This window comes from Paenibacillus sp. TAB_01 (assembly GCF_043945595.1).
Classification (GTDB): domain Bacteria; phylum Bacillota; class Bacilli; order Paenibacillales; family NBRC-103111; genus Paenibacillus_S.
In genome coordinates, this window is record NZ_JBIFNP010000001.1 from 6,085,837 (window position 1) to 6,143,507 (window position 57,671).

A 57,671-nucleotide genomic window follows, 5' to 3' on the forward strand; every position below is an offset into this window, starting at 1 on the left:
TATAGCTAATGTAGATGGTCGCAAAATCCGGCTGTCCCGTAATCGGGCACAAGCTGGTAAATTCGGGACAATTGAATTTAACGAAATAATCGCGGTACGGATGCTTGTTATCGAACGTTTCAAGCATTTCCGGCGCGTAAGTCATAGGATATGCGGTTTTCTCGCTGCCGAGCAGCTTTAATTCCAAATCATCTTGATTTCTTCCTGGCATAAGTGCAGCCCCTTTCCATACCCCATTGTACTCTGCCATCCCCGTCGTAGCAATGCCTTCCACGAAATGCCTTCTCGTTTGCCTATCCAAATGCAAGCCAGGTTGTTGACGAAACCGGCGGCTTGCTTAATAATAAATCGTAGTCAAACAAGCTGTGATAGGAGGCAAGTCCTTTGGATCAAAACATGGAAACCTTAATCGATTTATTCGATAAATATACGGACGAGCAGATCGCCGACCTCTCCGATTTCACTTATGAGAATCGTGAGATGTCGCGGGAGGAAACGCTGATCATCGTGTCTACCCTTCGCGCGTCCCGTATCGCAAGAGGCTATATAAACGGCGGGCGCAACCGTCCGGAGACCACAGAACCAACCGCTTGAATCATGCAAAAACGCAAAGAAACCTCCATGCTCAGCTCCCCTCAGGGAATGAACATGGAGGTTTCTTAAGCTTGAAGCTGGCACGGTAATGCTGCACGCTCGCGTGGGCTCTACCGAACGCCGCGCTGCCGGAGCTGCTTAAACAAGCGCCTTCAGCGCAATATCGCTGCGGCTATGCTTGCCTTGGAAGCGGATGCCTTCCGCAGCTGCGTATGCCTTCTGACGAGCCTCGGCGATATCTTTGCCAAGCGCAGTCACGCCGAGCACACGGCCTCCGTTCGTTACGATCTGCCCGTCCTTCAGCGCAGTGCCCGCATGGAACACGATGGCATCCTGCACCTCATTCAAGCCTTCGATCGGCAAGCCTTTCGGGTACGAGCCCGGATAGCCCTCGGAAGCCAGGATCACACATACCGCCGCTTCATCGCTCCATTGAATATCCATCTGTTCCAGATGGCCGTTCACGGCTGCGAGGAAGATGTCGAGCAGATCCGTTTGAAGCCGCGGCAGAACAACCTGCGTCTCAGGATCGCCGAAGCGCGCGTTGAACTCGATCGTTTTCGGCCCCTGCGGCGTAATCATCAATCCGGCGAACAACACGCCGCGGAACGGACGCCCTTCGCTCACCATCGCTGCAGCCGTAGGCTTGATAATCGTCTCGATCGCTTCGTCGATCACCGACTGCGGGATATGCGGAAGCGGTGTGTACGTCCCCATGCCGCCGGTATTCGGTCCTTTGTCGTTATCGAACACCGCCTTATGGTCCTGTGCGGGAACCATCGGTTTGACGACATGGCCGTCGACGAAGGAAAGAATGGACATCTCCTGGCCGCTCAGAAATTCCTCAATGACGACCTGATTCCCGGAATCGCCGAAAATGCGCGAAACCATAATATCGTGCAGCGCCTTCTCCGCTTCCTCCATCGATTGGGCTACCACAACGCCTTTGCCTGCAGCCAGTCCGTCCGCCTTGATAACGATCGGAATCGACTGCTTGCGCAAGTAGTCCAAAGCAAGCTCATAGTCGCTGAACGACTCGTAAGCTGCTGTCGGGATGTTATATTTCTTGAACAATTCCTTGGAAAATACTTTGCTCGATTCGAGAATCGCCGCGTTCTGGCGCGGTCCGAATACCGGAATTTTCTTCGCTTCCAGATGATCGACAATTCCCTCGGACAACGGATCGTCCGGACCGATGACAACCAGGTCCACCGCATTGTCCATAGCGAATTCAGCAATCTCCGCGAATTGGTTGACTTGAAACGGCACGCACTCCGCTACTTCGGCGATGCCGCCGTTCCCGGGTGCGCAGAACAGCTGCTGCACCTTCGGACTTTTTTTCAATGCCCAGCAAATCGCGTGCTCCCGGCCGCCGCCGCCCACTACTAATATCCGCACGGTTTCAGCTCCCCCTTAGTCCTTGTTCACAACAAGCAGCTCGGTTTCGCCGCTGCCGATTTGAATCGTTTTGACGAGCAGGGAAATTTTGTTCTCGTCGTTCAATGCTTTCCAATACACATCTGCAATGTCGCGAATGTCATTCGTCAGAGGAACCAGCGCCGGCTCTCCTTGGAACGAAGGAAGCGGATTGCCGTCTCCTTGATACGTATGGATGCAGTGCCCGTAGCCCGGAATAGCTTTCTCATAAGTATACGTATGACGAAGCGTCTGGTCCTCGACATTGCCGTTCGATTTAAGTATCGACAGCTTGTACGCGAACTGGCCGTCCTTCGTGTCCACCAAACCGCTGATACGCGGCGTAAAGTTGGGCGCATCCGGCTCGTAGGTGCGTGTCGCCAAGGCGGTTTCGAAGGAACCGCCCACTTGCAGCGCTTCAAAGATCGTATCGGTCTGATCGCCGTTCGTCACGATATGCGCGCCATTCGTATGTCTTACAGGGTAGTAAATGATAAGCGACGGATCAGTCAGCTTCGCAGGGTACCTTCGCTTCCGTACGGACGAAGCCGTTGTCCTCCTGAATAAATACGCGGTTGCGGCTGTTCTCGCTGCGCCCCATGATCCAATACACCTGTACCAGACGCGTGCCGTCCGGCGTAGCGCCGATGACAATCCCGCGTCCCGGGTACGCGTTATTTTGCAAACCGTTCAAATATTGATCCGCTGCCGCGGCTCTTGTCGTTGTCACAGCTCAGTTCCCCCTGAATATCGCAAATGAATGCGTAATTGAAAATGCCGCTCCAACAACCTGTTTCTAGTGATGGAACAGACGTACGCCGGAATAGCACATAACCATACCGTAATCGTTGGCTGCCTGCACGACTTCTTCATCGCGCATCGAGCTGCCGGCTTGAACCACATATTTCACGCCGCTGCGGCTGGCGCGGTCCAAGTTATCGCGGAACGGCAGGAAGGCATCGGACCCGTAGGACACGCCCTGCAGCTTGTTCAGCCATGCGCGCTTCTCTTCGCGGGACAGACGGGCCGGCACTTCTGCGAAGCTTGCTTCCCAAGCGGCCTGCTCGACCGGTGTCACTTCCTCTTCAAGCCACAGGTCAATTGCATTGTTCTGCTCGGCACGGGAAATGCCTTGACGGAACTTCATATTCAACGCTTGCGGGTGCTGACGGAGGAACCAGCAGGTCCGCTTTATCTCCTGCCAGACGCGTACAGTGAATACGGGATTGCTGACCCGCCCCGATCCCGATCGTTTGGCCGTCCAGCGTGTACACGATGGAGTTGGATTGCGTATATTTCAGCGTAACCAAGGCAATCAGCAGATCACGCTTCGCGTTCTCGGTCAGCTCCTTGTTCTCGGTCACGATTTTGTCCAAAGCCGATGCGTCAATGACGCCGTTATTGCGCTCCTGCTGCATTTGCAGGCCGAACAGCGTACGCGTTTCCACCGGATTCGGCACGTAGTCCGGATCGATTTGAAGAATGAGGTAGTTGCCGTTCTTCTTCGCTTTCAGCATAGCGAGCGCTTCCTCGGTATAACCAGGTGCTACGACCAGGTCCGAAACCTCGCGCTTCAGCAGCTGTGCCGTGGATGCATCGACAACGTCGCTCAATGCAGCTGCGTCACCGAAGGAAGACATACGGTCCGCGCCGCGTGCGCGCGCATAAGCCGTAGCCAGCGGAGAAAGCTCCAAGCCTTCGACGAAATATGCTTTTTTGAGCTCGTCCGATAAAGGCGACGCTACCGCCGCTCCGGCAGGGCTCACGTGTTTAAAAGAAGCCGCCGCCGGCAGGCCTGTCGCCAGACGCAGCTCGCGCGCCAGCTGAAAGCCGTTCAAGGCATCCAGCAGGTTGATGAAGCCCGGGTCGCCGTTCAATACTTTAATCGGCAGCTCGCCGCCACTTTCGCTGTAAAGCTTCGCTTGCTTTTGGTGCGGATTCATGCCATAGCGCAATTCCAGCACGTTCGTTCCACTGGTCGTCTGACTCATGATTCGATCCCGTCCTTCGCTTTGAGAGTAGTAAGCCGATAATTCTCTATAGGAATGTGTCCCGTTGCTATCTGTTGAATCACTTGCGGAAGCAGCTCGTGCTCCAAGGGATGGATGCGCTCGCTTAGCGACGCTTCGGTATCGTCCGGCCGAATCTCCAGCGCACGCTGGGCCAGAATCGGGCCGGTGTCGAGTCCTCCATCGACCAGGTGAACGGTAATACCCGTCACTTTGACGCCGTGCTCAAGCGCTTGACGCACCGCGTGCAGTCCAGGAAAGGACGGAAGCAGCGACGGATGCACATTGATCATGCGTCCCCAATACGCCTCGACAAGCACGGGGGTCAAAATGCGCATATAGCCCGCGAGCACGACCAGAGCCACCTGCTTGGCCCGCAGCAGCTCCAGAATCTCCAGCTCATACGCTTCGCGGCTCGGATACTCCTTCGGCCGAAACGTATGCACCGGCACGTCCGCCTGCTTCGCCCGTTCTACGACCAGAGCCTGCGGCCGGTCGCAAACCAATAGCTCGATGCGAGCATCGAGCCTGCCTGCTTTTACCGCGTCCGCGATAGCCTGAAAGTTCGATCCGCCTCCGGATGCGAACACGGCAATGCGAAACGGTTTACTCATACGTCCGCTCCATTGAAAGTAACGACGCGCTCACCTGCCGTCACTCTGCCGAGCGCGTATACTTTTTCACCGTGCTGTTCGAAAATACGGGCCGCTTCCGCCGCTTGCTGCTCGGAAACGACGATGACCATCCCGATCCCCATATTGAACGTACGGAACATATCGTTGTTGCTGATGGAGCCGGCTTCCTGCATCAATTGAAAGATCGGCAGAATCGGCCAAGAACCGTAATCGATCTCCACATTCACATGGGCCGGAAGCATACGCGGAATGTTCTCGATGAAGCCGCCGCCGGTGATATGCGCCAGACCTTTCAGCTCCACCTTTTCCAGCGCTGCCAAAACGGATTTCACATAAATTTTAGTCGGTTCAAGCACCACATCGCCCAGCTTGCCGCCAAGTACATCGATATGATCCTGCAGGCTATAGCCCTTCTCCTCAAGCAAAAGCTTGCGCACCAGCGAGAAGCCGTTGCTGTGCACGCCGCTGGAAGCCAGGCCGATCACGACATCGCCCGGACGGATCTTGGAGCCGTCGATGATTTTCTTCTTGTCTACAATCCCTACGGTAAAGCCCGCAATATCGTATTCGCCCTCGGAGTACATGCCAGGCATTTCAGCCGTTTCGCCGCCGATCAAGGCACAGCCGGACTGCACGCAGCCGTCGCTGATCCCTTTAATGATCGATTCGATTTTCTCGGGTACCACTTTGTCGCAAGCCAGGTAATCCAGGAAAAACAGCGGCTCTGCGCCCTGTACGACGATATCGTTCACGCACATAGCTACGGCGTCGATCCCGATCGTATCATGCTTATCCATAGCAAAAGCGATCTTCAGCTTCGTGCCTACGCCGTCCGTGCCGGAAACAAGCACCGGTTCTTCATATTTATCTTTATTCAAGCCGAAAAGCGCACCGAAACCGCCCAAATCCGTCAATACCTCCGGACGGAACGTCGTTTTCACGTGCTTTTTCATCCGTTCTACCGCTTCGTTGCCTGCCGCGATGTCGACACCGGCTTTTTTATATGCATCCGACACTGAATATCCTCCTTGGGATGGGCATTGAGGTTCTTGGGAGGTTTTGACGGCAAAAAGAGAGTTTTTGGACTCGCGCATGCCTGCGGCGGAGGTCCGATAGGCTGCCTCCGGCCGCTGTTGCCTGCGTGTTCCTAACTATTCCACCCATCGGTGGGAACACGCAGGCAAAGGCGGCACGTAAACTCTCCGGCAGCCTATCGGCACCTCCGCCTTCGGCGCTCGTCCCTCGCTTTTGTTGTCAAAACGCTCCCTATCGTTCCTCAAGGCTCGCGTTTTATTTAAAATGGCAGAGGCTGTGCCGCTTCTGCCCTTGATTTTCAATCCTTAGCCTGGGGCTGGCTTTACCGGCGGCCCCAGGCTTTCTGTTTCATCCTCCTAATGATTAGGAGGATGAAAAGTCTTCCGCGCGCGAAGCTCAAGTGCGTGTTACGGCGCAACGCGGCGAACGGGTTAAACCCCACGCGCGTGGAATTGCGCGCCATACACAGAAGATCGGAGGCACGATCGATCTCGTGCTCTCTACTCCTTCCCCTTACAAGAACAAGTTAACGCGCGTGCGGAGGTTAACGTAACTGGCGGAGGAGAAGGAGTGTACCGTAGGAGCGTAGCGTCCGCCTTTGAAAACGTGAATATTCCTCTACAAAATATAATCAGACCATTCACGTTTTCAACAGCGGCCGGAGGTACACTCCTTCTCTGCAGCCGCCACCAACGTAACTCGCAACTCGCAACTCGTAACTCATCTCTCGTAACTTGTTCTTAGTCACACCCGCATCCTATTTCCGCTTCCTCCGTAATCTTCGTCGGATAACGGTTGTCGAAACAGGCTGTGCAATGACCGCGGTTCAATTCCCCGCTAGGCCGACCGATAGCATTCAGCAAGCCGTCATGACTTAAGAAATGCAATGAGTCCGCATTGATCGCTTCACGAATTTCTTCGATCGACTTTTGCGCGGCAATCAGCTCTTTGCGGTCCGGCGTATCGATGCCGTAGAAGCAAGGATTTTTGAAAGGCGGCGAGCTGATCCGCACATGGACCTCCGTCGCTCCCGCTTCGCGGAGCATGTTCACGATACGCAGAGAAGTCGTGCCGCGGACGATGGAGTCGTCGATCATGACGACACGTTTCCCGGCCACGATGCTGCGCACGGCGCTCAGCTTCATTTTGACCCCTTGCTCGCGCAGCTCCTGGCTCGGCTGGATGAATGTCCGGCCGGTGTAGCGGTTCTTGATGAGCCCCAGCTCGTAAGGAATGCCCGTTTGCTCGGCAAATCCGATAGCGGCCGAAATACTGGAATCCGGCACGCCGGTAACGATATCCGCATCCACGAACGATTCCAGCGCCAGTTGGCGTCCCATCCGCTTCCGTGCGGAGTGGATATTGATTTCATCGATATCGCTGTCCGGACGCGCGAAGTAGATATACTCCATTGCGCAGATCGCACGGCGGTTAATGGGCGCGAACCGATCCTCGACGAGCCTGTTGTTTTTCATATCGAGCACGAGCAGCTCGCCCGGCTCCACATCGCGGTAGTAGGTTCCTCCTACCGCGTCAAATGCGCAGGATTCCGATGCGAATAAGTAAGCATTGCCCAGCCGTCCCATCACGAGCGGACGGAGACCGTGAGGATCACGGGCGGCGATCAGCTTATCCTTCGTCTGAAACAAGAAGGCATAAGCTCCCTCGACCTTCAGCAGCGCTTCCTTGACCGCCAGTACAATGTCGTCGTGCTTGGAACGGGCAATGAGATGCGCCACGACTTCCGTATCGCTCGTTGTTTGGAAGATCGAGCCCTGGTTCTCCAGCTCTTTCTTGATCTCACCGGCATTGTGCAAATTCCCGTTCGTGGCAATCGCAAGATCGCCGCCGCGGTATTTGAACACGAGCGGCTGCGCGTTCGCCAGCTTGCTCTCGCCCGATGTTGAATAACGGACATGCCCGATAGCCGAAGGACCGACCAGCGTGCTGAGATTATCGTTATTGAACACTTCCTTGACCAGACCCATGTTGCGGTAGTAGCTGAAGCTTTCGCCGTTAGCGACGCAAATGCCCGCGCTCTCCTGACCGCGGTGCTGAAGCGCATGCAGACCGTAATACGAAAGCGAAGCGGATTCGGGGTGACCGAACACCCCGAACACCCCGCATTCCTCGCGAAGCTTATCGAACAGCCCGTCATGACTGCCGATTCCTTCATTATAGAAATTGCCTGTCCATAGCTGCTGCGATGCTTTTATTTCATCAGACATGGAATCGCATCCTTCCAAACCTTTTCTAGTTGTGCAACCGATGCTTGGATGACTGGTTCAGCGTTCACTTGGATTTGTAGTTCTTGTCCTGTTACTTGACCTAATTGTTGAACCGGTACGCCTTGACCGGCGATATATGCTTTCAGCTCTTCCGCTTTCTCAGGCGATGCGCTGAGCAGGATACGGGATTGGCTCTCGCTGAACAAGGCGATATCATTGCGCAGCTCGCTTGCAAAGTTGACTTGAGCGCCAAGACGTCCGCTGATGCAGCTCTCCGCCAAGGCCACGGCCAGCCCGCCGTCAGACAAGTCATGCGCAGAAGCGACGAGGCCTTGTTGAATCGCGCCGAGAACGGTGTTCAGCAGTTTTTTCTCCACATCCAGATCCAATTGCGGAGGACGGCCTTCCGTTACGCCGTGCATGACATATTGGAACTCGCTGCCGCCAAGCTCCGCTTTGGTTTCGCCCAAGACGAAGATGACGTCGCCTTCTTGTTTGAAGCCTTGCGTTGTAATGTGATCCGTATCGTGTACGAGACCGACCATACCGACAACCGGCGTCGGGTAGATCGCGCCTTTGGCATTCTCGTTGTACAAGCTGACGTTACCGCCGATAACCGGCGTTTCCAGCTTGCGGCACGCTTCCGCCATCCCGTCAGCGGCTTTCTCCAGCTGCCAGAAAATATCCGGCTTCTCCGGGGAACCGAAGTTCAGGTTGTCCGTGATGGCAAGCGGCTCGGCGCCGGAGCATACGTTGTTACGTGCCGCTTCCGCTACCGCGATCATGCCGCCCACTTCCGGATCAAGGTAAACGAAGCGTCCGTTGCAATCTGTAGACATCGACAGCGCTTTGCGCGAGCCATGAATCGTGACCACTGCCGCATCCGAACCCGGACGAACCGCCGTGCTTGTCCGAACCATGTAATCATATTGGTTATAAACCCATTCTTTGCTTGCTACCGAAGGGGAAGCCAGCACTTTTTGCAAAGCGCCGTTCAGATCGGTCACTTCCGCATAAGCGTTCGTATCGATCTTCGCGTTCTCTTCGTAGTATGCAGGCACTTGAGACGGTTTGTTATATACCGGGCATTCGTCCACGAGAGCCGTAACCGGCATATCGGCAACCATTTCGCCTTTGTGGAACAATTTCAGACGGCCGTCGTTCGATACTTTACCGACCTTCGCGCAGTGTAAGCCCCAACGTTCGAAAATCGCCTTCGCCTGCGCTTCATGCTTAGGCTCAACGACGAACAGCATGCGCTCCTGGGACTCGGACAGCATCATTTCGTAAGGCGTCATGCCTTCTTCACGCTGCGGCACCTCGTCAAGGTACAGCTCCATGCCGTTGCCCGCTTTACTCGCCATCTCCGCGCTCGAGCAGGTCAAGCCCGCGGCGCCCATATCTTGAATGCCGAGCACGATACCGGAGTTGATCAGATCCAGGCAAGCTTCAAGCACCAGCTTCTCCATAAACGGATCGCCGACTTGTACCGCCGGACGCTTCGCTTCGGATTCCGCCGTCAATTCCTCGGATGCGAATGTTGCACCGTGGATTCCGTCACGGCCTGTTGCCGGTCCCACGTAAAAAACAGGGTTGCCTACGCCTTTGGCGACACCTTTTTGGATTTTATCGTGATCGATGATCCCTACGCACATCGCATTAACGAGCGGGTTGCCTTCATAGCTCTCGTCGAACATGACTTCGCCGCCGACTGTCGGAATACCAATGCAGTTGCCGTAGCCCGCAATACCGGAGACCACGTGCTCGAACAAATATTTCACGCGCTCATTTTCCAAACGGCCGAAGCGCAGGCTGTTCAGCAGAGCAACCGGGCGTGCGCCCATCGAGAAAATATCGCGGATAATGCCGCCCACACCTGTCGCAGCGCCTTGGAAAGGCTCGATGGCGGATGGATGGTTATGGCTTTCAATTTTGAATACGACCGCTTGGTTGTCGCCGATATCGACGATCCCCGCGCCTTCACCGGGACCCATCAATACGCGAGGGCCGGTAACAGGGAACTTGCGAAGCACAGGCTTCGAATTTTTGTAAGAGCAGTGCTCGGACCACATAACGCTGAACACGCCGATTTCCACATAGTTCGGTTGACGGCCCAAAAACCCGCAGATTTGTTCATACTCGGCATCGGTAACGCCCATCTGTTTGTAAATTTTCTGATCCGCGATTTGTTCTGCGGTTGGCTCCTTAGCCGATAACTGCTGCGCCATTCTTTTCCCTCCATGTGCTCAAAATCGATGTGAACATCCGTTTGCCGTCCGCCGAACCGAGAAGCTCGTGCACCGCACGCTCCGGATGCGGCATCATGCCGAGTACGTTTCCTTGCTTGTTGCAAATCCCTGCGATATCTTCAACGGAACCGTTCGGATTGTTGCCCGCTTCATAACGGAACACGATTTGATTGTTTGCTTTAAGTTCAGCTAGCGTCGCATCGTCGCAGTAGTAGTTGCCTTCTCCGTGCGCGATCGGGATGTTGATCAGCTCGCCTTGATTATATTCGGATGTAAAAGGAGTATTCGTGTTTTCCACCTGCAGCATTGCCGCGTGGCAGCGGAATTTCAACGATTGGTTGCGCAGCATCGCTCCCGGCAGCAGACCCGATTCCAGCAAAATCTGGAATCCGTTACAGATGCCTAGTACATATTTACCCTGTTCAGCCGCTTGTACCAACGCGTTCATCACAGGCGCAAACCGTGCAATCGCTCCGGTACGCAAATAATCTCCGTAGGAGAATCCCCCAGGTACGATAATACAGTCATATTTCGATAGATCCGTTTCTGTATGCCAAACATAGCTAACAGGCTGGCCAATCGTTTCTTCTACCGCTTTGTAGCAGTCGATATCACAATTGGAGCCGGGAAACACCAGTACTGCGAAGTTCATTACGTGCTCCTCCTTCAAGTGGGATTAGACCAATTCGTAGCGGTAGTCTTCAATAACCGTATTCGCCAGCAGCTTCTCGCACATGGCCTTCACGCGCTCTTCGGCAACGGCACGGTCGCTTGTGCCCAGCTCCAGCTCCAAATATTTGCCTACGCGTACCTTGCCCACTTCGTCAAAACCCATCGAATGCAGCGCGCCCTGCACGGCTACGCCTTGCGGATCGAGTACGCTTTGTTTGATCGTTACATAAACGGTTGCTTTTAACATGGGGGTAAATCCTCCTCTGGAGTGGGTGGTGGTAGTTATAAAAAGCTCAGCTTTTCCGAGAAAGGAGTGTGCTTCCGGCCGCTGTTGAATAAGGGTTTAATTAAATTGATTTAGCGGTAAAAATCCTTATTCAAAGGCGGCACGTAGACCGAGAGTTTCCGGAGGAAACTGGCTTCGTAAGCATATGCTCCAGCACATCTCCTTTCTCTCCAAAGTCGCTTTTTATAACGTAATATTTTATTTAATATAAAGAAAAGTTCAAAACCTAAACTACTTCTCAAAAGCGCGAGCCTTGCAGCTTGCCAATCCGCAGCACCATGCATCATGATAGCTTTATTTCAGAGAGTGAACTAAAGCGCTGCGAACTTTTTAATTCAGACCTATTACTTCACTAAACGATTGTAAATATCGCGGTAGCGGCGGGACGTTTCCTCAACCACATCGGCAGGCAAAGGAGCCGGCTCGCTGTTTTTATCCCAATCGGTGCCGGACAAATAAGTCCGTACCGGTTCTTTATCCATGCTGTCGATCTCAATATCGAAAGCGTAGTTTTCCTTGGCCCAGAAACGGGAGGAATCCGGCGTAAAAATCTCATCGATCAAAATGATTTCTCCATCGATCAGACCGAACTCGAACTTCGTATCGGCGAGAATGATGCCGCGCTCTTCGCAATACTGGCGCGCGAATTCATACAGCATGAGGCTTTTCGCTTCCAGCTGCTCGGTCAGCTCCGCGCCGACCAATTGCTTCATGCGCTCAATCGAGATGTCCTCGTCGTGACCGACATCGTTCTTCGCCGCCGGTGTGAAGATCGGCTGCGGAAAGCGCTCGTTCTTGCGCATGCCCTCCGGCAGCTGGTGGCCGTTGATCTCGCCGGTCTTCTCGTACTGGCGCCAGCCTCCGCCCGTAATGTAGCCGCGGACGACGCATTCGATATCGATGCGCTCGGCCTTTTTCGTAACCATGAAGCGGTCCTTCATAATCTCACGATCCGTTACGAGATCGCCCAACTTATCTACATCGGTGTGAACGACATGGTTCGGCATCAGGTGAGCCGTCTGCTCGAACCAGAATTTGCTCAGGCTGTTCAGCACATTGCCCTTATCCGGCACGGCTGGAGACAATACCCAGTCAAAAGCGGAGATGCGGTCCGGTTACCGCAATCAAGAAATGCTCTCCCAAATCGTACAGCTCGCGTACTTTCCCTTTATACAGCAGCGGCGCTTTCACATACTGCTCGGCGCTCGAAATAGCCGTTGTCGAGACCATGGTTTCCGTGCTCCCCTGATATGATTTTGACAATCATTTATTTTAAAAAATTAATTCAAACCAAGACGTGCAAAGATCGTATCCACATGCTTCAAGTGCCAAGCCGGATTGAAACAGTCTTCAATCTCCTCCAGGCTCAGCTGCTCGCGAATCGCGGGCGTGTTCTCGATGATATCGCGGAACGAGCGCTGCTCTTCCCAAGCCTGCATTGCTCTAGGCTGTACCGTGTCGTAAGCCTGCTCACGGCTGAAGCCTTTGTCGATCAGCTTCGTCATTACGCGGCCGGAGAAAGGAACGCCGTACGTGCTTTGCATGTTGCGCTTCATGTTCTCAGGGAACACCGTCAAGTTTTTGACGATGTTACCGAAACGGTTCAGCATGTAATTGATCAGCGTCGTCGCATCAGGCAAAATAATCCGTTCCACGGAGGAGTGGGAAATATCGCGTTCGTGCCACAAAGTCACGTTTTCGTATGCAGAAATCATATGGCCGCGAATCACGCGGGACAAGCCGGAAATGCTTTCGCAGCCGATCGGGTTGCGTTTATGCGGCATTGCGGACGAGCCCTTTTGACCTTTGGCGAACGGTTCTTCCACTTCACGGAATTCGCTCTTCTGCAGAGCGCGGATTTCCGTTGCAAACTTATCCAGCGAGGTAGCGATCAAAGCCAATGTAGCCATATACTCGGCATGACGGTCGCGCTGCAGCGTTTGCGTCGAGATCGGAGCCGGCTTCGTTCCCAGCTTATCGCAAACATACGTTTCAACAAACGGATCGATGTTCGCATAAGTGCCTACGGCGCCGGAGATTTTACCGTACTGCACGCCGTCAGCCGCAAAACGGAAACGCTCCAGGTTGCGTTTCATTTCTTCCCACCACAGAGCCATTTTCAAACCGAACGTCGTCGGCTCGGCATGAACCCCGTGTGTACGCCCCATCATCGGGGTATTTTTATATTCAATTGCTTTGTTCTTCAAGATTTCGATGAAGTTCAGCAAATCTTTTTCGATAATTTCGTTGGCTTGTCTGAGCAAGTAGCCCAGCGCCGTATCGACCACGTCTGTGGAAGTCAAACCGTAGTGCACCCATTTGCGCTCCGGACCGACCTTCTCGGATACGGCACGGGTAAAAGCGATCACGTCATGACGCGTTTCCTGCTCGATTTCATAGATCCGGTCGATATCGAAGGCGGCGTTCTTGCGAAGCTCTATTACGTCTTCCTTAGGGATAATCCCCAGCTCGGCCCACGCCTCACAGGAAAGCAGCTCCACCTCGAGCCATGCGTTAAATTTGTTCTCTTCCGTCCAAATTCTGGCCATTTCCGGTCTGCTGTAACGTTCAATCATTGTTTAAATCCTCCACTCTTATCGTCTCACTGTTTTTCTTTAGCTTCCCATATGTTTGAAGCGTCTATCCACTGCATGGCCGCTTCGACCGACTTCGCAAGCACGTTGACATGCCCCATCTTCCGGTTATGCTTCGACTCATGCTTGCCGTACAGATGCACTTTCGCGGTGACTCCGTCAACCTGCTCCGACTCCGGCTGCACGATCCAATCGAGCAGCGGCTCTACATGCTGCCCGAGGATATTGCCCATTACCACCGGCGTCATCAGCTCCGTCGAGCCGAGCGGCAGATTGCAGATCGCCCGGACATGCTGCTCGAACTGCGACGTTTGGCAGGCGTCCATCGTGTAGTGTCCCGAGTTGTGCGGTCTCGGCGCAAGCTCGTTGACATAAAGCTCGCCGTCTGCCGTCAGGAACATTTCCACAGCGATCAGTCCGATCACATTCATCGACTCGGCTATGGCCATCGCCAGCCGTTCGGCTTCCCGCTGAATGCTGTCCGCCGTTCTCGCAGGTACGATGGATAGATGCAAAATATTGTTTATGTGAATATTCTCCGCGGCAGGGAAGGCCTTGATCTCCCCGCGGGGGCTTCTCGCCGCGATCACGGATAGTTCCTTGTCAAAATGGATAAACTGCTCCAGCACGAGCTCCGTCTTGGCCCGGCTCAGTTCTTCATAAGCGGCCTCAACCTCGTCCAGCGACCGGATAACCCATTGGCCTTTGCCGTCGTAGCCTCCGGTTGCCGTCTTGAGCACGCACGGCGTGCCGAACCGCTCTGCCTCCGTACGCAGCTGCGCAGCGCTGGTAATCTCGGCATAAGGCGCAACCTTGACGCCTGCCGCTTCAATCGCCCGTTTCTCCCGCAATCGGTGCTGCGTCGTATACAGAAGCTGGCTGCCCTGAGGAACGTAAGACTGCTCCATCAGCAGGGACGTCACGTCCGCATCGACATTCTCGAATTCATACGTAATGACATCGGATTGCTCAGCCAAGGCTTTGGCCGCTTCCACATCATGATACGCCGCTACGATCTGCCGGTTCGCCACCTGACCGCACGGCGCATCCGGCGTCGGGTCGAGCGTCACGAACCGGTAGCCCATCGCTCTGCCGGACAGAGCGAGCATTCTCCCCAGCTGACCGCCGCCCAGGACGCCGATCGTTCCGCCGGGGCGGATCACCTTATCCGCGCCGCCACCGCTTGTTTGAGCTTGAATGGAATCGTTCAGGCTCATGACAGCACGCTGCTTTCTATCGTCTGGCGGATGCCTTCGCGGCGTGCGCGCACTTTTTGCTGCAGCTGCGGATCGAACGCGCCGAGAATTTGGCCTGCCAGCAGTCCGGCATTCGTAGCTCCCGCATGTCCGATGGCGACTGTAGCCACCGGCACGCCGCCGGGCATTTGCACGATCGACAGCAGCGAATCCATCCCGTTCAGCGTCGACGTTTTCACAGGAACGCCAATAACCGGCAGCTCCGTTTTTGCGGCAACCATACCGGGTAAATGAGCGGCGCCTCCCGCCCCTGCTATAATGACCTTCAACCCGCGTTCGCTTGCGGATTCAGCATACTCGAACATCAGGTCCGGCGTGCGGTGAGCGGAAACCACCCGTTTCTCATAAGGAATTCCGAGCTCCTCGAGCATATCGCAGGCATGCTTCATCGTTTCCCAATCGGACTGGCTTCCCATAATGACTCCAACAAGAACAGACATTTCGAACCTCCGTGAGTGTGAGATACATTTTTTTGAGCCAAGGATCAACAGCTTTGTTCTCCCTAAAGAAGACTGCGTTGCACGCTCCTTCTGAAGAACCGTTCATCCGGTAATTCACCTCTTAAAAACAACCCCACAAAGTGGGGCTTATGCTTCGAAGCGTACTCAGGTACTTTGCGGGGACCCCGAAAACATATAAATTCTATCATATTAAAAAAACAAAGCGCCCAGTGGAAACACTTGCTTTACGCAAATCCCCCTCTGGACGACAAGTATGACCCCAAGCGCAAGTTAAGGCCATGCACCACCGTGCTGACCTCTTATTGAACGCTTCACTCGTAGTCCAAAAATTTATGGTTTTTGGGTAGATACTTTCGGGCCATATTCCCGACGTTATACGAGACGCTTCGACATTTTTTGCTAAAAACGAATCCTGTTTACTCTCTTAGTTTACCAGCCATGGAATGTTGCTGTCAACCAAAAAAGACGAACATTATAGAAATACAGTAGTTTTAAAGTTCGCATTTCACTCGGCTTTTTTTCGCAATAAACAGCTTCAACTTCCATTTTGCTTCATTTTTTTAAGGATTTTATAACTTTCTTCCAATTCCTCCGCCGTCAGTCCCCCGTGCTCTACCTGCTCCTGAGGCAAATTCCGCCACCGTTCGTACAGCTCCAGCCCTTGTTCAATAATGTTAGCATTCCCCGGCTCCTCATCGAGCATGAAAAAAAGCGTATCCTCCGCCTTCGCCAACCGGCCTTCCTCCTCATAAAAATCGAGCAGCAGAGCCAGCACCCGCTTAGGCTTGCGCTGATGCTGAAGACCGTCGAGCAGTGAATGAATCCGCGAATCCACCTCTGCTCTCATCTCCTCCGTTTCTTCCATCCATCGCATCTCAAGCAGCAGCTCCAAGGCCTTCAAGCCGGAGGCATGCCCTCCCCGTTCATCCCCTGAATCTGTAAGCAGCTCTCCTTCTGCTTTCAACATATCCGCCAGAAGCACTCCTTTGCCCGCGTCCAGGCGGCCCTGCAAGGTGAGTAACGCTATAATATCTTTGACCGCTAAAGCTTGAACGAGCTTCGAATTAAGGCCAAGAAGACGCTGCATCGCCTGGAGCAGCAGCTCCATCGCTTCGGCAAACTGCTGATTGCGGCGGTGAAACATGATTTTCACCATCTCTTCCGAAAACTGCTGAATCAATCGCATCAAATAATCCCGTCTATACATGCTTGCACTCCTCTCTTTCAAGAAAATCGTGAATAGTAGACGCATTTCATAGAAGCCCCGCGGCTTCCATCCGCTATTTCTTCCATTGTAGCGTATGGATACCTTGCTCCGCATCCGTCCACACGCAATAGAGTTGAGAATCATAGAATAGAACAGGAGTTGTCCTCTGAAAGGAGGGATCATATGGCTGCCTCACGCGCCCAAAACTATAAAACCTGTAAAAAGTATTTGCACCGCCAAGTCCAAATCCGTACAGTCAACGGAACGTATCAAGGAAAAATCGTGAAACTCGACAAGGACAAAGTATACCTTCAGCTTAACGCGCCTCATGGCAAGAAATCGCAGCATAAAGCGCACATTTCCTTTTTCCCCGTTGTTCTGCCCCTCGTGCTGTTCGAATTGCTTGTTATTGTTTTATTGGAAGGCAGACGGCCTCTCAGGCCTTTTTAAAACAACAATTCTTTCATCTAAACCATCGGAGCGGAATTTTCTGCGGCCGGTGGTTTTTTTACGAGTTCGGTTTCTTTACCCCAGCCTGTATTGCAGATCCGCCGAAAATTAGCTATATTAGTTGTGTAAATGTTTTTCCTATATGTATGTATTTTAACGAAAATTATTTTCACATCATTGTGTTGAGGTGACTTATGCCTGGTATCCTAAGTGCCATTCAAGAACAATTAGACACTATGAATCCGAAGGAAAAGGATATCGCAGCCTATGTACTAGCCCATCCGCAGCATATTGTCCAAATGGGGATTACCGAGCTGGCACAGCAGTCAGGCGGCAGCACGGCTACGATTTCCCGCTTTTGCAAGCTGTTCCACTTTGGCGGCTTTACGGAGTTTAAATTAAAGCTGGCCGCAGAGCTGGCCCAACAGCAGGATGCTTTATCTTACCAGGATATCGTGGCCGGCAATCCGTTGGAGAGCATCGTCAGCGCGATGGAAGCCAATCATGTGCGGTCGATTACGGACACGACACGAATGCTCGATCTGAAGCAGCTTCAGCAGGCTGTCGACGCGTTAAAAAAAGCCCGGCAAATCGACTTGTACGGGGTCGCTACTTCCGGACTGGTCGCACAGGATTTCTACCAAAAGCTGATCCGGATCGGCAAGCGCGCCGTCACCTTCTCCGACCCTCATATGCAGGTAACCTCCGCTTCCAATTTGACGAAAGAGGACGTAGCGCTAGCCATTTCCTACTCGGGCGAAACGTCCGAAACGATTGCCGCCTTAACCTGTGCTGCCGAAAATGGCGCAACCACCATCTCCCTCACCAAATTCGGGACGAACACGCTCACCACGCTCGCCGATATTTCGCTGTTCACCTCCACCCTGGAGGAAGGCATGCGCCGCGGAGACATGGCTTCCCGGATCGCCCAGCTGCATGTCATCGATATTTTGTTCGTCGGACTGATCAGCGATCAGTTCAACGACCTTGTTCCGCGTCTTGAGCAATCGTTTCAAATGGTCAAAAAATATAGATAACTTTCCACTAAGGAGCACACCCCATGAATCTGTTAACTTTCGATTCTCATGAAAAGCTGCATGAATCCGGAGCCGGCATCATCACCGGGCTGGTGCAGACGAATCCGCGAGCCGTGCTCGGACTGGCCACAGGCGGTACACCCGTAGGAATCTACGAGGAAATCGTCAAAAGCTACCGGCGCGGCCTGGTCCGTTTTCATCAGGCTACCACGTTCAATCTGGATGAATATGTCGGATTGCCCGAAGACCATGCCGAAAGCTACCGCAATTATATGAATACTCATTTGTTCAAGCATATCGACCTGCCCCGGGCGCAGGCGCACATCCCTGATGGGAACAGTCCCGATCCTGCAGAGGAATGCAAAAGGTACGATCGGCTGCTTCTGGAAGCAGGACACATTGATCTGCAGCTGCTGGGCCTAGGACACAACGGACATATCGGCTTTAACGAGCCTGATCATGCGCTGATCAGCGGCACCCATGTCGTCGAGCTTCGTGAGGAAACGCGCAAAGCCAACGCCCGTTTCTTCGATTCCATGGGCCAGGTGCCTACCCATGCGCTGACGATGGGTGTCGGTACGATTCTTAAAGCCAAAATGATCCTGCTCGTCGTCAAAGGTGCCGACAAGGCGGAAATCGTTCACCGTGCCTTAACGGGCCCGATCACGACAGACTGCCCGGCGTCGCTGCTGCAAACCCATCCTCACTTGGTCGTCTTGTTAGATTCCGAAGCCGGGAGGTTATTCGTATGAGTCAAGTATCTGCAACCTGGATTGATAATGTAAGCCTGGTTACTCCTGAAGGAACGATCGAGCAAGGATGGATTTGGCTGGCCAACGGCAAAATCGTTTCCTTAGGCGCAGGCGATGGTACTGCCGAACGTGCGCAAGCTGCCGATGGATCCATTGAATATGTAGACGGGCAAGGGGGACTTCTCCTTCCCGGCTTTATCGATATACATGTGCATGGCGGCTATGGTGAAGACTTTATGGATGCCGATGCCTTGGGATTAGACACGATTACCGGCTTTCACGGACAGCACGGAACTACCGGGATGCTGGCCACTACAGTCACCGCTTCCAAAGAAGCTATCGATTCGGTATTAGAGCAGGTTCAGGCATACCGGGAACAAGAGATGCCCTACGCTCAGCTGCTTGGCGTGCATTTAGAGGGACCCTTCATCAGTATAAAATGGCCCGGAGCCCAGAACCCCCATTACATTGCGGCTCCGCAATTAGACTGGCTTGAGGATTGGAACCGCGTCGTTCCCCGGTTTGATCCGCATGCAGACGCTGGCGCCGGAAACGGAAGGCGCCATCCCCTATATTGAAGCTCTTGTCAGCCGCGGAATTGTTGCCGCATTGGGTCATACTGACGCGAGCTTCGAACAAGTACAGCATGCAGCTCAGCATGGGCTGAGTCATGCGGTACATACGTTCAATGCGATGACGAAGCTGCATCATCGCGAACCGGGTACGGTCGGCGCTGTCCTGACCCATGACGGAATCATGGCTGAGGTGATTGCCGACGGGCATCATGTCCATCCGGCCTGCATTCAGCTGCTCGCCCGGATGAAGGGCCCCGACAACCTGATCCTCATCACCGATGCCATCTCGGCCGCCGGACTCGGCAATGGCGAGTACAGCCTCGGCGGGCTGGATGTTATCGTCCAGGACGGCGTAGCCCGGCTCAAGGAAGGCGACAGCCTGGCGGGCAGCACGCTTACCATGATCGATGCGTTCCGTTATGCCGTCCGGGAGGTCGGCTTAACGGTAGAGCAGGCGAGCCGTATGGCTAGCGCCAATCCTGCGCGTCGGCTCGGCATTGATCAAGTCACGGGCGCGCTGCAGCCAGGCAAGCAGGCCGATGTGCTGCTGCTGAACCAGCACCTGGACCTTCAGCGCGTCTGGGTCCGTGGACGCGCCCTTCAATAAAAATACCCAAAGCGTGCTGAGAGATATATGACTCAGCACGCTTTGGGTTTCCTTAAACATATAAAAAAACAGCCGATCTTTAGTCAGATCGGCTGTTGCTTCGGTTGCTTGGCGACGTCCTACTCTCCCGGAACCCTTCGGTTCAAGTACCATCGGCGCTGGAGGGCTTAACGGTCGTGTTCGAGATGGGAACGCGTGGTTCCCCTCCGCCATCATCACCAAACGATGTGCTTTCGTTAGAAAGCTGGCTACGTAAGCCTGGGATTTTTCGAAGCGTTGCTTCTTCGAAAACGCTGCAAGAAAATATCCATCCCTATAAAGGACATGCAGCTATTTGTTTCAAGGTTGTTACCCTGAAAACTAGATACGAAACAAGCATACATCCTTCTTCTTTGCTGTTCTCTTGGATAAGCCCTCGACCGATTAGTATTCGTCAGCTCCATACCTTACGGCACTTCCACCCCGAACCTATCTACCTCGTCGTCTTCAAGGGGTCTTACTTACTGGGAAATCTCATCTTGAGGGGGGCTTCACGCTTAGATGCTTTCAGCGCTTATCCCGTCCGTACGTAGCTATCCAGCCGTGCTCCTGGCGGAACAACTGGTACACCAGCGGTACGTCCATCCCGGTCCTCTCGTACTAAGGACAGCTCCTCTCAAATTTCCTGCGCCCACGACAGATAGGGACCGAACTGTCTCACGACGTTCTGAACCCAGCTCGCGTACCGCTTTAATGGGCGAACAGCCCAACCCTTGGGACCTACTTCAGCCCCAGGATGCGATGAGCCGACATCGAGGTGCCAAACCTCCCCGTCGATGTGGACTCTTGGGGGAGATAAGCCTGTTATCCCCAGGGTAGCTTTTATCCGTTGAGCGATGGCCCTTCCATGCGGTACCACCGGATCACTAAGCCCGACTTTCGTCCCTGCTCGACCTGTTTGTCTCGCAGTCAAGCTCCCTTATGCCTTTGCACTCTTCGAATGATTTCCAACCATTCTGAGGGAACCTTGGGGCGCCTCCGTTACTTTTTAGGAGGCGACCGCCCCAGTCAAACTGCCCACCTGACACTGTCCCCATACCGGTTCACGGTACCAGGTTAGAACTCCGATACGATCAGGGTGGTATCCCAACGTCGCCTCCACCCAAGCTGGCGCTCAGGCTTCTCAGGCTCCCACCTATCCTGTACAGATCGTACCAAAGTCCAATATCAAGCTGCAGTAAAGCTCCATGGGGTCTTTCCGTCTTGTCGCGGGTAACCTGCATCTTCACAGGTATTAAAATTTCACCGGATCTCTCGTTGAGACAGCGCCCAAGTCGTTACGCCATTCGTGCGGGTCAGAATTTACCTGACAAGGAATTTCGCTACCTTAGGACCGTTATAGTTACGGCCGCCGTTTACTGGGGCTTCGGTTCATAGCTTCGGGGTAAACCCCTAACCACTCCCCTTAACCTTCCAGCACCGGGCAGGCGTCAGCCCGTATACTTCGCCTTGCGGCTTCGCACAGACCTGTGTTTTTGCTAAACAGTCGCTTGGGCCTTTTCACTGCGGCCCCCTCGGGCTATTCACCCTACCGAGGCACCCCTTCTCCCGAAGTTACGGGGTCATTTTGCCGAGTTCCTTAACGAGAGTTCTTCCGCGCGCCTTAGCATGCTCTGCTCGCCTACCTGTGTCGGTTTGCGGTACGGGCACCTTCTCCCTGGCTAGAGGCTTTTCTTGGCAGCCTGAACTCATGACCTTCGCTACTGCAATTTTCGCTCCCCATCACAGACCAGCCTTAACGATGTGCGGATTTGCCTACACACCAGCCTCTCTGCTTGGACGGACATCCATCAGTCCGCGTCACTATCCTTCTGCGTCACCCCATTGCTCATAACGGTTCACGGTGGTACAGGAATTTCAACCTGTTGTCCTTCGACTACGCCTTTCGGCCTCGCCTTAGGTCCCGACTTACCCTGAGCGGACGAGCCTTCCTCAGGAACCCTTAGGCTTTCGGCGGATCAGATTCTCACTGATCTTTTCGTTACTCATACCGGCATTCTCACTTGTATGCTGTCCAGCGCTCCTTACGGTACACCTTCTACCTACATACAACGCTCCCCTACCCAAGTGCAAATCTTGTTTGCACGAGCCATAGCTTCGGTGGTGTGTTTAGCCCCGTTACATTTTCGGCGCAGAGTCACTCGACCAGTGAGCTATTACGCACTCTTTCAATGGTGGCTGCTTCTAAGCCAACATCCTGGTTGTCTTTGCAACTCCACATCCTTTCCCACTTAACACACACTTGGGGGCCTTAGCTGATGATCTGGGCTGTTTCCCTCTTGACAATGGATCTTAGCACTCACTGTCTGACTCCCGGGATAAAGTATGTGGCATTCAGAGTTTGACTGGACTTGGTAACCCTTGGCGGGCCCCGCACCCAATCAGTGCTTTACCTCCACTACTCATCTCCCGAGGCTAGCCCTAAAGCTATTTCGGGGAGAACCAGCTATCTCCGAGTTCGATTGGAATTTCTCCGCTACCCCCACCTCATCCCCGAATTTTTCAACATTCGTGGGTTCGGGCCTCCAGTGCGTGTTACCGCACCTTCACCCTGGGCAGGGGTAGATCACACGGTTTCGGGTCTACGTCCACGTACTGCGATTTTTCGCAAGAAAATATCGATACGCCCTATTCAGACTCGCTTTCGCTGCGGCTCCGGCTCTTCACCTTAACCTCGCACGGGAACGTAACTCGCCGGTTCATTCTACAAAAGGCACGCCATCACCCATTAACGGGCTCTGACTTCTTGTAAGCACACGGTTTCAGGTTCTATTTCACTCCGCTCCCGCGGTTCTTTTCACCTTTCCCTCACGGTACTGCTTCACTATCGGTCGCTAGGGAGTATTTAGCCTTGGCAGATGGTCCTGCCTGCTTCCCACGAGGTTTCACGTGTCTCGCGGTACTCGGGATCCGTCTAAGGTTTTCGCAAAATTTCGATTACAGGGCTGTTACCTTCTGTGGCCGGCCTTTCCAGACCGCTTCATCTACTCTGCTAAACCCACATTGACGTCCCACAACCCCAGAGGGCAAGCCCTCTGGTTTGGGCTGTTCCGCTTTCGCTCGCCGCTACTGACGGAATCACTCTTGTTTTCTTCTCCTGAGGGTACTTAGATGTTTCAGTTCCCCTCGTATGCCTCCAATGCAGCTATGTATTCACTGCATGGTAACTGAGAATTACCTCAGCTGGGTTCCCCCATTCGGACATCCCCGGATCAACGCCTGCTTACGGCTCCCCGAGGCGATTTCGTCGTTCGCCACGTCCTTCGTCGGCTCCTAGCGCCTAGGCATCCTCCGTGTGCTCTTATTAGCTTAACCCGTGTTCGATGAATCGAACGGCAGCTAAAGATTATAAGAGTAAGATCATCAGATCTATCTCTTTAAAGGATGATTCTATGCTTTGTTTCGTTATCTAGTTTTCAAGGAACAAGCTGTCCTGCAACGGGTAAACGAAGTTTCCATCGTTTCAGTTGTCAGTAGGTTTGAGAGTCTATTGCACCTCTCAAAACTGAGCAACGAGTGAGTGAATTTATGTCCGATGACCTGCAGTCATCATGGACTCCATAGAAAGGAGGTGATCCAGCCGCACCTTCCGATACGGCTACCTTGTTACGACTTCACCCCAATCATCTACCCCACCTTCGGCGGCTGGCTCCCTTGCGGGTTACCCCACCGACTTCGGGTGTTGTAAACTCTCGTGGTGTGACGGGCGGTGTGTACAAGACCCGGGAACGTATTCACCGCGGCATGCTGATCCGCGATTACTAGCAATTCCGACTTCATGCAGGCGAGTTGCAGCCTGCAATCCGAACTGAGACCGGCTTCTAAAGATTCGCTCCGGATCGCTCCTTCGCTTCCCGTTGTACTGGCCATTGTAGTACGTGTGTAGCCCAGGTCATAAGGGGCATGATGATTTGACGTCATCCCCACCTTCCTCCGGTTTGTCACCGGCAGTCACTCTAGAGTGCCCAACTCAATGCTGGCAACTAAAGTCAAGGGTTGCGCTCGTTGCGGGACTTAACCCAACATCTCACGACACGAGCTGACGACAACCATGCACCACCTGTCTTGGGCGCTCCGAAGAGGGGCACTATCTCTAGTGCTTTCACCCAGATGTCAAGACCTGGTAAGGTTCTTCGCGTTGCTTCGAATTAAACCACATACTCCACTGCTTGTGCGGGGCCCCGTCAATTCCTTTGAGTTTCACTCTTGCGAGCGTACTCCCCAGGCGGAGTGCTTACTGTGTTTACTTCGGCACCAAGGGTATCGAACCCCTAACACCTAGCACTCATCGTTTACGGCGTGGACTACCAGGGTATCTAATCCTGTTTGCTCCCCACGCTTTCGCGCCTCAGCGTCAGTTACGGTCCAGAAAGTCGCCTTCGCCACTGGTGTTCCTCCACATCTCTACGCATTTCACCGCTACACGTGGAATTCCACTTTCCTCTCCCGCACTCAAGTCATCCAGTTTTCAGTGCGATCCGGGGTTGAGCCCCGGGCTTAAACACCAAACTTAAATAACCGCCTGCGCGCGCTTTACGCCCAATAATTCCGGACAACGCTTGCCCCCTACGTATTACCGCGGCTGCTGGCACGTAGTTAGCCGGGGCTTTCTTCTCAGGTACCGTCACCTCAGGAGCAGTTACTCTCCCAAGCATTCTTCCCTGGCAACAGAGCTTTACGATCCGAAAACCTTCATCACTCACGCGGCGTTGCTCCGTCAGACTTGCGTCCATTGCGGAAGATTCCCTACTGCTGCCTCCCGTAGGAGTCTGGGCCGTGTCTCAGTCCCAGTGTGGCCGATCACCCTCTCAGGTCGGCTACGCATCGTCGCCTTGGTAGGCCGTTACCCTACCAACTAGCTAATGCGCCGCAGGCCCATCCGTAAGTCACAGATTGCTCCGTGTTTCATGATTCCCTCATGCGAGAGAACCAGCTATCCGGTCTTAGCTATCGTTTCCGATAGTTATCCCGGTCTTACAGGCAGGTTGCCTACGTGTTACTCACCCGTCCGCCGCTAACTTCACCCGAAGGTGAAATCCGCTCGACTTGCATGTATTAGGCACGCCGCCAGCGTTCGTCCTGAGCCAGGATCAAACTCTCCATTAAAGTTGTAGAACTTGTAACAGAGCTTGTCTTAAGCTCAAAATTTCTTGCTAGCGAGAATTTGCATTCTCTTTATTTCACTCACTCGTTGTTCAGTTTTCAAAGGGCAATCTTATTCGTTATCTTTCGACAACCGTCGAAAGCAACTTTTATATCTTAGCACAATCGCCTATCGAATTGCAAGCATCTTTTTTGCAGATGTTGTCGCTCTTTGCTCATTTCTGCTTGCCCTCGAAGCGGCAAGGAGTAATATATCACGAAGCCGATAGGAATTGCAAGCTTTTTCGACAAGTTATTTTCGAGCGAAAATCAAAGCCCCTCCGATAGTTGTCGGAAGGGCGGGATGAACAGCTGTATGTGATCTACTGTAGAGAACGGTCTTACACAGACCAGCCCTCAAGCTTGAGCTGCGGATCGGCGGTAAGGTCGAGGTCCGAGAACTGGCCGCGCTGCCATTTCAAATAAGCAGCCGCTCCAATCATAGCGGCGTTGTCGGTGCAGAGACTGAGCGGAGGCGCAAGCAGCGGCAAGCCGATCTCCGCGCAGCGCGCAGCCAGCTGCTGCCGCAGCCCTTGATTGGCGGCGACCCCGCCCGCCAGCAGAAGCTGCTTCGCGCCGTATTCTCGGACGGCGCGCATCGCTTTGGTCACCAGGACGTCGATGACGGAGTCCTGGAAGCCCTTCGCCACGGCCTGCGGCGCAAGCGTCAGGCCCTTCATGTTGGCCTGATTCAAGGAGGCCAACACCGCCGACTTCAGCCCGCTGAAGCTGAAGTCATAGGAATCAGGCTCCAGCCACGCGCGAGGAAGAGGTAGCGCTTCTTCCTCCGCGCCCAGCGCGAGCCTGTCGATATGCGGTCCCCGGGGTAAGGCAGCTTCAGCGCCCGACCCACTTTGTCATAGGCTTCGCCCACGGCATCGTCCCGCGTCTGGCCGATAATGCGGAAGCTGCCTTCGGATTCCACAAAGACAAGCTCGGTATGTCCTCCGGACACGACCAAAGACACCAGCGGATATTCCAGCGTATGCATCAGCTGGTTGGCATAAATATGGCCGGCAATGTGGTGGACGCCAATTAGAGGCAGATCAAGAGCATAGGCCAGGGATTTGGCCGCGACGATCCCTATAAGAAGCGCCCCCACCAGACCCGGTCCCTGCGTCACGGCTACAGCCGATAAATCGGAAGGCCTCACTCCGGCTTTCTCGAACGCTTCCTGAATGATAAGCGTAATGCTCTCCACATGCTGTCTGGAGGCCACCTCCGGCACGACGCCGCCAAATTTTTTGTGCGTTTCGATTTGACTTGATACCACGTTGGACAAGATGATCGTTCCGTCCTGAACAATAGCTGCGGATGTCTCGTCACAGCTTGTTTCAATAGCCAATATATAATTCGGTTTGCTCGTCATGGCTGTTCCCCTGTAGGTTGATTCGATGTGTGATGAAATTTGGGCAGATCCACCCACATAATGATGGCATCCTCCCGGTTATCGGTATAATAGCCCCGCCGTACGCCGACGGAATAAAAGCCGAGCTTTTCATATAAGTTCTGCGCAATATAATTAGAAGCGCGGACTTCGAGCGTCATTCTTACCGCTCCATATAAGCTTGCCGTTTTTTGCAGCTCCCGCATTAAACGTTCTCCAAGCTTTTTTCCGCGGTACTGCTGTCTGACGGCGACATTCGTAATGTGCGCTTCTTCCATAATCAGCCACATCCCCCCATAGCCTGCGATCTGTCCGTCATATTCCATGACCACATAGCGGGCGAACTGGTTGCTGGTCAGCTCATTCTGAAATGCGCCGGCGGTCCAGGGCGTTGTAAAAGCTTCCTGCTCGATTTCACAAATCGCAGGAATGTCTCCCATCTGCATGGAGCGGAATCGTATCGCGTTGGCGCTATCTTTTGACAAAGATTCGCTGCGGTCCATTGCACAGACCTCCTTCAAGTTTTCGAAGAAATGCCGGGTTTCAAGCATTCCTTTAAACCATTTTCCCAGAGCTTTATCTTACTCCTTTTTGAGTCGGAGCTATTGATGAAAGAAACAGCCGGACATGCGAATAACAGCGGAAGAACGCCAATCAGGCCGATTCTAGGCTAGATAGAAGCCTTCCTTTGCCCGATAAAAGCAGGCTGCAGCGTGCACGGCAAAAAGGTCCTTCTTTTGCCGGCGGCATGCAGCCGTCTTGTCAGGCTCTGCCGGACGATTTGGCCAGCAGGTTGACTTCTGCCTCCGTTAGCTGTGTGTAGTTGGGAACAAGACCATGCGGGTTCTCCGTATGCCCCTCCGACCATAGCCGCTGGCCCAGCTCCGCGAGATGCGAGGCCCTTAATTCGTGAGGAACCTCTGCGGATTCACCCGTCCAGCGCTCGAAAAACGATGCCAGCACTGCTCCGTGAAGCTTGGTCTCACCTGCAAAAACGATCCGCAGCGGCCGTTCACTCTCTCCCGCTTGCTGCACGCGGTCCAGCAGCTCATCCGCCCAGGAGCTCATCAAGCGGATTCCATCCGGGACAACTCGGCTGAAGCGATGACCCGACACCTGGTACAAGCCCGTAAAGGCTTGCCCTCTCCGCGCTTCGATCATCGGTATGACCCAGCTCGTGCCGGACTGCTTTTGCACAAGGTCCAGCGCAGTCCCACCTACTCGATTCAGTTCGGGCGCTGCGGTGCTGCTCGGCGTCCGGCCGCCTCCCTCCTCTTGACCTGATACAGGGTCCGGGTTCCCTTGCCGCAAGTAATAGGCTTCGAGTCCGCCCAATGCCATTGCGGATAAGCTTGAAACGGCAATCAGAGCCATCCCGTGCGTCCATGCAAAAGTTTTGGCCACCGTCACGCCGATCCGGACGCCCGTGTAGGAGCCCGGACCGACTCCTACAGCAAAGGCGTTCAACTGCTGCGGCTGAATATCCGAAGCACTCAACAGCTGACGAATATGAGGAAGCAGATGAATGGAATGATTTTTCTCGGCGTTGGAATTCAGCTCTCCCTGCAGTATCCCGTCACGCATAAGCGCGACAGACATATGGCTGGTCGACGTGTCCACAGCGAGTAAAGTGCCTTGTATCTCGTTTGCCGTGCTCGATTGTGTCATCATTGTAAGTCCCCGTTCTCCTTTAACTGGATACACCATTGCTTATACGGCTCGCCGTGCGGCTGCAGTCTGAACAAGCGGCCTTGCCCGTCCTCCCCGCTAAGCTCTATATGAATCGAGAGACGCTCCTGCGGAAGCAAGTCCGGAATCAAGGACGACCATTCCACCAGCGAAACGCCTTCTCCGTAAAAGTATTCCTCGAGTCCCAGCTCGTCCGCTTCTTCCATAGACAACCGGTAGACATCCATATGATAAAACGGCAGACGTCCGCTTTCATATTCTTTAATAATGGTAAATGTCGGGCTGCTGACGATATCCTTAACGCCAAGCGCTTTGGCAAATGCTTGCGAAAAAGCCGTTTTGCCGGCTCCCAAATCGCCGTCCAGAGTAATCACTGTTCCCGGAACGACGCGCGATGCCAATTTCGCAGCCAATTGTACCGTATCCTTAAGGCTGCCCGAGGTATATGCATAAGAGGCCGAAGCGACCATATCGGTCCCCTCCTTATAATCATTTAAAAATGGTTGTAGCCTTTTTTCTCGATAGGCACAGCGTACCCGCTGCTCTGCACCAGACGCACGCCGGCCGTCTCCGCGTTCACATAGCCGATAATGTACAGCTGCAGGCCCGCTTCCTTAAACTTCATCTGCATGGCTATGGCATGCTCCGCCGGCATCGTACCGACCAGCTGGTAATCCTCTCCGCCGTACAGAATGAAATCGAGCGGATCTTTGCCCGTCTGCTCCGCATAGGCCATTAATTCCCCGGCAACGGGAATGCGCTCCTCAATCAGATCGATCCCGACACCGGAGGCCTCGGCAATCTCCCATGCCTCGCTGGCCAAGCCGTCGCTCACATCGTTCAGAGCATGGCATACGCCCGAGCGCTGCAGAAGCAGTCCTGCCTCGACCTGCGGGTTCGGCCGTCCGTGCGCGCGTATCAATTGCTCGATGAAGGAGGAATCTGCAGCCTGCGCCTGGGGCCAGTCGGAGGACGGCAGCTGCCGCCCCAGCAAATAGTCGAGCCCGGCCGCGGAGCAGCCAAGCATCCCCGTCGCAAATAATACGTCCCCCTGCTTCGCCGATGAACGCAGCAGCGCTTTGCCCGCTTCCACCTCTCCGATCACCGTAACGGAGATAGTAATTCCGCCCGCAGATGAAGTGGTATCGCCACCTACGACCATCACGCTCCAGCGATTGGCGCATTCGTACAGGCCGTTATATATAGCTTCCATCCGAGACAGCTCCGTCCCTTTGGGAAAACTGACTGAAATCAAGGCAAACCGAGGCACAGCGCCCATCGCAGCGATATCGCTTACAGCGGAAGCCATCGCCTTATACCCGATATCCTGATCCCGCATGGTGATGCGCTTGAAATGAATCTCCTCGGTCATCGTGTCACAGGTCATCACCAGCTGGTGCCCGGAAGACACATATGCTACTGCGGCATCGTCGCCAATTCCGGTTTCCACACCGCACGCCTGCTGTACCGCACGGGACTGCTTGTCCTTAGTCAAGCGGCGTATAAATTCAAATTCATCCAAAGAACTCAATTTTTGACTCCGCCTCCGAAATGTAATGACCCTATTATAGCCCTCTCCATGTTAGGTAGCAATAATAGAGGCAAAATCAGGTCCCGTTGAAAGGCAGACAAAAATAGCGAAATACGGGTACAGAAAAAACCTCCGGCTTTTTACGCCTGGAGGCTTAACTGATAGCAGGTATGGACATACTGGGAATAACCGGATACCGGCAGGCGTAAAATAACGGGAGCTATGAGATTTCCTGAAGCTCTTCGACTGCGACGACTTTCGCATCGGCCGGCTGATGTTCAACATGCACTTTGGCGGTTTCCTGCTCCGCGTCCACGCTGTCAATCCATACGGAAACCCCATGAAGCTCCACTTCGATCTTGGCTTCAGACTGCAATATTTCCTGCGCGCGAAATACTTTCATTTCTTACCACGTCCTCCTGTGCGAAGTTATTGCTGCAGCGATTCCGGATGATCCATCGTATCGGTCGTGCTTTCTTCAATCAAACCGTTATTAATAGTCACGTAGCCTCCACCCAAGCCTTCATTGACCATGCGATCAATGTCCATAAAATAATCGTCACGGCCTTGATTCTCCGCATCGGTGGCCGCTTGCTGAGCGGATGCTTGTGTCAATTCAGCGTTCTCATCGGGTGCTGCGGATGCTGGGCGGTTCTCATTCATGTACAGTATTCCTCCTGTATTTGTAGAAATGGCCTATCGCTCGCCCACGGGGAAAAGGCGGTACCGCCGTACGATCACTTCATCTCCCGCCGGACTCATGCTTGATGTTTAGGATGTCCCGGCACCGGCCTCTGTCATTCATAGGTCCCTCTGAAGAGGGTCATACTACGGTTAATCATTGTGCTCCATTACAATAAAGGACTTTTTCGATTTCACTAAAAAGGGAGGAATCCGCATGCACACAGTCTGGAAGGGCGCTATCAGCTTCGGCCTCGTCCATGTGCCCGTTAAAATGTTCTCCGCGACAGAGGACAAAGACATCTCCATGCGTTATATCCACAAAGAATGCGTGACGCCGCTGAATTTCGTGCGCAAATGCTTGACATGCGACCGCGAAGTCCAATGGGAAGAAATTGCCCGCGGATACGAGTATGAGCCGGGCGCCTTCGTTTTATTCGAGAAGGATGAACTGGAGAAGCTTAACGGCGAGGTCAACAAGGAAATAAAAATATTGGATTTTGTGCAATTGACGGACATTGATCCGGTCTACTTCCATAAAACGTATTACCTGGCTCCTAACGAAACGGGTGCCAATGCTTATAACTTATTGCTTGAGGCGATGAAACAAACGGGAAAAATCGGTATCGCCAAAGTATCCATCCGTTCCAAAAGCAGTCTGGCGGCAATCCGTGTGATCGATAACTGCATTGCGATGGAAACGATTTTCTACCCGGATGAGATCCGGCCTGTGGATCAGGTTCCGAATTTGCCGGAGCAGTCGAATGTCAGCGACAAAGAACTGACGATGGCCAAAATGCTGATCGAGCAGCTGACGACGCCCTTCGAGCCTGAGAAATATAAAGACGATTACCGCGAGGCGGTGCTTCATGCCATTGAGCAAAAAGTGAACGGACAGCAGGTCAGCATGGCTCCTGCGCCGCAGAAGACAAGCGTTATTGATTTGATGGCCGCTCTGCAGGCCAGTCTGGACGCGACGAAGCCGGCCGACGAAGCCGATACGCCAGCTCCTCCTGCCGCCGATAAACCAAAGGCGAAGAAACCGAAATCGGCCAAAGCGAAGGCCAAGGAAACCGTTTCATGACCATCGAGCTGCCCAAGGAGCTTATGGCGCCTATAACGGCAGCCGTTCTTCCTGTCGGCCCGGAATGGGGATATCAGCTGAAATGGGATGGCGTTCGGCTTTTATCCCGCATCAGCGGCGGGGACATTGAGCTGTTCTCCAGGCAGCTGCTGAACAAAACTTCCCTGTACCCCGAAGCGCTGTCCTGCCTTGAGCCGTTCAAGCAAACCGACTGTGTGCTGGATGGGGAAGCGGTTATGTTCGATTTGGGCAAGCAGCGCCCGGATTTCTCGCTCATCCTCCAAAGGGAGCGTTCGAGGTCCGTTACAGCCGGAACGAGCGGCTCCAGTTATTTTGTCTATGTGCTATTCGACCTGCTGTATTGGCAGGGGGAGGATCTCCGTTCCCTCCCCTATGAGGAGCGCCACCGTAGGCTGCTCGAGCTGTTCCCGGAAAAACAGCCTCAGCTGTTCGTGACCGATTTGTTCACAGACGGCTCCTCCCTATGGAGCTGGGTAGAGCAGAACGGCTGGGAAGGCGTCGTCGCCAAGCGTTTGGCCAGTCCCTACCGGGAGGGCAAGAAGCATCAGGATTGGTTCAAGAAAAAGACGGCGCTGCTGTTCGAGGTGCATATCATCGGCTTTATTATCCGCAGCGGCCGGGTCGCCAGTCTGATTATGGAAAAAGACGGCCTGCTGTTCGGAAGGGTTTCGCTCGGGCTGGACGAGAGGCGTAAAGCGGCGCTGCTGCGTATGGGACAGCAAAAACAGCGGACCGAAGCCTGGTTCCAGCCGCTTCCTGCGGATTGGCGCAAAGAGGAGATTTTGTGGCTCGAGCGCCCTTTTTCATGTACGGTAACCGGACTTGAGATTACTTCCGCAGGGCAGCTGCGCCACCCGAAAATCGTTCAGCTTCCCGAGTTTGAGTAGACAGGATGCGTTCAAAACAAGCATACAGCTAGAGAGGTGCGCGGATATGGCAATGGATACGAAGGCAAACAAAGGCATCGTGCTCGTCGAAGACCAGGAAATTACGATCTCCAATCCGGACAAGCTGCTGTGGCCCGAGCTGGGCATTACGAAGCTGCACTATTTGGAGAAGCTGATCCGGCTGGCCCCTCATCTGATTCATTACTGCCGGAACCGGTACTTAACGACGATTCGCTTTCCTAACGGTTATGCGGATAAGTCGTTTTATCAAAAGAACGCTCCGGCGCCGATCCCTCCGTTCGTCCGTACCGCGGAGCTGGAGGGCATCAATTACGTTCATCTCGACAGCCTTCCGACTCTGATGTGGCTCGGCAATCTGGCCTGCCTCGAATTTCATCCGTCCTTTCACCGCATCGGCGAAACGCTTCCCGAGGAATGGCTGATCGATATCGACCCGAGCATAGACCCGGAGCCGCGAATTATGGAAGCCGCCGAAATTATCGGCACGATCCTGGACGGCATGGGCATCCGATCTGTACCCAAAACGTCCGGCGCCACCGGCGTACAAATCTATGTGCCGATCGAGCGCGGCTACACGTTCGAGCAGCTGCGCAAAATCGGCCATTTTGTAGCCAGCTTCGCCGTCAACAAGCATCCGGAGCTGTTCACTATCGAGCGGCTGAAGAAGGACCGCGGCGACTTGATTTATATCGATTACCTGCAGCATTGGTACGGCAAAACGCTGTCCGCTCCTTATACGCCGCGCGCCCGGCAGGCCGCTACGGTCTCCACTCCGCTCCATTGGGAGGAAGTGGCTCGGCGCGTATCCCCGCTGGACTTCAATCTCCTTACGATTGAGGACCGTCTCAAACAAAAAGGAGACTTGATTCAACAAGTCCCCCCGCAAAATCTCGATCGTGTGCTTTCCTTTATCCAATGAACCGCAGGCTGCTTTTCTAAAACAACGGCGAAAGCAGCCGCGCAGCGACCTCCAGCCCTTTTTGCAACCGCGGGCGCTTCTGGAACACATCCAGCTTCAGCTCCTTGCTGTCCTTCAAATCCTGGAGGAAATCGGATTCCAGCCGCTGGATCGTTTCTTTATCATACAGAACCGCATTCAGTTCAAAATTGCTGAAGAAGCTGCGCATGTCCATGTTCGCCGTGCCTACGGAAGCGAGAATATCATCCATAATGAGCACCTTTGAGTGAACGAAGCCTTTTTGATAAGAGTAAAAACGGACGCCCGCCTGCATGAGCTCCTCGAAATAGGACAGGGACGCATAATTGACCAGCTTGGAATCCGGTTTGGCCGGATAAATGACCCGCACGTCCACTCCGCTGATCGCGGCGGTCTTTAATCCCATGCTAATACTCGGATCGGGAATAAAATAAGGCGTCGTGATGAAAATCCGCTTTTTTGCCGTCGTAATCGCTCCGAAATACATTTCGAGAATCGCGTCCCAATGAGCATCGGGCCCGCTGCTGATCATCTGCACTCTTTTGCAGCCCGTATTGTCATGCTCGGGAAAAAGAGACGGATCCGCCAGCCGCTCCCCGCTGACAAACTGCCAATCCTGAATAAACGTATATTGAAGCGAATAGACCGAATCCCCTATCAGCTCCAGATGCGTATCCCGCCAAAAACCGAGATTCGGATTCCCTCCTAAGTACTCGTCGCCAACATTGAGACCGCCCACATAGCCCTTGATCCCATCCACCACTACAATTTTCCGGTGATTCCGGTAATTCATCCGCTTATCGAAAAATGCGATTAAAGGCGGTAAAAAGATATAGACCTCCACGCCGGCCTGCCGCAGCTCATTCATAAACCGGGTTTCAAGCTTGTAGCTGCCGACCCCGTCAAAAATACACCGGACCTTGACGCCTTCCAAAGCTTTGCGGATCAGCATCTGTTGAAACTGGGTGCCGATCCGGTCGTGGCGAATCGTATAAAACTCAAAATGAATATACTCCTTAGCCCCCTCCAGCGCTTCCAGAATGGCCGGATAAGCCATCTGCGCGTTCGTCAGCACCCTGACCTCGTTCTGCTTGGTGAAGGAGGCGCTCGGAATATTGTTCAGCAGCGCATAGAGCCGCGGTTCCCTCCATAGTCCCGGCATCGCGGATTCATCCGGCTCCGAAGACGCCGCATAGCGCCGGCTCTCATGATACGGGTCCGGAATATACCGCAGCCCGCGGCGGCGGACAATTTTGCGATGCGTATATTCCTTGGCCAAAAAGTAGTACATCACAAAACCGATAATCGGAAAAACAAATAAAATAACGAGCCACGCCACTGTCTTGGAAGGATATCTGAATTCATGAAATAAGATCGTAATGATTTGAAAAATAAACAGCAGCAAGGCGACCACCAACCAGACCACTCGCGCACCTCCCCCCTTATCCGCCGGTTCTTCTTTCCATGCAATCCAGCACTCTACTAGCTTTGTCTTTTCCTGCACCTGCTATACGGTCCCCTGCGGCTTTTCCGGGAGGAATGGAAAATTAGGGATTAAAATTTAGGATTTGGAGAAAATATACCGGACCCCTCCGCGAGGCGGCATCACAGAAGGAGACGGTCCGTCATGCTACGTTCATCTAAACGAAACAAGAAAGAAAAAAACACCCTTCATGAGACGCTGCAAAAGCATGATTACCAGTTCATTCAAGATTTAAGGTCCGTCCCAATCTTCATGGAGCTGTCGGAAAATAAAGCTTATTTATCGGATCTGTTCAAGGACTGCTCCGACTTTGTGATACGCGAGTTTCAGCTGGAGCACAGCTCCAACGCTATCATGTTCTTCGTCGACGGAATGGTCGACACGGAGCTGGCGAACGATACGATGAAGTCCTTGATGACTCTTGAAGACGGCGAGCCGCTGCTGGATGAAATCGTTCAGCGCAACCTGCCCGTTTCGCAGACGCAAAAGACGGATAACTATTCCGACCTGCTGATTTCCGTGTTGGGCGGGGATGTCGGCCTGATTGTCCACAACAATAATCAAGCCGTGCTGCTCGGAATCCGCGGAATGCAGACGCGTTCCATCAGCGAGCCGGAGACCGAGTCCGTCATTCGCGGCCCGCGCGAGGGCTTCGTTGAGAATATCCGCACCAACACGTCCATGCTTCGCCGAAAGCTCAAGACGCCGCATTTGAAAATGAAGAATTTGACGATCGGCCGGGAAAGCAATACCTGCGTGGTGGTCACGTACTTGGAGAATCTTGCGGATCCGGGGATTGTCCAAGAGGTCCTACGCCGGCTGGAGAAAATCGATATCGATGCCGTGCTCGAATCCGGTTATTTGGAGGAATTTATTCAAGACTCCTCTTATTCGCCTTTCCCGCAGGTGCAGTATACCGAAAGGCCGGATACGGTTGCTGCGGCTTTGCTGCAGGGCCGGGTCGGCATTGTTGTCGACGGCACTCCGTTCGTGCTGATCGTCCCGTTCGTATTTACGGAAATTTTGCAGGCAAGCGAGGATTACTACGAGCGGTTTCAAATTGCTACGCTGATCCGCTGGCTGCGCTACTTGTTTCTGGTGTTGTCGCTGTTGACGCCCGGGCTGTACGTGGCTATCACGACCTTCCATCAGGATTTGCTTCCAACCAGCCTGCTGCTCTCTGTCGCGGCGGCCCGTGAGGCGATTCCTTTTCCTGCGGTCGTCGAGGCGCTCATTATGGAGGTTACGTTCGAAGGACTCCGCGAAGCCGGGATCCGCCTGCCGAAAACAATCGGCTCGGCCGTCAGTATTCTGGGCGCGCTTGTCGTCGGGCAGGCCGCCGTTCAAGCGGGCATCGTCTCCGCTCCCATGGTTATTGTCGTGTCAATGACCGGGATTGCTTCCTTCACGATCCCGCGGTTCAACGGGGCGATCGCCATCCGTATGCTGCGCTTTCCGATCATTTTTGCGGCTGCGGTGTTTGGCATGTTCGGTATCCTCATCTGCATTCTGATTATTCTCGGCCATCTGGCTAATCTGCGTTCGTTCGGCATTCCTTACTTGTCCCCTATCGGACCGCTGTCCGCTGCGGATTTGAAGGATGTCGTCATACGTAATCCATGGTGGGCCATGAGAGAAAGACCTGAATATATGCCGCTGCAGGATACCGTTCGCCAGGGGGATGCCTTGGCCACAGAAATAATAATGCAAGAGGGGCAGAAGGGAATGAGCAGCCAGCATCAAGAGAAAGACGACGAAGGAGATGCCGAATCATGATCAAGCGCCGCGTGCAGCGTGTCATTCTCTCTCTCTTATGTCTGCTGGTGCTTCCCGGCTGCTGGGATCGGACCGAGATTAATGACATGGCCTTTATTCTGGTTTCTGCGCTCGACCTGGAAGCGAACAATAAAATCCGCTATTCGGTTATGGTCCCTCTTCCGGGCCAGATGGGCGGAGCTTCCGGAGGCGGAGGCGGAACCGCGGGAGAAAAAAGCTATTATATTGACTCCCAGGTCGGGAGCACGTACCGGGAGGCTCAGATGAAAATGCAGCGCCGGATGTCCCGCCGGATGTTCCTTGCCCACAGAAGAACGATTCTCGTAGGTGAGGAGCTGGCCAAGAAAGGCATCTCTGAGTTTTTCGATCCAACGCCGAGAAGCCCGGAGAGCCGGATGTCGACCTATTTAATCGTTACCAAAGGCTATGCCTATAAAATGATGCAGAGCAATCCCCGATTCGAAAGGTTCCCTTCGGAAGCCATCCGCGAGCTGGTCAAGGCCCGATACGTAGCGGATATGAATTTCAAGGATTTCGGATTGGCGCTAAGTATTCCGGGCAGCGACCCGGTAGCCGTGTACATGGATGTAACCGACTCCCAGAAAAGCGAAAAGAGCTCCAAGGAAGTAGAGCTGAAAGGATATGCGCAGTTCAAACGAGATAAATTCGTCGGTACTTACGAAGACATGGCCGCCAACGGGCTTTCCTGGCTGAGGAATCAGCATGTCCTGGCCAATATTACGGTTCATGTGGAGCAGCAGCATCTTATGAATTTAAAGCTTTATGGGGTTAAATCAAGGGTTGACGTGAGCCTTGGCCAGGATGCCCTGAATTTTAAAATTCACGTGAATGTCCGGGCCAAGCTGACCGAGAACCGCTCTTATTACGACTTGAGCCAAACCCAAAATCTGGTGAAGGTCGAGCAGGCGACGTCCGACTACGTGAAAAAATCGATCCAGACCATCATTGCCAGAATGACCAAAAGCCAGACGGACTCCGCCCAATTAGGAACGATGGTATGGAGATCGTACCCGAATGAATGGAAAAAACAGTATGAGAAAAACTGGCCGGAGGGGTTGAAAAAAGCCAAGTTTACGATTGATGTGGAGAGCGAAATCACGGATACGGGTTTAATTTATGAAAATGTTCTGAAGGAGCATTGATGCCTTGAACAATATCTTTCTCTTGGTTTTCTTTTTCATTGTGGTGATAACCCTAGTGTCGGACATGAAGAAAATGCAGTCCCAGCATAAGTCACTCAAGACATTGTATGTCGTCCTGTATACCTTGACCTCTGCGATGTTTATCTGCATGCTGCTCGGCATCAAGTTCCTGCCTACTTATTTATTTGTAAACAACCTTTCCACATGGGTACACCAATTTCTTCAGGTTTAACCTAATGGATAGAATGGAGTGCGTTCATGGATCAGAAGCAAGTCATCAATTGCCGGCAATTTGCCTGGCTTTCTGCGGCTATTTTGACTGGAGGCGGCTTGACGAGCGTAGAACAGGTGTTAGTGAGGCTCGGGAAAATGGATGCTTGGGGATCCTACGCTCTTGCATCCGGCTATGCCGTTTTGCTGGCTTATGTTTTTTACCAGCTGGCCCGCCGCTTTCCGGGAAAGCATCTATTCGAGATCACGAAGCTGCTCTTCGGCAAGTTCATAGGAACCGCAGTCAACCTGCTGCTGATGTTCCACCTATGGACGATTCTGATTCGGGATCTGCGTTCTTTAAGCAAGTTCGTCGCCGTTTCGCTGCTGCCTAACACGCCGGACGAAATCATCGTCATGCTGCTCATGCTGGTGGTCATGTACTATGGTAAAACAAGCGTAGAAGTAGTGGCGCGGGTCACCGACTTCTTCTTTCCATTCTTTACCTTCGTCATTGTGATTTTGCCGCTGCTGCTGTCGAATGAAATTGATAAAACGCTGCTGCAGCCTGTCCTGTCCGGACAAATTCAATCGTTATTTTTCGGTAACATGATCAGTACGGGCTGGTTCGGAGATTTGTTCGTCATGGGGGCGTTTCTCCATACTTTACAGGCAACCCGCCAGCTCCGCTCCGCCTTAAGACATGGCGCGCTCCTCGCCGCCCTGCTCATAGGCATCTTCTTAGTATTGGAGCTGCTGGTGCTTGGCCCTACCATCCCCGGCAATCTGGTATTCGGAAATTATTCGGTTGTGCAGCAGATTCATATAACGGATTTCCTGGACCGGGTGGATCTCCTGATCTTAAGCATCTGGTTTCCCGTTTCTACTTGCGAAATGATTGCCGTCTACCTGGCTCTGCTTACCGGAATAGCCAGCTTGGTCAAGCAGAGAGATTACAGCACAATCAACAGTCCCATGGGCTTGCTGGTGCTGATGACGTCCCTGCTCGCCTTCAAGAGCGCCACCGAAATTTTCAGTTTCGGCAATTACGGCTACCCGTTCTTCGTGGTAGCTTATCAGCCGCTGCTCTTCTTGGTGATCTGGCTGTTCTCCTTAAGACACCCGGTTCGCGAACGCCGCGAACAGAAGCAGGGGCAGAGCTCGTCGGCTGAAGCAAAGGGACGGTACGGTGAAGCGGAGCCCGTGGACTCATCAGAAGAAGGCACGGGCAGCCAAGCCAGCCGTCGTCCGACGGCGTCCACGAACCGCACCCATGCCAATCGGGGCAAGCGGAATCCGGCGCCCGGATTTCTGCAAAAGCTGTCTTATAAAGCTTGGGGTCGGTCGAGTAACGTTCTGGTTGTACTGAATATCGCCTGCCTGGCGCTGGGGCTATGGTTCAGCAGGCATTATGCCATCGCGGGGGTTATATGCGGAGTTTCTTACTGCGTATGCAGCGTTCTTGCCGTACTGACCTCTTATATGGAGCTGTTCCATGCCAAGCAGCAGGCACAGTAACTTGTCTCGCATCAGGCCTCCTCAATACTGATAACTTGATTCAGAGGGATGAGCACCCACAGCTCTTCCTCTTCTTCCTGACGGTTTACGAGAATTTCGATGAAATCGGTACCCGTTCGGACGAGTACGGCAGGAAAGGCCCCAAGATACCGTGTTCGCAGATTCACCTGCCTCCCTTCCCTTGTATAGGAGTGGCCCAGAAGTACGATCTCCTGCAAGCTGTAAGGAACAAAATATTGGCCGCTGACCTGGATAAACCGTTTGCCCACCTTTTGAAGCAAGCCTGGCTCGCCCGCGAAGCCTTCCGCCAGCAGCGCTACTTCCGATTTCCGATGGAGGTTCAGTCTCTCCATTAGGTTCATCCGGCTCGTTTTTAAAAACGACAAGCGAATCACTCCTTCAGGCACTGATAGATATTACCACTCTATGCCAAGGGACATCGCAACATACCGAAAGGAGTTACCATGAGGTTCAAATGGCTTCGAAACAAGCTGACATTCGTCATTATTCCTGAAGCGAATGAAAGCGTCATGCGTCTTCGTCTGTCCCGTGCATCGATCTGCGCGGCCATGCTTATCTTCCTTGTGTTACTGGGAACTGCAGCTTACCTGCATATTCTTCACTTCCACCGGGTGGTGGCCACACAGCTGACGGAGACCAAGCTTCAAAACCGCACAAGCCGGTTGGAGCAGGATCTGACCAGTAAAAATAAAACGATCGAGCAGCTGCAAACGGAGCTGTTCCAGCTCTCCAAGCAAGCCGCCGAGGTACGCCATAAGGTCGAGGAAATGAAGAAGCTGGAGCATGAGCTGAAAAAGCTTTCCTCCTATGCCGGGGCCTCCGATTCGGAGCAGCCTGTGTCCGCCGCTGACGATGAAGGCGCTGCCCTGGGTATGGGAGGGCCCTTCCATCCGGTAACCGAGCAGCAGATGAAAGCGCTCAGCCGTTCCGCAACGGCCAGCTACGCAACCTTGGAAAAGGAAATGTCCGAGCTGGAAAGCCGCTGGGTCGCATCCAAGCACAGCATGCTGCAAAAGCAGGAGCAGGCTTTGCGCAGGCCCGGTCTATGGCCGACCGTCTCCCGGACGGTTACGTCTCCGTTCGGCTATCGTAAAGATCCGTTTACGAAAAAGCTCAGCTTTCACCGGGGAGTCGACATTGCTGGAAAAATGAATGACCCTGTCGTCGCTGCCGCCAAGGGGACGGTCGTCACAACGGGCTCCGATAAATTTCACGGCAACCATATCGTGCTGGATCACGGCAACGGCCTGCGCACCTGGTATATGCACCTGAACGAGATCGTAATCCGTAAGGGGGACGCCATCGAGCGGGGTCAGGTGATCGGCAAGCTGGGAACAACCGGCCGCAGCACCGGTCCGCACCTTCATTACGAAATTCTGTTAAAGGGAAAAAGCACCGATCCGTCTCCGTATTTACCTGCAACCGACTAATATAGAAGGAAGTGTACAGCATGGGCTTTTCTAATAAAAATAAAACGCTTCGAAACGGCAGCTTAACCGATACGCTGATCGGAGAAGGCACACTGCTCGAAGGCAGCTGCGTCTCTCAAGCGGATATCCGGATTGAAGGGGAGGTCGTCGGCGATCTGCGGACGTCAGGCGAGGTTGTTATCGGAGAGAAGGGCTCCGTCCACTCGGAGATCCAGGCGAGAGACGTAACGATTGCCGGGCGGATGGAAGGTACCGTGGTAGCGGCGGGCATTGTTCGCATCACTCCGTCCGGAAGGCTTGTCGGTATTGTGGAGGCTTCCTCGCTCATCATCGAGAAAGGCGCCGTCTTCCAAGGAACAAGCCGGATGTACGACGAAGGCGAAGATAGGATTTTATCGTGTGCCGTGGTATAATGGGTGGAAAAAAATTGGAGTCAGCCTATGAAGAAGCAGACCATACTATTCGACATGGACGATACGCTTATTTACTGCAACAAGTTTTTCGACCTGGTTGTCGACCAATTCGCCGACCTGATGGAAATGTGGTTTCACTCTTATCACATTTCTGTGCCGGAAATCAAAAAGAAGCAGGCGGAAATCGATCTGGACCGCGTGCTTCAGAACGGGTTTGCGCCTAACCATTTTCCCGAGTCCTTCGTGGAAACGTATGAATTTTACAGCGAATTAACCGGACGCGGGAAGCTTCCGGAAGAGACCGAGCGTCTCTACGAGCTGGGCAGCTCCGTCTATGGCCACAGCATCGAGCCGTACCCTCAAATGTACGAAACGCTGGACGAGCTTCAGGCACAGGGGCACGAGTTGCACCTGTACACCGGCGGCGACCCTGCAATTCAAATGCGCAAGGTGACGGAAGCCGGGTTGGAACGCTATTTCGACGACCGCATTCATGTGGCCCGCCATAAGACCGCTGAATTTCTGGAAGCCTTGATCCGTTCGCATCAGCTCGACCGCAGCTCGACCTGGATGATCGGGAATTCGCTTCGTACCGATGTCATTCCCGCTTTAAAGACCGGCATTCACGCCATTTTCATGCCGGCGGCCCAAGAGTCGTGCCCTTCAACAACGTGGAGGTGGACATCGAGCCGCAGGGAGCGTACTTTACACTTTCCTCCCTATCCGAAATTTCCGCAGCCATCAACGGCTATACCGATACGAATGCCCCTGGCGCCTAAGGACGCAGGGGCATTTCTTCTGTCAGCGGCACTTCCTGCAGCAGCCTGCGCGTCCGCCATTCGGACAGATTGAACTCCGTCCACGAGCGCTGCCCGCGGTGCTCCAGCCGCTGCTTCATGATCTCAAGCGCCCGCTGGGCTCCCTCCGCTTCCGGATGGCTGTTCCGAAGCCTGAGCAGCGATGGAACGGCTTCGAACGAAAGCGACTGCAGATAGGCCGTATCAACCTGCCCTGTCTTCTCGTAGCGGTCAATATTATTGGCCGCTATCATCGCATCCAGCCTAACATAATTCAATAGCGCGTAGGAACCGATCGAGACGATCAGATACAGCTTCATTAAGGGAAGCCTGTCATTGTACAGCTTGAACAGCGCAGCGATAAACAGCACAAGCAAATACATCATAAATGCATGCACCAGCACGCGAGCCATCGTAAAGCCGTAAGCCATCTCATACAGCGATAGACGTAAATACGCAGAAGCCAGCATCACGCCGGTGCATCCGATCAGCAGCGCCAGCAGAACCGTGAGCACCCGGTATACTTTACGTCCGGGCAGGGCAGCTGAAGCGTCCGGAGCTTGGCTGGAAACCGCAGCTCTCGGTTCAGCACTCGTAAAGGATATTCCGGCTTCCTTCCGGGGGCGGTTCACTCCGTACATCGTAATCATCAGAACGGTAAAATTAATGACCGTGACCGCGACAAGCTCCGCAAATCCCCGCCGGGCATATTCCGCATAGGTCACGCCGGGAGGAAGCAATCCGTCCATGCTGCCGAAAAAATAGGAAAACTGAACCGCCGCGAACAGCACATACACTGCATTCAGCATCAGCAGCACGGTGGTCATGATCGTCGGATCCAACCGGTTGGTCCCCCATGCAGCCGTCTGCAGCGCCGGGTTCTGACCGGCGGAAACCGTACCGGACGGAATAGCGGACGGAACAGAAGCCGGAGTGGGCGCCCCGATCCTGCCGTCTTCGATCTCTTCGTTATTTTTGCCGGTTGCTTTTGTCTTCCGTTCCGCAGCCCCCGTTCCAAACCTGCTCTCGAAGTCCGCCTCGTTCTCCCGCCAATTCATGCTCGCATGCATGCTGGGCCTTAGCTTAGGATACAGCAGTCCCCATACATAGACGAATAAGCCTGTCCCTACGGCAGCGACCCACAACACCCGGAATAAGACAGGGCCGAGCTCGATCTTCCCCAGCCATTGAGGCAGCCGGGAAATGGCGCTTTCGAATACGGCGTCTGCGGATGAAAGCAGCGAACCGACCAGGAGCAGGATAGGCAGTGAAATCAGCAGGCCGATCATTACCTTCCACAGCTGCCGGGAACGGCCCGACTTCATCCTGGCCGTAAAGACGCGCATTAACGCCTGGATCGGCAAAGGGACATAGCGCAGGCTGTGAATGAATACCTGCTCCAGCACAGCCTCCGCCAAGGCCGGATCAAACCAGCGGAGCTCCTTGCGCCGAATCGTCCAGGTAGTATGTACCAGAATAAGACATGGTACCGCCAAAGCGTTCAACACCATGAACAGCACATTGGAAAACACAGCATAGGTCAAGGACAGCAGAGCCGTCGGAATCAGAAATAACAGCTCCGAGCCCCAATGGAATTCGTGTTTCTCCCTGACGGCCCAATAAAAATACACGTAAAAAAGCAGGACAAACAGCGGATAAGAAACGCCCCAATCCTTATCGTAAAAAAGCAGCTCGTGAAGCCAGCCGATCAGCAGCGCTGCCGACAGCACGACCGCCAGCGGCTTAACGGGCTGCCGGACCTGCAGCATCCCTAACCCCATAGGCGTTGCGCCCTCCCCGAAGCCCCCATGGACGATCCCGGAAACTGCAGCCTGTATTGGATATACCGTATGAAATCCGCTGCCTGCTCTCTGAGCTCCGCCTCAGGCTCGAAGTGCATGCTTGTATCGCGGCAGCCTCCATCCTCCGCAGTGACGGCCAGGGAGCAATCCAGCACTTGTTCGTAGCGGGGCGGAACCTGCGCTTTCACTTTCGCGACAATGTCTTCCTCTCCTCCCCACTGCCATGCCAGCGGAAGCCGGATCTGCTCGGAGATGCCTCCTGCTTCCTGCTCCTGCTGTCTTTGAATGTAAAGACTGGCGTAGAACATGACATTGTGCATTGCTTCTATGAAATCCCCCTGCCGCACCTCCTTCTCCGACTGCTTAAAGAACTGCTCGGTCCAGTGCATTTGCAGAACATGACTGTTTTCCAATTGCAAAACGACGTTTCTCACATTACATCCTCCTTCAAAATCCGTAGATCCTCCTTCACTGCCTAAAGCCTGAGGGTCTTCCGGAGCTGTGGGTTGTTCTGTTCTTATTCTAGGCTTTAAAATAGGAATAAAAAGCGAAACTTTAATTTTGGCAATTTCCTATTTTATGTTCCAAATAAAGGGTAGAATTGAACTATAGGAGTGGTCGACATGAAGCTGGCAAGTCATTATATTCGCTTGAGAGAGCATTTCCCCCACATAGGGGAGCATCGGGAGCAGGAGATTCTTCTCGAGGATATCGCCTCCGTACTCGATTGCACGCACCGCAACGCCACGCTGCTGCTCAAAAAAATGCACGAGCAGGGGTGGCTGCAGTGGCTCCCCCAGCGCGGGCGCGGCAAGCGCTCCGCTCTGAGCTTTACCGTTCCCGTTGAAGAAATGATCATCGGGGTCGCGAAGGAGCTGGTCGAACGCAAAGATTTGCGCGGGGCGTTGGAGCAGATGAACGTTTCTTCGATTCCCGAATCGTTGAAGGATCATTTTCACAGCTGGCTGAACGGCTACTTCGGCTACAGCAGCGAGCTGCGGGACAGCAAGCGGTACGATACGCTTCGCTTTCCGCTCACGCAGCCGATCCAAACGCTGGACCCGGCCTTCACGAATTTTACGACGGAGGCCCATCTGGTGAACCAGCTGTTCGACAGCCTGGTCCGATACAGCCGCCTCACCCAGACGATAGAGCCGCATCTTGCGCATGCCTGGGAAGCGGACCGGCACGCGGACCGCCTGGACCTTTTATTTGCGCAAAGGCATCCTGTTCCATAACGGCAAGGAGCTCTCGGCCGAGGATATCCGATACACGTTGGAGCGGCTGAAGCATTCCGCGGTCCGGTCGCTGTACCGATGGGTGTACCAGCAGATTGAAGCGGTCGATGTGCTGGACCCGTTGACGCTCACCATTCGGCTGAAGGAACAGAACGAGCTGTTTCTCCAATTTATGAGCACCCACCGGGCTGCCGTCATCCCTGCCGGCGCTTATGAGGAAGAATCGGCCTCAGGCATTCCTTTCGCCCGGGCTCCGGTCGGCACCGGCCCCTTCAAGCTGACCTTTCTGGACGATACGATGTGTGTGCTGGATGCCTTTCCTTCCTATTTTCAGGGACGCGCCCATCTGGACCGGGTCGAACTGTGGCATGTTCCCGACATGCAGGCACAGGAGAAATACCGCACGCTGGAAAGCTTCCAGATCGTTCATAACTACCGGCTGCCCGATGAAGCCGAGAGCACCTGGCAGCAGGTGCAGCAGCAGGGGACAACCTGCAAGTTCATCACGTTCAATCTGCTGAAGCAGGGACCGCTCAAGGACCCGGCCGTACGCGAAGCGGTCTATGCCGCAATTGACCGGCGAAAGCTGTTGGAGCTGCTGGACGGGGACGCCGTTTACGCCGTCGACAGCTTCATCCGGCAAACCGATATCGAGCCGCCGCCTTCGGACCCGGTTCAGCTGCGCGAGCGGATGAAGGCATCGGGCTATGCGGGAGAGCAGCTGAAGCTCTGCACGATTTCGCATTATGAGCGGGATGCGCTGCTGGTCCAATCGATTCTGCGGGAAGCAGGCGTATCGATGGACGTCACACTGCTGAGCGTGGAGGAATTTAAGGGAGAGCGCAGGCTGGAAGCCGATCTGCTGCTGTTCTCCATTATGCTGGATAACGATGCCGAGCTTCGCTTGATCGACCTGTACAAGAGCATGCAGCATCATCTGGAGCCTTCCAGCAAAGCCAGCGTCGAGCAGTTCCTTCATGCCGCGCTGCAGGAGCCTTACCGGGAGGGAAGAGCCGGGCTGCTCCAAAGCATCGAACGCCGGCTGCGCGACGATCATGTGCTTCAATGGCTGTACGGCAAGCGGCTCAAAACGATGTACCATTCATCGGTAAAGGGCATTGCTCTCGATTCCCTGGATTGGGTGCAGTTTAAAAACATCTGGTATAAGCCATAATCCGGCACGGCTGCGAATAGAGTATACCTATACGCCTATTCTGAGGAGAGGAGCAGCCGTCTTGAAACGACCAAAATTCATGCTGTACCGCGACCCAAGATACGGTTTTACCCTCCGGCTTCCCCGCTGGTGGAAAACGTACATAACCGTCGAACGGCAGCAGCGTCTGATCGATGCGGAATATGGGGTCCTTTTCACATTTAAATACAAAGGAAAGCGGTACGATCCGGTGCTGACCCTGCTGGTTTACCGCATGACCCGAAAGCAATGGCTTGAACAGGGCTACGGGGATTCGCCGGTTGTGTTTCTGGCCGAGCACAACGGTCTCTTGTATGCCTACCTGCTGCCTGAGGAGCTGCCAGGCGCCTTTCTCGATCCTAGCAAGCAGGACTATGATTATAAAAAGTACGGCACGCCGATTCGCCTGCTGAAACGTATGGTGAACGACGATGCCCCGCACATCGTAACTACGCTGCGCTTCCCTGGTACAGGCACGCGAAATGGCGGAAAAGCCATTTGCCAGGCGCTGCCCCCCGCCCCTCTGCGTTCCAGCAAAGTGTGGCCTTACCGGCCTTGACCGGCCGCCGCCTCAAACTCAAACTCAAACGAAAAAAGCTGTCTTTTCCAGAAGGGAGAGACAGCTTTCGCTTTCTTATTTCACCAGCCGGATCGTCAGCGGATACCGGTAGCTTTCGCCTTTGGAGGCTTTCACCGCCGCGATGATAATGACGACCAGCGCAAACACCGCAAGAAAAGGAAACAGGATGAAGCCAATAACCACAAAACAAAGTATCGTGGCGACAATCGAATAGATCATGACGGAAATTTGAAAATTGAGCGATTCCTTGGCATGCTCCGCAATGAATTGGGATTCGTCCTTCTTCAGCAGCCAAATCAGCAGCGGAGCAAACAAGCCCACAATCAGACAGAGCAGATGGGAAAGCAGCGCCAGGCTCTTCTCGTCACTGGAAACCATATGCACACCTCCAATCCGATTTTCCAGCTGAATGATTATGCATATGCCCTCCTGGCGTCATCTATGTTTCTAAATATCATTAATAATTAATACAGCTAACCAGCCCGCAGGAGAAGTGTCCACGGATGCCCTGCCTCTCCAGGGTAGTATATGTCCATAAAATAACCCCACAAAGTGGGGCTTATGCTTCGAAGCGGACTCAGGTACTTTGCGGGGCCCCGAAAACATATAAATTCTGGCGTGTAATATAATCAACACGAAAAGAGGAAATTCCCAGCGACTACCGAAGAAAGAAGCACCTGACAGGGAAACTTCAATCTATACCTATCCCACCACAGGAGGTTGGAGTCACATGGGGAAATCCTCACATATTCAGGGTACCAAGGGTGCTAAGTATAGTCAACAACTGCGTGGCGTAAATCTTGAACAGGTCCTCATCATCGCTATTGATGCAGCTAAACTTCATCAGAAAGCCCTCATTTGCAATTATTTTGGTGACGTGATTGAAAGACCCTTCTTCTTCTCAGTCTGTGAATCTGGCATGCAAGTCTTGCTTAAAAACATCGATCGTGCAGCTGCTGCAGTTCAGGCGCAGCGCATCTTTCTCGGCATTGAAGCTACTGGACATTACTATGAAGATGTAATTCGCGAAATGGCCAAGCATGGGTATCAAGTGCAAATCTTCAACCCCTACTCTACGTATGAAGAAAGAGCTAGCGCTCTTAACTGGTGTAAGACCGATGACCTTGATTTGGTGGCAATTGCTCATGCGATTAAAAGCAATAAAGCTACGGAGACTCGTTTGCTGGACGGTATTCAGCGTCATCTCCTAGTCCTTACCAGAGCCAGACGCTCAGAGATTCGTAAACGTTCTGTATTTCGCATGGAGATCCGTAATCTTATGGACATTATCTGGCGTGAATATCAAGGTTATGCTGACCACAGTCAAGGTAAAGCACGTAAGATTAAAGTGTTCAGTGACTTTTGGGGTAAGGCCTCTCTCTTCTTCATGGAGCACTATCCACATCCATCCATGGTTCTAAATTTAGGTGAGAGTGAGCTTCGTAAGCTATCCATACGTCATAATCTAAAGCTGCGTAAAACAGCCATACACAAGCTTTTGTATGTTGCCGAGCAATCCCTTTCTCGTAATATGGAAGAACTGCGTCCCGAACTTATGCTACTTAAAATGAAGCTAAGCGACCTTGATGCTTTTGATGCCAAGATTGAGTTACTGGATCAGGAAATTGAAAAACTACTCCTTCAAACCGATGGCAGGCTGCTCCTGACCGTCCCTGGTCTAGGTGTGTCTACATCAGCCGAGCTCTACGCTGAAATGGGGGACGTATCCCACTTTACTCATGCTGGCCAATTAATAAAAAAAGCAGGCACCAATCCCATCATCAAGCAGACAGGCGGTGGCAAAGGTTCCTACCGGAATATTTCTAAGCAAGGAAACAGCCATCTTCGCTACGTAGTGTTTTTGGCTGGTCGCAACCTCTGTCTTCATAACAAGGATTTGAAGTCGTTCTATGATCGTCTGAAAACCCGAGGAAAGCATGAGCGTTCTATCTTCATTGCCATGGGGAATAAGATGCTTAAAATTGCCTTTGCCATGCTGCGAGATCGTGCTTACTTTGCATCGCAACTTTCGAGCTACCAGATCACTACGGAGATTAACAAGAAATTGAAGTACAACTGCTTTATTTCATCAGCTCTACAGGCTGCTGCCTAACTTTAAGTACAAACGACAGTGCCGGTCTTTCTGGGATTGAGGAGAGATCGAATAAATTCATGAGGCCATCGGACACTCGAAAATTAGCCTTATCCACCTCGTCCTGTTAATGCGTATTGTACGTTAGCGTAGATTCTGCACTCAGCCAGATTGCATCGCAGGATTGAAATAGGAGCTATTTTCTTCAAATCCGAGAAAGACCAGTTCTGTCTATCGTTTTCCTGTCAGTTGCTAACTTTTTTTGGAAATCCAAAGACATAGGTGTGTTTAGGTTGCTCAAAATATCTAAAAAACTATTTGACATAGTACGCTATCATGTAAAAAAAGGGCTCCAGCCGGTACATGGACCAGCTGGAACCCCCTATATTATTAGTTTCCGCCGACGCGGGATACGTCTTTCATGTTTTCTTCGAAGGCCACCAGCATTGCTTCCTGCTGGCTCAAGCCGGAAAGCTTCACGCGCTCAATCGCCGCAAACATCCGTTTGTAATCCTTCGGAATAACCTTCACGAATTTCCACACATACTGCTCCCAGTTCTTCAGAACGCGGTCAGCCACCTCGCTGCCCGTAAAAGTCTCATGGTGCTGAATCATGTTGCGCAGCTCTTCGGCTTCGTACGTCTCCTCTACCTGCTCAAGCAGCACCATTTCCTTGTTGCAGCGCTGCGCGAAGGTACCGTCCTCGTCGAGCACGTAGGCAACCCCGCCGGACATCCCTGCGGCGAAGTTGCGGCCCGTTGGACCCAGGACGACGACGCGGCCGCCGGTCATGTACTCGCAGCCATGGTCGCCGACGCCTTCGACGACCGCACGGACGCCGGAGTTACGGACGCAGAAGCGTTCTCCCGCTATACCGCGGATGTAGGCCTCCCCATCGGTCGCGCCGTAGAGAGCCACATTGCCGATAATAATATTTTCTTCGGCAACGAAGGTCGACTGCTCGGATGGGAAGATCGCGATTTTACCGCCCGACAGCCCCTTGCCGACGTAGTCGTTCGCATCGCCTTCCAGCGACAGCGTGACTCCCTTTGGAAGGAACGCGCCGAAGCTTTGACCCGCCGAGCCGTTAAAATGCAGCCGGATCGTATCGTGCGGCAAGCCTTCCGCACCGTAACGGCGTGTGACTTCACTGCCGAGAATCGTCCCGACGACACGGTTAACGTTGTGGATCGGCAGCATCGCATGCACGCGCTCTGTGCGTTCCAGCGCAGGCTCGCAGATCGTCAACAGCTCCTTCATGTCCATGGAGCGGTCCAGACCGTGGTCCTGCTTCTCGGAGCAGAAGCGGCCCACTTCTTCGCCTACCTCAGGCTGATACAGCAGCGGCGACAAATCGATGCCTCTCGCCTTCCAATGCTGTACGGCCTGCTTCGTTTCGAGAATTTCCGTATGCCCGATCATTTCCTCGATCGTCCGGAAGCCCAGCTCCGCCATCAGCTCGCGCGCATCCTCTGCGACGAAGTGCATGAAGTTTACGACATGCTGCGGATCGCCCACGTATTTCTTGCGCAGGTTCGGGTTCTGCGTTGCCACACCGACCGGGCACGTATCCAGATGGCACACGCGCATCATGATGCAGCCCAGCGCGATCAGCGGAGTCGTAGCGAAACCGAACTCCTCTGCGCCCAGCAATGCCGCAACGACAACATCGCGTCCGGTCATCAGCTTGCCGTCGGTCTCAACGATGACCCGGCTTCTCAGGTTGTTCAGTATCAACGTCTGATGCGTCTCGGCAAGCCCCAGCTCCCACGGCAGCCCGGCATGACGGATACTCGTCTGTGGAGAGGCGCCCGTACCGCCATCGTAGCCGCTGATGAGGACAACGTCCGCCTTCCCTTTGGCTACGCCTGCGGCGATGGTGCCTACGCCTACCTCGGACACGAGCTTGACGCTGATTCTCGCCCGCGGGTTCGCGTTCTTCAAATCATGGATCAGCTCGGCCAAATCCTCGATGGAATAAATATCGTGATGCGGAGGCGGCGAAATCAAGCCTACGCCCGGCGTCACGCCGCGTACCTCGGCTACCCACGGGTATACTTTCGTGCCCGGCAGCTGGCCGCCTTCGCCCGGTTTCGCTCCCTGAGCCATTTTGATCTGGATCTCATCCGCATTCACCAGATAGTTGCTCGTCACGCCGAAGCGTCCCGACGCTACCTGCTTGATTGCACTGCGGCGCGAGTCCCCGTTCGCATCAGGGGTAAAGCGGTCCGGATGCTCTCCGCCCTCACCGGTGTTCGATTTCCCGCCGATCCGGTTCATCGCGATCGCGAGGTCCTCGTGGGTTTCTTTCGAGATGGAGCCGTACGACATCGCACCCGTTTTGAACCGTTTGAACAGCGACTCAGCAGATTCGACTTCTTCAATCGGAATCGGCTTCCGGTTCGATTTGAACGAGAACAGCGAGCGAAGTGTAGCGTACTTCTCGTTTTCCTTATGAATCAGCTTTGCGAAATTTTTGTACGATTCGTAGTTATTCGTGCGTACAGCGTTCTGCAGCGCATGAATCGTTTCCGGATTGTACATGTGATCTTCGCCGCTCTTACGCCATTGCAGCTCGCCGCCGGAATCAAGCGCACGGCTGCCCTCCTGCTCGGAATAAGCGCTCTGATGGCGCAAAATCGCTTCCTGGGCAATTACGTCGATTTGAATACCGCCCACTGGCGTATAAGTCCAGGTAAAATATTTATCAATCACCGACTGGTCCAGACCGACAGCTTCGAAAATTTGCGCGCCGCGGTAGCTCTGGATCGTCGAAATACCCATTTTGGCCAATACTTTAACGACGCCCTTGGTAGAAGCCTTCACATAATTGTATAACGCTTTTTCCGGGGTCGTGTCCTTCAGCTTCTTCTGACGGACCAAATCCTCTACCGTTTCCATCGCCAGGTAAGGATTGATCGCGCTCACGCCGTAGCCCAGCAGCAGGGCGAAATGATGCACCTCGCGCGGCTCGCCGGATTCCAGCAGAAGACCGACCTTCGTGCGCGTGCCTTGGCGGATCAAATGATGATGCACGCCCGATACGGCCAATAGCGCCGGAATTGCGGCATGCTGCGCATCTACCCCGCGGTCGGACAAAATAATCAATGTCGCGCCGTCGGCAATCGTCTGGTCACAATCCGTATAGAGAGCGTCCATCGCCTTCTCAAGCGCAGCTGTCCCCTCGGACGGGTCGAACAGGATCGGAAGCGTCACCGTCTTGAAGCCTTCCCGCTGAATATCCCGCAGCTTGGCAAGCTCGGCGTTCGTCAGCACCGGCGTCGCCAAGCGAATCTGACGGCAGCTTTCCGGCTCCGGCTGAATCAGGTTGCGTTCCGGCCCTACGGTAGTGCCTTGAGCCGTAATGATCTCTTCGAAGTTCGAATCGATCGGCGGGTTCGTTACCTGCGCGAACAGCTGCTTGAAATAGCTGTACAGCAGTTGAGGGCGGTCGGACAGCACCGCAAGCGGAGCGTCATAGCCCATGGAACCGATCGGGTCTACGCCGGTCTTCGCCATCGGCTCGATCGTTTTGCGCACATGCTCCAGCGTATAGCCGAATGCCTGCTGACGCTGCAGCACCGTCTCGAAGTCCGCCTCCGGCGCTTCGGCCGATGCGGGCAGATCCTCCAGCGAGATCAAATGCTCGTTCAGCCATTCACGGTAAGGCTGCTCCGTAATAATGCCGCGTTTCACTTCTTCATCGGAAACGATGCGGCCTTCCACGGTATCGACGAGCAGCATGCGGCCCGGCTGCAGACGCTCCTTGCGGGCGATGCGCTCCGGTTCGATATTCAATACGCCGGCCTCGGAGGCGAGGACGATCAGATCGTCTTTGGTTACGTAGTAGCGGCCGGGACGCAGTCCGTTCCGGTCAAGCACGGCGCCGATGATCCGGCCGTCCGTGAACGAAATCGCCGCCGGTCCGTCCCACGGCTCCATTAGGGTGCTGTGATATTCGTAGAAAGCTTTTTTCTCATCGCTCATCGTTTCATGCTTGGACCATGGCTCCGGAATCATCATCATCACCGCGTGCGGCAGGCTGCGTCCGGAGAGCATCAGAAATTCAAGCGTATTATCGAACATTTGGGAGTCGGAGCCGTCCGTATCGATGACCGGCAAAATGCTCCGGAAATCTTCACCGAACAGATCCGTCTCACACATCGCCTGACGCGCATGCATCCAGTTCACGTTCCCGCGCAGCGTATTGATTTCCCCGTTATGAATGATATAACGGTACGGATGCGCACGCTCCCAGCTCGGGAAAGTATTCGTGCTGAAACGGGAATGAACCAGCGCCAGCGCGGTTTCGAACGCAGGATTTGTCAATTCCACATAATAACGGTTCACCTGCTCCGGCGTCAGCATTCCTTTGTAAACAATCGTGCGGCTCGACAAGCTCGAGAAATAGAACGGCTCCTGGAGCGCGAGCCCCTTCACCGCATTCTCCGTCAGCTTGCGGATCACATACAGCTTGCGCTCCAGCGCCAAATAATCGAACCCGGTACCGTCAATAAAGACTTGGCGTACGAACGGCTCCGCCGAAACGGCCGAAGCCCCCAGCGTAGAATTGTCGGTCGGCACTGTTCTCCATCCGATCAGAGCCAAACCTGCGTCGGCAATTTGCTTCTCCAGCACTTGCTCACAGGCAGCCCGCGCGGACGCATCCTGTGGGAGGAATACCATGCCCACGCCGTATTGGCTTTCAGCCGGCAGCGTGATGCCTTCTTTCGCACACTCGGCTTGAAAAAAGCCATGAGGAATTTGCAGCAGGATTCCCGCGCCGTCCCCTGTATTGTTCTCGCTGCCTTGGCCTCCGCGATGATCGAGATTGCAAAGCACGCGCAATGCCTGCTCCACGATTTCGTGGGAAGGCTTACCTTTAATATTGGCAACAAACCCGATTCCGCAAGCGTCGTGCTCAAATTGCGGATCGTAAAGACCTTGTTTCATGGGTAATCCGATTTTGTTCATGCAGTACAACAACCTTCCTATCCATATGATTTGTTCCGCCGTTCACAAGCACAGGATGCAGGATCACAGCTTCACAGATGTGAAGTATTAAACTGACGGGCGAAAACCATCCGAATGGACTCCGCATGCCCTTTTCTCTCTCCAAACGGAGGCTCCCATCGGCATAGCTGTGATAACTCTATGAACCTCTTATAAAATGAATATGTCTTATATTAACACCTGATACTTGGCATGTAAATTTAAAAATCTATTTCCTTCGGCAAAATCCATTCTTTTTCGACTAGCATCGAACCGAATGTTCGGATTCTGATGGTTTTCCCTCTCAAAAGAGCAATATTTGCTGTCGTTCATTTGCGGAACGATATGCAGCCTCGATGATCCGGGAGCTTTGGATCCCCTCTTCCCCCGGGCATAAATAAATGGAATCTCCTTGGAGCGCTTCTATAAAATGCTCCGCCATCGGCACATTCATATTTTCATGCTTCGGCAGCTCGAAGCGGCGGAGCTCCCCGGCCGAATCCGTCCATTCCAGGATAGGGCCCTCCACCGAGGCCATGGTAAGCTTGCCCGCTGTGCCGAAAATTTCGATCTGGTTGCCCGCCGCCGTGCTAAAGCTCGCGTGAACGGACGCCTGACAGCCTGAAGCGTAACGGATCAGCACCGACGCCGTGTCCTCTACCGCCAAATCCTGCAAAATATTCCCGGTCATGGCCGTCACCAGCTGCGGCCGTCCCAAAATAAAACACAGCAGATCGATGACGTGGCTCCCGACGTCCATCAAGGGCCCGCCGCCGGAAATATCCGGCTGAAGCAGCCAAGCCCGCTCCGTTCCTGCGTGATCGGTCAATCCGCTAAACTGCGCGCGCGCATAAACGGGCTTTCCGATCACCCCGGCTTCGAGCAGCTCCTTCAGTTTTCTTATTTTCGGATAGTACCTCCGGTAGTATGCTATGCCCAGCTGAACGCCGTACCGTCTGCATTCCTCAATCATCTGGCCGCCCTGCGCGGTGTTCAGCGCCATCGGCTTTTCGCAAAGCACATGCTTGCCATGGCGGGCGGCTCCGAGAGCATGCTCCGCATGCACTGCTACCGGTGTCGCGATGTAGACCGCATCGATCTCGGGATCGTTCCATACTTGAGACACATCCGTATAAGCGCAAGGAATGCCGAACCTTTCTGCGAGCGCATTCAATTTGGCCTTATCCCGACGAACGACAGCTCGTAAGCTGCTTCCCGCCGCCGTCTGCAGCGCATTCGCCACTCTGCGTTCCACCACGTCGCCTGCTCCAATAATTGCCCATCGTATCAACTTTACCGACAGCCTCCTTTTTCTTCCAATGCTTTTTTTACATTATAAGCGCCGCTGTTCAATTAATCCACGTTCAATTTCTTACACTCCGTCCTCCCAACGCATCTAAAATAAAATTTAGTTCAGACTTAACTATTTCTTTATATTTCTGCGTTGTTTCACCCGCTGCCTCATGCTATGTTTATCCTATTCTTTCTCCGCCCAGTACGGCCGCCCCTACAGCCTGAATTGAATCCGGAGGTTCCTTATTAAATCATGCTATCCAATGTCCCTCACTCCAATATAAACCATCACCCGGCCGATACGGCAGAGGGAGCCCTCTCCCAGCTCGCCGATCGCTGGTTTCCTCTATGTCCCTTCGGCATGGCGCTCCTCCATCTGGACGGCCGGTTCATCCGGGCCAATGCCGCTTTCAGCCGGTTATTGGGCTATGAAGAGCTGCTGCTGCGGCATCTGAATATACAAGCGCTGCTGCATCCCGATGAGCTGCTCCGATCCATGCACCTGCTGAGCGAGCTCGCAGCGGGCGCCGCTCCTTCCTTTGCAGCCGAGCTCCGCTGGATCCATGATACCGGCGAGCTGTTGTGGTGCTCCACACACGTATCGCTGGTTCGGGACGAGCCGACGGCGTCCTTTTATTTTCTGCTGCATATGCAGGATCAAACGGAAAAAACGATGCTGGCCGGCAAGCTTCATCATTCGATCCAAACCTGCCACACGCTCATCGAATCCGTTCCGTACTCTCTCTTTATGATTGACATTGACTGGAGGCTCACCTTCCTGAACCGCGCAGCGGAGAAGACCTTCAAGGATAAAAAGGAGCATCTCCTCGGCCAAAACTTGTGGCAGCGGTTTCCACGGGCGCTCCAATCCGCTTTTTACGCTCCTGTCTGCCGTGCCATGGAAGAGAAAACCCCCGTATATCATCACGATTTCTATGCTCCGCGGGGGCGCTGGTACGAAATGACGGCCCATCCGACCAAAGACGGACTTTGCCTGTTCTTCCGGGATACGACGGAATTAAAACGGCAGGAATCGGCATATCAGGAAACAAAGCTTCTGCTGGATTCGGCGATCGGGCATTCGTCCGCCCCCATTTCGATCCTTGATGTAAATCATCGTATCGTGCAAATAAATCCGGCGTATCTCGCTGCGTTCGGCTTCACCGAGGAGGAGCTGCTTTGGCAAGCTCATCTGAACATTCCTAAGGAGCTGCTTGACGAAACGCAGGAGCTGTATCGGCAAGCCTCTGCAGGGCATCACGTGAAAGATTATGAAACGAAGCGGCGCCATAAGGACGGAAGGCTGCTTGACGTCCGGCTGACCTTGTCTCCGGTCACAAATGCGGAACAGACCGTAGTGGCGCTGTTCCATATTATACGGGATATCCGGGAGAGCGGCGGGACGGTCCAGCATTAATGCACGGACCACGGACATGCTAAGAGCCGCTGAAAGACGTATCACTGCACGTTCGGAGCGTCGGGGAAGCCCAGGAATCCCATCGAAGACCTATACTCTTCCACCCCATCCTATGCTATCATAGAGAGCATATTTCAGCGGAGAGGACTGTCTATCTACGTGGCTAAACTTTATTTTCGATACGGCACGATGAACAGCGGCAAATCGATCGAAGTGCTGCGCACTGCCCATAATTATGAGGAGCAGGGCAAAAAAGTGCTGCTGTTTACGCCTGCCGTCGATGACCGTTACGGCGTAGGCACCGTAGCTTCGCGCATCGGCATGCAGAAAAGAGCGATTGTAATCGATGAACATATCGATATGGTGAAGCTGGCCGAGCAGGAGAAACCGAACTGTATCCTGATCGATGAGGCCCAATTTTTGCAAAAGGAGCAGGTGCTTCAGCTGACCGAAATCGTCGACGCGCTGAACATCCCCGTTATCGCTTACGGCCTGCGGGCGGATTTCATGGGGCAGCTGTTCGCGGGCAGCTATCATTTGCTAGCTTTGGCCGACAAAATTGAAGAAATCAAAACCGTTTGCTGGTATTGCGATAAAAAAGCGATCATGAACATGCGGTGCGAGGATGGCAGGCCGGTCTTTGAAGGGGCTCAGATTCAAATCGGCGGCAATGAAAGCTACCTTCCCGTCTGCCGCAAATGCTACGCATTGAAGAAGAAACAAGCCTATACTTCGTAAGCCGGGTTAAAGGTCTTTATACTCAGGGATGAAG

General features: G+C 53.7%; 47 protein-coding genes, 3 rRNA genes, 4 pseudogenes and 1 riboswitch (1 of these 55 running past the window's edge). Of the genes and pseudogenes, 21 read left to right on the plus strand and 33 right to left on the minus strand.

The features are described 5' to 3' along the window. A protein-coding gene (gene queF, locus ACHHV8_RS29675) for a preQ(1) synthase (protein WP_395163662.1) crosses the window boundary here: on the minus strand, window positions 1-211 show its 5' portion. It extends 284 nt beyond the left edge of the window; the window shows 211 of its 495 coding nt (coding positions 1-211); it begins with the start codon at window positions 209-211; its stop codon lies off the left edge, out of view. 173 nt (window positions 212-384) lie between these two features. On the opposite strand from queF, the gene ACHHV8_RS29680 reads away from it, so the two are divergent. Further along, a complete protein-coding gene (locus ACHHV8_RS29680; protein WP_395162879.1) occupies window positions 385-594 on the plus strand; it encodes a hypothetical protein in 210 nt (69 codons plus the stop codon). Window positions 595-732: 138 nt separating this feature from the next. Here ACHHV8_RS29680 and purD read toward each other — a convergent pair whose 3' ends face one another. From purD to ACHHV8_RS29750, 15 genes and pseudogenes are all read right to left on the minus strand, one after another. Beyond that, window positions 733-1,992 carry a phosphoribosylamine--glycine ligase gene (purD, locus tag ACHHV8_RS29685; RefSeq protein ID WP_395162880.1) on the minus strand — a complete coding sequence of 420 codons (1,260 nt, stop codon included), beginning with the start codon at window positions 1,990-1,992 and terminating at the stop codon, window positions 733-735. A 15-nt stretch (window positions 1,993-2,007) separates the two neighbouring features. Then, window positions 2,008-2,740: pseudogene (locus ACHHV8_RS29690) on the minus strand (IMP cyclohydrolase). A 66-nt stretch (window positions 2,741-2,806) separates the two neighbouring features. Continuing rightward, window positions 2,807-3,157 carry a hypothetical protein gene (locus tag ACHHV8_RS36835; RefSeq protein WP_483874890.1) on the minus strand — a complete coding sequence of 117 codons (351 nt, stop codon included), beginning with the start codon at window positions 3,155-3,157 and terminating at the stop codon, window positions 2,807-2,809. Continuing rightward, window positions 3,108-4,001: a phosphoribosylaminoimidazolecarboxamide formyltransferase gene (locus ACHHV8_RS29695; protein ID WP_483874891.1), complete on the minus strand. Its 894-nt coding sequence runs from the start codon at window positions 3,999-4,001 to the stop codon at window positions 3,108-3,110. Before ACHHV8_RS29695 ends, ACHHV8_RS36835 begins: the two co-directional genes overlap by 50 nt. Next, the gene (purN, locus tag ACHHV8_RS29700; protein ID WP_395162881.1) at window positions 3,998-4,633 is read right to left on the minus strand and encodes a phosphoribosylglycinamide formyltransferase; all 636 of its coding nucleotides are present in this window, start codon (window positions 4,631-4,633) and stop codon (window positions 3,998-4,000) included. Before purN ends, ACHHV8_RS29695 begins: the two co-directional genes overlap by 4 nt. Beyond that, a complete protein-coding gene (gene purM, locus ACHHV8_RS29705; protein ID WP_395162882.1) occupies window positions 4,630-5,670 on the minus strand; it encodes a phosphoribosylformylglycinamidine cyclo-ligase in 1,041 nt (346 codons plus the stop codon). Before purM ends, purN begins: the two co-directional genes overlap by 4 nt. Window positions 5,671-6,429: 759 nt before the next feature. Further along, the gene (gene purF, locus ACHHV8_RS29710) at window positions 6,430-7,917 is read right to left on the minus strand and encodes an amidophosphoribosyltransferase (protein WP_395162883.1); all 1,488 of its coding nucleotides are present in this window, start codon (window positions 7,915-7,917) and stop codon (window positions 6,430-6,432) included. Continuing rightward, window positions 7,902-10,145 carry a phosphoribosylformylglycinamidine synthase subunit PurL gene (purL, locus tag ACHHV8_RS29715; RefSeq protein WP_395162884.1) on the minus strand — a complete coding sequence of 748 codons (2,244 nt, stop codon included), beginning with the start codon at window positions 10,143-10,145 and terminating at the stop codon, window positions 7,902-7,904. Before purL ends, purF begins: the two co-directional genes overlap by 16 nt. Next, entirely contained in the window at window positions 10,123-10,818 is a 696-nt protein-coding gene (purQ, locus tag ACHHV8_RS29720; RefSeq protein WP_395162885.1) for a phosphoribosylformylglycinamidine synthase subunit PurQ, read from the minus strand. The genes purL and purQ overlap by 23 nt, the downstream gene beginning before the upstream one ends. Before the next feature lie 24 nt (window positions 10,819-10,842). Beyond that, window positions 10,843-11,085: a phosphoribosylformylglycinamidine synthase subunit PurS gene (purS, locus tag ACHHV8_RS29725; RefSeq protein ID WP_079914022.1), complete on the minus strand. Its 243-nt coding sequence runs from the start codon at window positions 11,083-11,085 to the stop codon at window positions 10,843-10,845. 383 nt (window positions 11,086-11,468) lie between these two features. Next, window positions 11,469-12,354: pseudogene (locus tag ACHHV8_RS29730) on the minus strand (phosphoribosylaminoimidazolesuccinocarboxamide synthase). Window positions 12,355-12,404: 50 nt separating this feature from the next. Next, window positions 12,405-13,700 carry an adenylosuccinate lyase gene (gene purB / locus ACHHV8_RS29735; protein ID WP_395162886.1) on the minus strand — a complete coding sequence of 432 codons (1,296 nt, stop codon included), beginning with the start codon at window positions 13,698-13,700 and terminating at the stop codon, window positions 12,405-12,407. Window positions 13,701-13,726: 26 nt separating this feature from the next. Continuing rightward, a complete protein-coding gene (gene purK, locus ACHHV8_RS29740) occupies window positions 13,727-14,935 on the minus strand; it encodes a 5-(carboxyamino)imidazole ribonucleotide synthase (protein ID WP_395162887.1) in 1,209 nt (402 codons plus the stop codon). Then, a complete protein-coding gene (purE, locus tag ACHHV8_RS29745; protein ID WP_395162888.1) occupies window positions 14,932-15,414 on the minus strand; it encodes a 5-(carboxyamino)imidazole ribonucleotide mutase in 483 nt (160 codons plus the stop codon). Before purE ends, purK begins: the two co-directional genes overlap by 4 nt. Before the next feature lie 319 nt (window positions 15,415-15,733). Beyond that, a riboswitch (purine riboswitch) is annotated at window positions 15,734-15,835 on the minus strand. Between the two features lie 135 nt (window positions 15,836-15,970). Continuing rightward, window positions 15,971-16,642: a DUF6483 family protein gene (locus tag ACHHV8_RS29750; protein ID WP_395162889.1), complete on the minus strand. Its 672-nt coding sequence runs from the start codon at window positions 16,640-16,642 to the stop codon at window positions 15,971-15,973. Between the two features lie 183 nt (window positions 16,643-16,825). Here ACHHV8_RS29750 and ACHHV8_RS29755 point away from each other — a divergent pair, with 183 nt between their 5' ends. The 4 genes and pseudogenes from ACHHV8_RS29755 to nagA all read left to right on the plus strand — a co-directional run bounded on the left by ACHHV8_RS29755 (window position 16,826) and on the right by nagA (window position 20,063). After that, entirely contained in the window at window positions 16,826-17,092 is a 267-nt protein-coding gene (locus tag ACHHV8_RS29755; RefSeq protein ID WP_395162890.1) for a hypothetical protein, read from the plus strand. 194 nt (window positions 17,093-17,286) lie between these two features. Continuing rightward, window positions 17,287-18,129 carry a MurR/RpiR family transcriptional regulator gene (locus ACHHV8_RS29760; protein WP_395162891.1) on the plus strand — a complete coding sequence of 281 codons (843 nt, stop codon included), beginning with the start codon at window positions 17,287-17,289 and terminating at the stop codon, window positions 18,127-18,129. Window positions 18,130-18,152: 23 nt separating this feature from the next. Next, on the plus strand, window positions 18,153-18,881 hold the full coding sequence (gene nagB / locus ACHHV8_RS29765; protein WP_395162892.1) for a glucosamine-6-phosphate deaminase: 729 nt from the start codon (window positions 18,153-18,155) through the stop codon (window positions 18,879-18,881). Beyond that, window positions 18,878-20,063, plus strand: a pseudogene (gene nagA, locus ACHHV8_RS29770) (N-acetylglucosamine-6-phosphate deacetylase). The gene nagB and the pseudogene nagA overlap by 4 nt, the downstream one beginning before the upstream one ends. A 106-nt stretch (window positions 20,064-20,169) precedes the next feature. Here nagA and rrf read toward each other — a convergent pair. From rrf to ACHHV8_RS29820, 10 genes and pseudogenes are all read right to left on the minus strand, one after another. Next, a 5S ribosomal RNA gene (gene rrf / locus ACHHV8_RS29775) occupies window positions 20,170-20,286 on the minus strand. A 180-nt stretch (window positions 20,287-20,466) separates the two neighbouring features. Beyond that, window positions 20,467-23,417 (minus strand): 23S ribosomal RNA (locus tag ACHHV8_RS29780). 249 nt (window positions 23,418-23,666) lie between these two features. Further along, window positions 23,667-25,208: ribosomal RNA gene (locus tag ACHHV8_RS29785) — 16S ribosomal RNA — on the minus strand. Together the 16S, 23S and 5S rRNA genes form the textbook arrangement of a ribosomal RNA operon. A 377-nt stretch (window positions 25,209-25,585) precedes the next feature. Further along, a pseudogene (gene tsaD, locus ACHHV8_RS29790) lies at window positions 25,586-26,613 on the minus strand (tRNA (adenosine(37)-N6)-threonylcarbamoyltransferase complex transferase subunit TsaD). Beyond that, complete coding sequence (gene rimI, locus ACHHV8_RS29795; RefSeq protein WP_395162893.1) at window positions 26,610-27,134, minus strand: ribosomal protein S18-alanine N-acetyltransferase; 525 nt, start codon at window positions 27,132-27,134, stop codon at window positions 26,610-26,612. Before rimI ends, tsaD begins: the two are co-directional and overlap by 4 nt. 259 nt (window positions 27,135-27,393) lie before the next feature. Beyond that, the gene (tsaB, locus tag ACHHV8_RS29800; RefSeq protein ID WP_395162894.1) at window positions 27,394-28,302 is read right to left on the minus strand and encodes a tRNA (adenosine(37)-N6)-threonylcarbamoyltransferase complex dimerization subunit type 1 TsaB; all 909 of its coding nucleotides are present in this window, start codon (window positions 28,300-28,302) and stop codon (window positions 27,394-27,396) included. Continuing rightward, the gene (tsaE, locus tag ACHHV8_RS29805) at window positions 28,299-28,790 is read right to left on the minus strand and encodes a tRNA (adenosine(37)-N6)-threonylcarbamoyltransferase complex ATPase subunit type 1 TsaE (RefSeq protein WP_395162895.1); all 492 of its coding nucleotides are present in this window, start codon (window positions 28,788-28,790) and stop codon (window positions 28,299-28,301) included. Before tsaE ends, tsaB begins: the two co-directional genes overlap by 4 nt. A 23-nt stretch (window positions 28,791-28,813) precedes the next feature. Continuing rightward, on the minus strand, window positions 28,814-29,851 hold the full coding sequence (gene thiL, locus ACHHV8_RS29810) for a thiamine-phosphate kinase (RefSeq protein ID WP_395162896.1): 1,038 nt from the start codon (window positions 29,849-29,851) through the stop codon (window positions 28,814-28,816). A 220-nt stretch (window positions 29,852-30,071) separates the two neighbouring features. Next, window positions 30,072-30,254, minus strand: a complete 183-nt coding sequence (locus ACHHV8_RS29815; protein ID WP_395162897.1) for a small, acid-soluble spore protein, H family — start codon at window positions 30,252-30,254, stop codon at window positions 30,072-30,074. Window positions 30,255-30,280: 26 nt separating this feature from the next. Continuing rightward, window positions 30,281-30,514, minus strand: a complete 234-nt coding sequence (locus ACHHV8_RS29820; protein WP_395163710.1) for a hypothetical protein — start codon at window positions 30,512-30,514, stop codon at window positions 30,281-30,283. Window positions 30,515-30,749: 235 nt separating this feature from the next. Here ACHHV8_RS29820 and ku point away from each other — a divergent pair, with 235 nt between their 5' ends. From ku to ligD, 3 genes are read left to right on the plus strand one after another with little or no spacing between them, the layout of a single operon-like run. Further along, complete coding sequence (gene ku, locus ACHHV8_RS29825; protein WP_395162898.1) at window positions 30,750-31,616, plus strand: non-homologous end joining protein Ku; 867 nt, start codon at window positions 30,750-30,752, stop codon at window positions 31,614-31,616. Beyond that, window positions 31,613-32,524, plus strand: a complete 912-nt coding sequence (locus ACHHV8_RS29830; RefSeq protein WP_395162899.1) for an ATP-dependent DNA ligase — start codon at window positions 31,613-31,615, stop codon at window positions 32,522-32,524. Before ku ends, ACHHV8_RS29830 begins: the two co-directional genes overlap by 4 nt. 46 nt (window positions 32,525-32,570) lie before the next feature. After that, window positions 32,571-33,464: a non-homologous end-joining DNA ligase gene (gene ligD, locus ACHHV8_RS29835; RefSeq protein WP_395162900.1), complete on the plus strand. Its 894-nt coding sequence runs from the start codon at window positions 32,571-32,573 to the stop codon at window positions 33,462-33,464. A 16-nt stretch (window positions 33,465-33,480) separates the two neighbouring features. On the opposite strand, the gene cls is transcribed toward ligD, so the two are convergent. Further along, the gene (cls, locus tag ACHHV8_RS29840; RefSeq protein ID WP_395162901.1) at window positions 33,481-34,908 is read right to left on the minus strand and encodes a cardiolipin synthase; all 1,428 of its coding nucleotides are present in this window, start codon (window positions 34,906-34,908) and stop codon (window positions 33,481-33,483) included. A gap of 201 nt (window positions 34,909-35,109) precedes the next feature. Between cls and ACHHV8_RS29845 the strand changes: the two genes are divergently transcribed. From ACHHV8_RS29845 to ACHHV8_RS29860, 4 genes are read left to right on the plus strand one after another with little or no spacing between them, the layout of a single operon-like run. Next, a complete protein-coding gene (locus tag ACHHV8_RS29845; RefSeq protein ID WP_395162902.1) occupies window positions 35,110-36,741 on the plus strand; it encodes a spore germination protein in 1,632 nt (543 codons plus the stop codon). After that, entirely contained in the window at window positions 36,738-37,904 is a 1,167-nt protein-coding gene (locus tag ACHHV8_RS29850) for a Ger(x)C family spore germination protein (protein ID WP_395162903.1), read from the plus strand. The genes ACHHV8_RS29845 and ACHHV8_RS29850 overlap by 4 nt, the downstream gene beginning before the upstream one ends. Window positions 37,905-37,908: 4 nt before the next feature. Continuing rightward, window positions 37,909-38,136 (plus strand): hypothetical protein, encoded by a 228-nt coding sequence (locus ACHHV8_RS29855; protein WP_395162904.1) that lies wholly within the window; start codon window positions 37,909-37,911, stop codon window positions 38,134-38,136. A 26-nt stretch (window positions 38,137-38,162) separates the two neighbouring features. Continuing rightward, on the plus strand, window positions 38,163-39,632 hold the full coding sequence (locus tag ACHHV8_RS29860; RefSeq protein WP_395162905.1) for a GerAB/ArcD/ProY family transporter: 1,470 nt from the start codon (window positions 38,163-38,165) through the stop codon (window positions 39,630-39,632). Window positions 39,633-39,643: 11 nt separating this feature from the next. Here ACHHV8_RS29860 and ACHHV8_RS29865 read toward each other — a convergent pair whose 3' ends face one another. After that, window positions 39,644-40,018 (minus strand): hypothetical protein, encoded by a 375-nt coding sequence (locus ACHHV8_RS29865; RefSeq protein ID WP_395162906.1) that lies wholly within the window; start codon window positions 40,016-40,018, stop codon window positions 39,644-39,646. Window positions 40,019-40,096: 78 nt separating this feature from the next. Between ACHHV8_RS29865 and ACHHV8_RS29870 the strand changes: the two genes are divergently transcribed. From ACHHV8_RS29870 to ACHHV8_RS29880, 3 genes are read left to right on the plus strand one after another with little or no spacing between them, the layout of a single operon-like run. Then, window positions 40,097-41,083 carry a peptidoglycan DD-metalloendopeptidase family protein gene (locus ACHHV8_RS29870; protein ID WP_395162907.1) on the plus strand — a complete coding sequence of 329 codons (987 nt, stop codon included), beginning with the start codon at window positions 40,097-40,099 and terminating at the stop codon, window positions 41,081-41,083. A gap of 20 nt (window positions 41,084-41,103) precedes the next feature. Further along, window positions 41,104-41,496, plus strand: coding sequence for a bactofilin family protein (locus tag ACHHV8_RS29875; RefSeq protein ID WP_395162908.1), 393 nt, complete (start codon window positions 41,104-41,106; stop codon window positions 41,494-41,496). Between the two features lie 27 nt (window positions 41,497-41,523). After that, complete coding sequence (locus ACHHV8_RS29880) at window positions 41,524-42,348, plus strand: HAD family hydrolase (RefSeq protein ID WP_395162909.1); 825 nt, start codon at window positions 41,524-41,526, stop codon at window positions 42,346-42,348. Here the strand turns inward: ACHHV8_RS29880 and ACHHV8_RS29885 are convergent. Together ACHHV8_RS29885 and ACHHV8_RS29890 are read right to left on the minus strand one after the other, a co-directional pair. Beyond that, the gene (locus tag ACHHV8_RS29885; protein ID WP_395162910.1) at window positions 42,272-44,074 is read right to left on the minus strand and encodes a DUF4153 domain-containing protein; all 1,803 of its coding nucleotides are present in this window, start codon (window positions 44,072-44,074) and stop codon (window positions 42,272-42,274) included. The genes ACHHV8_RS29880 and ACHHV8_RS29885 overlap by 77 nt on opposite strands. Continuing rightward, window positions 44,065-44,529: a hypothetical protein gene (locus ACHHV8_RS29890; protein ID WP_395162911.1), complete on the minus strand. Its 465-nt coding sequence runs from the start codon at window positions 44,527-44,529 to the stop codon at window positions 44,065-44,067. The genes ACHHV8_RS29885 and ACHHV8_RS29890 overlap by 10 nt, the downstream gene beginning before the upstream one ends. Window positions 44,530-44,718: 189 nt before the next feature. On the opposite strand from ACHHV8_RS29890, the gene ACHHV8_RS29895 reads away from it, so the two are divergent. The 3 genes from ACHHV8_RS29895 (at window position 44,719) to ACHHV8_RS29905 (ending at window position 47,084) form a co-directional block, all read left to right on the plus strand. Beyond that, window positions 44,719-45,333, plus strand: a complete 615-nt coding sequence (locus ACHHV8_RS29895) for an SgrR family transcriptional regulator (RefSeq protein WP_395162912.1) — start codon at window positions 44,719-44,721, stop codon at window positions 45,331-45,333. Then, window positions 45,263-46,507 carry an ABC transporter substrate-binding protein gene (locus ACHHV8_RS29900; RefSeq protein WP_395162913.1) on the plus strand — a complete coding sequence of 415 codons (1,245 nt, stop codon included), beginning with the start codon at window positions 45,263-45,265 and terminating at the stop codon, window positions 46,505-46,507. The genes ACHHV8_RS29895 and ACHHV8_RS29900 overlap by 71 nt, the downstream gene beginning before the upstream one ends. Before the next feature lie 61 nt (window positions 46,508-46,568). Then, window positions 46,569-47,084, plus strand: coding sequence for a hypothetical protein (locus tag ACHHV8_RS29905; RefSeq protein WP_395162914.1), 516 nt, complete (start codon window positions 46,569-46,571; stop codon window positions 47,082-47,084). A 75-nt stretch (window positions 47,085-47,159) separates the two neighbouring features. On the opposite strand, the gene ACHHV8_RS29910 is transcribed toward ACHHV8_RS29905, so the two are convergent. Next, window positions 47,160-47,483, minus strand: a complete 324-nt coding sequence (locus ACHHV8_RS29910; RefSeq protein WP_395162915.1) for a DUF4870 domain-containing protein — start codon at window positions 47,481-47,483, stop codon at window positions 47,160-47,162. 352 nt (window positions 47,484-47,835) lie between these two features. Here ACHHV8_RS29910 and ACHHV8_RS29915 point away from each other — a divergent pair, with 352 nt between their 5' ends. Then, on the plus strand, window positions 47,836-49,218 hold the full coding sequence (locus ACHHV8_RS29915; RefSeq protein WP_395162916.1) for an IS110 family RNA-guided transposase: 1,383 nt from the start codon (window positions 47,836-47,838) through the stop codon (window positions 49,216-49,218). A 369-nt stretch (window positions 49,219-49,587) separates the two neighbouring features. Here ACHHV8_RS29915 and gltB read toward each other — a convergent pair whose 3' ends face one another. Together gltB and ACHHV8_RS29925 are read right to left on the minus strand one after the other, a co-directional pair. Continuing rightward, window positions 49,588-54,171, minus strand: a complete 4,584-nt coding sequence (gene gltB / locus ACHHV8_RS29920) for a glutamate synthase large subunit (protein WP_395162917.1) — start codon at window positions 54,169-54,171, stop codon at window positions 49,588-49,590. A 322-nt stretch (window positions 54,172-54,493) separates the two neighbouring features. Then, window positions 54,494-55,480, minus strand: coding sequence for a Gfo/Idh/MocA family protein (locus ACHHV8_RS29925; protein WP_395162918.1), 987 nt, complete (start codon window positions 55,478-55,480; stop codon window positions 54,494-54,496). A 255-nt stretch (window positions 55,481-55,735) separates the two neighbouring features. Between ACHHV8_RS29925 and ACHHV8_RS29930 the strand changes: the two genes are divergently transcribed. Next, window positions 55,736-56,899, plus strand: a complete 1,164-nt coding sequence (locus ACHHV8_RS29930; protein ID WP_395162919.1) for a PAS domain-containing protein — start codon at window positions 55,736-55,738, stop codon at window positions 56,897-56,899. Between the two features lie 159 nt (window positions 56,900-57,058). After that, window positions 57,059-57,637 carry a thymidine kinase gene (locus ACHHV8_RS29935; protein WP_395162920.1) on the plus strand — a complete coding sequence of 193 codons (579 nt, stop codon included), beginning with the start codon at window positions 57,059-57,061 and terminating at the stop codon, window positions 57,635-57,637. The last annotated feature ends 34 nt before the right edge of the window (window positions 57,638-57,671 follow it).

Coding starts and splice junctions, on each gene's coding strand:
- ACHHV8_RS36835 (WP_483874890.1), bottom strand. CDS start 3,157: ATGAAGTTCCGTCAAGGCATTTCCCGTGCCGAGCAGAACAATGCAATT.
- ACHHV8_RS29695 (WP_483874891.1), bottom strand. CDS start 4,001: ATGAGTCAGACGACCAGTGGAACGAACGTGCTGGAATTGCGCTATGGC.
- purN (WP_395162881.1), bottom strand. CDS start 4,633: ATGAGTAAACCGTTTCGCATTGCCGTGTTCGCATCCGGAGGCGGATCG.
- purF (WP_395162883.1), bottom strand. CDS start 7,917: ATGTCTGATGAAATAAAAGCATCGCAGCAGCTATGGACAGGCAATTTC.
- purL (WP_395162884.1), bottom strand. CDS start 10,145: ATGGCGCAGCAGTTATCGGCTAAGGAGCCAACCGCAGAACAAATCGCG.
- purQ (WP_395162885.1), bottom strand. CDS start 10,818: ATGAACTTCGCAGTACTGGTGTTTCCCGGCTCCAATTGTGATATCGAC.
- purS (WP_079914022.1), bottom strand. CDS start 11,085: ATGTTAAAAGCAACCGTTTATGTAACGATCAAACAAAGCGTACTCGAT.
- purB (WP_395162886.1), bottom strand. CDS start 13,700: ATGATTGAACGTTACAGCAGACCGGAAATGGCCAGAATTTGGACGGAA.
- purK (WP_395162887.1), bottom strand. CDS start 14,935: ATGAGCCTGAACGATTCCATTCAAGCTCAAACAAGCGGTGGCGGCGCG.
- purE (WP_395162888.1), bottom strand. CDS start 15,414: ATGTCTGTTCTTGTTGGAGTCATTATGGGAAGCCAGTCCGATTGGGAA.
- ACHHV8_RS29750 (WP_395162889.1), bottom strand. CDS start 16,642: ATGTATAGACGGGATTATTTGATGCGATTGATTCAGCAGTTTTCGGAA.
- ACHHV8_RS29755 (WP_395162890.1), top strand. CDS start 16,826: ATGGCTGCCTCACGCGCCCAAAACTATAAAACCTGTAAAAAGTATTTG.
- ACHHV8_RS29760 (WP_395162891.1), top strand. CDS start 17,287: ATGCCTGGTATCCTAAGTGCCATTCAAGAACAATTAGACACTATGAAT.
- nagB (WP_395162892.1), top strand. CDS start 18,153: ATGAATCTGTTAACTTTCGATTCTCATGAAAAGCTGCATGAATCCGGA.
- rimI (WP_395162893.1), bottom strand. CDS start 27,134: ATGGACCGCAGCGAATCTTTGTCAAAAGATAGCGCCAACGCGATACGA.
- tsaB (WP_395162894.1), bottom strand. CDS start 28,302: ATGATGACACAATCGAGCACGGCAAACGAGATACAAGGCACTTTACTC.
- tsaE (WP_395162895.1), bottom strand. CDS start 28,790: ATGGTCGCTTCGGCCTCTTATGCATATACCTCGGGCAGCCTTAAGGAT.
- ACHHV8_RS29815 (WP_395162897.1), bottom strand. CDS start 30,254: ATGAAAGTATTTCGCGCGCAGGAAATATTGCAGTCTGAAGCCAAGATC.
- ACHHV8_RS29820 (WP_395163710.1), bottom strand. CDS start 30,514: ATGAATGAGAACCGCCCAGCATCCGCAGCACCCGATGAGAACGCTGAA.
- ku (WP_395162898.1), top strand. CDS start 30,750: ATGCACACAGTCTGGAAGGGCGCTATCAGCTTCGGCCTCGTCCATGTG.
- ACHHV8_RS29830 (WP_395162899.1), top strand. CDS start 31,613: ATGACCATCGAGCTGCCCAAGGAGCTTATGGCGCCTATAACGGCAGCC.
- ligD (WP_395162900.1), top strand. CDS start 32,571: ATGGCAATGGATACGAAGGCAAACAAAGGCATCGTGCTCGTCGAAGAC.
- ACHHV8_RS29845 (WP_395162902.1), top strand. CDS start 35,110: ATGCTACGTTCATCTAAACGAAACAAGAAAGAAAAAAACACCCTTCAT.
- ACHHV8_RS29850 (WP_395162903.1), top strand. CDS start 36,738: ATGATCAAGCGCCGCGTGCAGCGTGTCATTCTCTCTCTCTTATGTCTG.
- ACHHV8_RS29860 (WP_395162905.1), top strand. CDS start 38,163: ATGGATCAGAAGCAAGTCATCAATTGCCGGCAATTTGCCTGGCTTTCT.
- ACHHV8_RS29870 (WP_395162907.1), top strand. CDS start 40,097: ATGAGGTTCAAATGGCTTCGAAACAAGCTGACATTCGTCATTATTCCT.
- ACHHV8_RS29875 (WP_395162908.1), top strand. CDS start 41,104: ATGGGCTTTTCTAATAAAAATAAAACGCTTCGAAACGGCAGCTTAACC.
- ACHHV8_RS29880 (WP_395162909.1), top strand. CDS start 41,524: ATGAAGAAGCAGACCATACTATTCGACATGGACGATACGCTTATTTAC.
- ACHHV8_RS29885 (WP_395162910.1), bottom strand. CDS start 44,074: ATGGGGTTAGGGATGCTGCAGGTCCGGCAGCCCGTTAAGCCGCTGGCG.
- ACHHV8_RS29895 (WP_395162912.1), top strand. CDS start 44,719: ATGAAGCTGGCAAGTCATTATATTCGCTTGAGAGAGCATTTCCCCCAC.
- ACHHV8_RS29900 (WP_395162913.1), top strand. CDS start 45,263: ATGCCTGGGAAGCGGACCGGCACGCGGACCGCCTGGACCTTTTATTTG.
- ACHHV8_RS29910 (WP_395162915.1), bottom strand. CDS start 47,483: ATGGTTTCCAGTGACGAGAAGAGCCTGGCGCTGCTTTCCCATCTGCTC.
- ACHHV8_RS29915 (WP_395162916.1), top strand. CDS start 47,836: ATGGGGAAATCCTCACATATTCAGGGTACCAAGGGTGCTAAGTATAGT.
- gltB (WP_395162917.1), bottom strand. CDS start 54,171: ATGAACAAAATCGGATTACCCATGAAACAAGGTCTTTACGATCCGCAA.
- ACHHV8_RS29930 (WP_395162919.1), top strand. CDS start 55,736: ATGCTATCCAATGTCCCTCACTCCAATATAAACCATCACCCGGCCGAT.